This window comes from Williamsia limnetica, from assembly GCF_003217475.1.
GTDB classification, from domain to species: domain Bacteria; phylum Actinomycetota; class Actinomycetes; order Mycobacteriales; family Mycobacteriaceae; genus Williamsia; species Williamsia limnetica.
On sequence record NZ_QJSP01000026.1, the window covers coordinates 1 to 55,526 of the forward strand.

Genomic DNA, 55,526 nt, shown 5'->3' on the forward strand with positions numbered 1-55,526 from the left:
CACGGACTCACCCCCGCCGAGTTCGCCCTACAGTGGACCACGACCCACCAACCCCAAGCCGCATAGCGACTGGACCATAGAATGGGTCCCCCTCAGTGCCATTATGTCAGGAGCGGATCAGATCCGAAGGCGGCACCTGTCTACTCGGCAGCACGAAGCCGAGAATGCCGCGTGCAGGCAATGGCTGGAAATAACTTCGACCGCGTGACGCACTCTTCGTCGCACCCGATGAGTCCGGTCCACGCGTCATCAAGCGCGCCGATCGCGGCCTGTGGTGTGCGAGCGTCGAGAAGTGGTGCGCAGTGCGCCACGGTGAGTAGCACGTGGTGGGTGTCGGTAAGCGCTGTCGTCCAGGTTGCGGGGTGCTCGTCGGGAAACATCCCACGCGCGAGCGGCGTTTCGACGTCGCCGGGATGCACCTGGTACATGATTGACACCGCGCGCCGGTTGCTGAGGTCCAGGGCCAGATGGCTCAACACGGGCACAGGGGCCTTCCGGCCGCGCCGCCGCACACGCGCCAAACCCAGCCCCGCCAGGCTAAACGGCGTGATGGCTGAGAAGTCGACAATGAGTCCGGGCGAAGGCAGCACACCGACGTCGCGAATCCACACCCCGCCCGCGCCAACGACCCCGGGGCGCTGCGTCACCCCATGAAGACCCGGCCATAGGAGGTCAACGCCGGGCCGGCTGTTGCGATCCCAGTCCGTCACCAGCTCCATGATGCCCGACTTTGATGAAACGTGGACCCCCCCCATTAACGACCGACCACCCCTGGGCATGAGTAGCAGCCACCTAACGCTTGACCCCCCCTCGCCCACATCCCCGACGTACGACAAACCACCTAGAGCTACCGCGGCACCAAGCCCTACCGCGACCTAGCGCAGCTCCCGCACAGCTGGCTCCCAGCGTCGACGAGGGGGAGTCACACGCCAACCCGAAGGCCGGCCACTCTCGCCAGGTGGCCGGCCTTTCTCGTGTCCGCTGCCGCGTCCATGACTGCCCGCTACGCGGTCACCTACTCCGATACGCCTACGGCGCAACTGTATTCCTCCTACGGAGGTCTCATTCCCTCATAGGCCGATTCTTTCCACAGCCGGACCTGCGGACCAAGAGACTCCACCAACAAAGTCCCACGCGCTGCGCTTATTTCGCGGGCCTTTCTTGTCTCCGCTTCTTGGTCCTCCGGCCCGTCTGCGAATGCGGCCAGTTATGAGGAAATGAGGAACTTCTGGTCACCAGGGCCAGAGCCTCATCCCTCACGAAGGGAGCTCTACCGCAATGACTATCAACGACCTCTACACCGAACTCGACGCCCTGACGATCGCCACCCCGAACATGGCCGCTGTCCAATTGTCGGCCACCCTGCGCGGCATCACGTTCGAAGCTGCGATGGTCGAGCAGACCTGTTCCTGGTGCACCGCCCTGGATGACGCGATCGAGCGCAGCGCCCGCGAAGCAGCTATCTACATCGGCAACGCCGAAGACATCGCGACCACCGGCACCCAGCGCGCCGCCTGGTACCACGAAGCCCACGACCACCTCACCGAGGTCAACCGGCTGGCCCAGATCCGCACGATCGCCGCCCAGCTCCTGGCCGACACCGGCACCGACAGAATCGGAAAGTCCGCCACGACAGTGGTTGCGGCCCAGCAGATCACAGCCGGAGCGGTATTCACCGACGGATCAGGCGAAGCCTGGACAGTGACCGGCACCGAGTGGGGCGAGAGCGCCACCGAATACCCCGTCATCACCTTGATCGCCCGCAGCACCGCAGGACGCACCCGCACGTTCGTGGTCTACCCCACCGACCAGATCCGCATCAACCGCTAGGCACTACCCCAGAACCCCGGTAGCCACTCGGTCTATCGGTCACACGAGAAAAAGCAGTCGGGCCGATCGGTAGTCGGCCCGCCTGCTTTCTCAACCCACAGTAGGAGAAAGAGAACACTCATGGCAAACACCACCACCGCAACAACCACTGGCGTAGGCGAATTGCGTCACCTGGACCCGGCCACCCTGGTCATCGACACCAATATTCGCACCACCACGGCGTTGACGAAAGAGTTCATCGCTTCAGTTGGTGACGGTATCCGCCTGCCGGTGCTGGCCGTAGAGACCGGCACTGACATTCTCGTGCGAGATGGGCAGCGCCGAACACTTGCCGCGATTGAAGCAGGTTTGGCGACGATCCCGGTGTACATCGTCCCCGCCGACGACACCAACGATGATAAGGCGGCGACAGCGGCGCGGATCATCGATCAGATGGTCGCCAACACCCACCGCACCAACCTGACACGGCGTGATGAGGTCACCGCCATCGAGCAGCTCGCGTTGGCGGGGTTGTCGGCCACGAAGATCTCGAAAAGCGTGCGCACGAGTAAAAAGCAGGTCGACCACGCGCTGGCGACGGCCAGCTCCGCGTCGGCGTTGGAGGCGTTCGAGACCCATGGTGAGTTGACGTTGGAGCAGGCGGCGACCCTGGCTCAGTATGACGACGACCCCGATGCCACCGCCCGGTTGTTGGCCGGGGCAGCGCAGGGACGGTTCGAGCACGTCGCTCAGCATTTGGCCGACACCGCCGCCGAACGTGCCCTGGTCCGTACCGCCATCGCGGAGTACGCCGAGCAGGGTATTGCCGCGACCGGCAACCGGCCCGCTTACAACGGGCAGGCTCAGCCGCTGACGCGCCTCGCTGACGCCGAGGGCAACGCGGTCGAGGACATCGAGCAGGTCAAGGCCCCTTACCGGTTGGCGTACGTCAGTGTCGAGTTCGAGGACTACTACACCGACGCGCAGGGCAACCGGGTCGATGAAGACCTCATCGACTGGTCCCTGGACGAAGACGACCCCGACGCCACCCCGCAGGACGGGTTGCTCGATATGCGGTCGCTCACTCGCACCGAAGACACCGCCGTGGCCACGCAGTGGTACGTCACCGATCCCGACGCGGCCGGACTACAGGCCCGGACCTACGGCCACGGGTCCGCCGGAGCCGATCCGATGCCCACCGACGCCGAGATCGACGCGAAGAAGGAAGCCGACCGCGCCGCGCGGCGGCAGACCATCGCGCTCAACAAAAAAGCCGAGGCAGCCCTACAGGTCCGGCGGGAGAAGATCGCCGAATACCTGTCCCGTAAGACGCTGCCGAAGGGTGCGATCGGGCAGGTGGCCGAGTTCCTCGCGGCCACGATGTGGAACAACCACGATCTGTTCGGCTACAGCCGCCAAGACGGCAACGCCCAAGCGCTCACCCGGCAGTTCCTGGGCGGCGGCGAGCCGGGGGAGGCGATGGCCGGGGCCAGCGCCGAACGCCGCCACATCGTGAACCTGGCCATCGCGATCGGCGCGCACGAGGCCGACATGCCCAAAAGCGCGTGGCGCGAGACCGATCGCAGCTACACCGCCCACCGAGCCACCTACCTCAAGATGTTGGTCGCGGTGTTCGGGTACACCCTCTCCGACGTCGAAGAGGTGATCTGCGGCGACAGCACCGCCGATGAGGTACCGCTGGACTAACCACCCTCAGCGAAGCCGGGGCAGGAACTACACCGGTTCCTGCCCCGGCAGCGTGCGTGCCGCAGAGGCCGCACGCTGCTAACGTCGCGAACGAGCCTGGTCAGCCGGGACAATCCCGTCCCAAGCGTGTTCTCAGAGTGCGGCTGGCCAGGCTCCCTACTTCTCTCACCCGCCCCCAGTGTTTGTGTCGTGCCTTCGGCCCGAGCTTCGCTCCGGTGGTCACCACCGGGGGCGCGCGCCTTCTCAGTGTCGCTGACCGGGGACCCCGACCTGTCAACCCACGCCCCTGCGCTCTCGCCCGTTCTCCGCTGCGCTGCGCCCTTGCGCTCCAACGATTTTCATCCCACACTCGCTGCGCTCGCATGAAATTCATTTCCGGCCGCCGGGACTCTTCGGGGTTGACTGCCCACCCCGCCCAGCGCGAACGCAAGGCGTCAATCGCCACCCACAACGAAAGGGCCAACCATCATGTCCACCTCCAGCATCTCCCAGCTTCTCGAAGACACTCGGCAAGCCATCCACGAGGCCGTCGCCGCCGAGAACGGCACCGACCGGCAACGATCAGCTGCCCACCATGCCCAGAGCCTGGCGAACACGGTTCTGACCGACCCGACCGCCGGGCACCAGGATATGGAGAGGGCCGGCTACTACCTCGATGAAGCCCTCGGCATCCAGGCCATCGAGAGCGCCTAACAGTAAGGGACCCACCTTCACAGATGGAGGTGGGTCCCTTCTGGCGTGTCAGAGACGATCGGTGTGAGGACACTGATCCCCGGTCAGTGGTGCGGTTACCAGGCTTGTGCGACCCAGAGCGGCATGTCCGGGTTGTCGGGGAACACCCCAAGCACCACATACCCGCCCCGGTGGGCGGCGGCTTCGGAAATGACTTGCTGGCCGGTGACGTTGCTCCACATGCGGGCTTTGTCGGGGCGGTAGTAGCTGCCGCCCCTGTACCTGGAATCCTCATCCAGGGTGACGCGCCAGTGATCGTTGCCCAGCACGGCGTTAATCACATGGCCCGCCCCGACCTGCGAGGCGGCAACGGTCTCCTCATGGGTAAGCGTGATCACCCATACGCCCTGTGTCTCGCGGACGTCGGCAGCGGTCGCGGGCGCAGCGCCCACCGCCAGCCCGCCACCCACCGCGACCGCCAACGCGACAGCACCACTAGCAACCAGGCGCTTGAACCGATTCCTCATAACATTCCCTCCCTAAAGTTGACCGTCACGATAACAAACCTCGTAACGCTTGGATGTCCTACCTTTCTGTTAGTGTCAGGAACGAGCCTGACCCGTGCGGGTCGTTGTTCCCTCCCCCGGGGAACCGTCCGACCACTCCAAGGCGCGCGGGTCAGGCTCTTCCACACCGCTCGTGCTATACCCACGGGCATCGCACATGTGCCCGCTGCGCGGTCATCTGATCGGATACGCCTGCGGCGCAACAGAACTGTCCTCCCAACAGCGGGGAGGTTCTCATTCCCTGATAGGCCGATTCTTTCCACAGCCGGACCTGCGGACCAAGAGACTCCCCCAAACAAACCGGCACGCGCTGCGCTTATTTCGCGCCGGTTTCTTTGTGCTCCCTTCTTGGTCCTGCGGCCCGTCTGCGAATGCGGCCAGGTATCAGGAAATGAGGGGCCTCCGGTCACGGAGGTTCCGGCCGAATGGGTAAGGGAGAGAACCAGAGATGACCAGCTACAGCACGAAAGAGACCGCCGCCGAACTGCGTAAGCACCTGCGTGCGGTGTGGCCGGACGTGAAGTTTTCGGTGCGCTGCAACCGGGGCACCGCCAGCGCGTGGATTGGGGTCGCCTGGACTGACGGACCGACCTACACCCAGGCCCAAGCTCAGTGGTCGCAGTTTCAGGGTGCGCAGTTCAACGGCATGACTGACAGCTACGACCTGATCGACGCCAAGCTGGTCTGCACCGACCCGGCCGAGCTGCCCGAGGTCCGCGACTATCACTGCGACGGCATCAACGGCGCACGCGGATTCTCCGACGAAGCCGTGCAAGCCGCCGCCCGCCAGATGCTTAGCGAGAACCGTGAGATGGCCGCAGCGTTCGCCGTCGAGAACATCGACCCGGACACGTTGACCTACAACACGTTGCATCGGTCGGTGGCCATGCTGACCATCGATCCGGACCGGTGGCTGTCCTATCTCGGCGAACCCCTGCCCGGTCAGCCCTACGACATGGGCGCCGCTATTGGGTCGGCGCTGAACATCACCGACCTCGCCGCCCCCACCCCCGCACGCACGCGCTACTGAAATCCCCCAGCGGGGGTCGGCCCCAGCAATGCGGCCAGGCTCACGCCGGGACTGGTGGAGCCGGGCATCGAGCCCGGCCCCACCACGCTTCGCGCAGATGGCCAGGCGCACGCCGAAACTTTCACCTGATTCGGTGGCATTGCCTGACCCGCTGGAGTATCTCGAACAGCCCCACCGCCGGAGTCAAGTGGCTCTGGGCACCAAAGCCCCACGCGCTGCGCTTATTTCGCGGGACTTTCCTCCCCGTCACCACTGGACTCTGACACCGGGGCCACGAGAGCGGCGGATATCAGGAAATGACACCCTTCCCACTGCCGCACGCTGTTCAACAAGTGACCCACTGGTTACCCAAAACGGTTGCAGCACAACGCATAAACCGATACAATGGACCTATTGATACCGACACCAGTCGCACGAAACCAGCGGAGGCTCTCTACCATGACTGACACCACGATCACCGTCTACACCAAGCCAGCGTGCGTGCAGTGCAACGCCACCTACAAAGCCCTGGACAAGGCTGGACTGCCCTATGTCGTCGTCGACATCACCGAAGACGATCAGGCGCGGGATTACGTGATGAGCCTGGGATATTTGCAAGCCCCCGTTGTTGTTGCCGGAGAGGCACATTGGAGCGGTTTCCGGCCCGATGCAATCAAGGCGATTGCCGCGCAGGCCGCGTGAAAAGACAGGAGCACATCATGACTGCGAGCACCACCCGGACACCGAGTAGCTACGCCGACCGTGCCGTCCACTACCGGCGTGAAGCTGCTGCCTCGAGGCGTGCGGGCGACCTGGAGGTGGCAGCGCGCCTGGAGGAACTGGCCCAGCGAGCCGAGCACACCCACACCACCCGGTCATGGCAGGCCGCCGATGACCTTCGCTACGGGCCTGATGACTGCTGCACCGAATGCGAACAGCACCTGTCAGACCCGCACGATCCGGGATGTGTGTACGCGGACCTGGCTTATGCCCACGTCGCCGAGTGACCGAGACGAGGGGGACGAGACGATGACCATCACCACCAGCGACCTACACGAACCCGCCGTCGTTGAGACGGGAGCAGTCGACGAATCCGCGTTGTCTGCCAGCGAGTTCCCCGGTGGGATGGGAGCCGACCTCGATACCGAAACCGCTGTCACCTCTGGTGTCGAGGCTGCTTTTCTCACCGCGCTGATGTGGGCGCCGGCCGACATGGCCCGCCAGGTCCGGCAGATCATGACTACTGGTGGCCGGTGGGATCCGTTCTGGAGCCGCGCGCACCGGGAGATTTTCGAGGCGATCTGTGTGGTCCTTGATAGTGGAGCACCGCCGAATCCGGCGCTGGTGCAGGCGCAGTTGTTCGAGACTGGCCGTCTGCCGGCGGTGGCGGGGCAGTTGTTGGCGATCACCTCCCCCACCCGGGGGCCGGTGGTCGGCGGGGTGGATTTGCCGCACCTGGCCGCCAAGGTCATCGACCAGTGGTACCGGCGCGGGTACGCCGGGCTGCTGGCCCGGATGGCTCAGGTCCGCGAGACGGTGAGTGTTGAGGAGCTGGCCGGGCATTGGGCGAACCTGACTGGTCATCAGCAGCGGGCCGAAGAGTTGTGGCTGACCAAACGCGACCAGTTGGCCAAGCTGTGAGCGTCCCGCAGCGGCCGTTGACGACGACCAGTGGCCCGGTGGGTGGTCCGGTGTTGCGGGCGCAAGACGTGCACGCGATGGCCTGGCACATGCACTACGACGAACACCTGAGTTGGGAACAGATCGCCGTCGAGCTGGAAGAACCCTTGGCGGCAGTGGCACGGATGGCCGCCGCTTATGAGCGGTTCACTGACGAGAAGGCGGCGCAGGTTCAGGGGACCTTGTTTTGACCGCGCGAAGGGACGCAGCGATGGAGCCGGTGCCACCTGCTGATCGGCCGGTGACCGCCAGGGAGCACCGCATCCTGGCGGGAGTGAACGCCGGTGAAGTGATGGAAGGCTCCGGGCTGACTGACGGTGACATTGCTGCGGCGTTGCGGGTTCTGCGTGGGCAGAGCACTGCGGAGGAGGAAGTTGCTCGGATGCTCGCTGAGCTCGTGGCGGCCCGATCTGGCCGCGAACCCGGTGCCCCGAGCTCGCAGCCGTTGGGCTTGGAAACACCCGGACCGATGGAGAGGGATCTACCATGACTGTTATGACGACGTCTCAGGAACCGGGGTGGGCGCTGCGGTACCCGGAGCTGTTCGCTGGCTTGAGCATCGAGCAGCGGTGGTCGGTGCACAACACCATTGCCAACGGTGTGCTGGAGGGCTGGACGCCGGAGCCGGCGGATATTGCGGATCTGACCGCCCTGGTCCGCGGCGACATCGACGGCGACGAAGCTGTCCGCCGCAGTGACGCGCGGATGGCGGCCCGGTTCGGCGCACGCGCGCAGTAACGCCCGCCGGGTGATGCGGGGTTGCGGGTGAGGGGATGGAACGACTACTTCTGGCCCGGTACCACCGTGTTGATCAACAAGCGGGGCTTGGCCGATCAAACTCAGCTCGATCAGTTTGAGTACTTCCGGGCGGCGGTGCGCGAACAAGAAATCCGTAGCGGCACAGTGCCGATCGACCGGACGTTCGACGCACGGCATCTGCAAGCGTTGCACGCGCATCTATTTGTCGATGTGTATGAGTGGGCGGGTCAGTACCGCGAGGTGGAGATGTCCAAGGGGCGGCTGCCGTTCGCCACACCCGATCGGATCGGGTCCTACCTTGCCGACACCGCCCACATCATCGCCACCACGGCGTGGCCGGAGCTGGACCGGGCAGCGTTCGTGGAGCAGTCCGCGAAGGTCTATGCCTACGTCAATACGGCCCATTGTTTTCGCGAAGGCAACGGTCGTGCGGGCAAGCTGTTTATCTCTCAGATGGCCGAGATGACGCGGTACGACATCGATTACGCCAAGATCGATCGGGCGTTGTGGAATCAGCAATCGGAGTTCAGCCGCCCCGATCTGGGGCAGTACACACCGCATCACCACGAGCTGGTCCCGGTGTTCGACCGGATCACGATCGCCCGCCCCGGCCTGCCGCCGGCGGACCCGCGGTTCGAGTCCGCACGCCAAGCCGCGAAGTTCGCGCGGCGTGATCACCCCACCCATCCCCGCGACGCGACGAGATCACGGGGCACCACCTCGCCGGGTGCGAGCGATCCCCCCGCCGCGGGCCGGCCGCCGGGTTCGCGGCCGGGCCGCGACACCGACGACTACGGCCGCTAACACCGGAGTGCGCGACTACAGTCGGTGCTCTATCCCCAGCCCGCGATGAGCTGGGTGAGCAGTCCCGCCAGGCCGACGACGACGGCGACCGCGCCGCACACGACCGTCGGCCACGGGTTCGTACCGCTGTCCCTGGACGCCTGCGTGCGCGACGGATCGGGCTCAGGCGCCATCGCCAACGCAAGGCCACCGATGAACGCACCCACAATCACACCGGCCGCACACAGGACGGTGAACAGCATCGCCCTCAGCCGCCCACCGGCGCAGCATCGGCGGCCGTCGACGTGGTGGGTGTGGTGCCCGCTGAACTGTCTGTGTCGTCGGCTGGTGCCGGGGTGGTGCGTGCACGCGGCGCGGCGGTTCGCTTGCGGGTGGCGGGGCGTTTGGCACCCAGTGGTTCGGCGTGGAACGGTGCCAAAGTTTTGCGGTCGAACCCGGCCGCGCTGGCTTCGGCCAGCAGCGCGGTCAGTCGCCGTACACGGTCGGCGTCGGCGGACAAAAGCTCCTCGCGTTCGCGGGTGAGTTCGGTGTGGGTGTCGACGATCTCGCGCAGGACGGTGACTTTGCGTTCGGCGTCGGCGCGGACCTGAGCTTCGATGGTGTCGAAATCGATCGCAGCAGTAGATGACATGCGGTGTTCTCTTCTCTCGTTGACGGCAAAACGGAGACGAAAGGGAAACCCTCTCGCTTACAGCAGCGCGTGAACACAGACGGCAAATATGCATCCACACACCTGACGAACCAGGTGGTCCCTCATTCTCATCGTAACGCCGGATCGAACCTGTTTGTTGCCTCGCTGCCTGGCGAGGGGGCGGCGTGTCCATTGCGTTGCGACGTACGGCAATACAATGAGACTGGTGCTGCTGACGGCGAAGTCACCATCGCCAACGCGGCGCACACCTGAGGGCCGACCGCGCAAGCCGCGGCAGAGGCATGGCCGCTGGGTTCTCATTTATCGTCTGGTTTCTCGATTCGGCCAGCGGCCAGTATTCGTCGGCCTGTCCAGTTGTTGGCGTCGACGGTGAACGGGTGCTCGGGCTGCGCGTACCACTTGTAGTCTTCGCGGGGAGCGATGATGTCGAAGTCATTTTGGTTTCGAGAAAATTGGTTGGCGAGATCTGTGGTGATGAAACGAGACGCGAGGTGCTCAATGCCGAACTCTCCGGCTGCGATCGCGCTTGCGATGCCGTCGCGTAGCGGGTCGAGGTCAACGCCGACGGCGTAGGCAAGGCGGAAAAACTCGATCAGATCGTCACGAATTTCGGGTGCGTGGTCCTGTTCCCGTAAGTGGTTCAGAAACTCTTCCTGTGCGTCGGGTAGCGCTGCGTCGAGCGTTGATGCCCACCACTGCGGCGTGCCCTGCATTTGCGGGGACGATTTTGCGTGATGCAGGACTGCGATACGTGTTCGAGGTACGTGTATCAGTGTCAAAGCGGCCGCGACCTTCGCCGGGTCGCTGTCGTTGGAGATGGCTGCCAGCACTTCTCGGGCCACCCATCGGCTGACCAAGTCTTGAAGCGTGAACAGAAACGCTCCAGGCTCGCCGAGGTCGTCGAGCGCGGGTGCCAGCAGAGTTAGCAGCGCAAGGCACTTTTGGTCTCTGCCGGCGGTCGTTGTCTCTTTTTGAAGTTCCGCCGAGAACGCTTCTTGCGCTTTGTCGAGGGCGAGGAATGCGAGAGTTTGTTTATCGGTGTGTAGCAGTTTGAGGAGTTCGGTGCCGTCGCCGCCGCCGACGGCTGCCTGTATGGCTTCGCCGACCACACTGTCTGGGAGGTCGAAGTCAGCGAGGATCGCCATCGTGAAGTAGCGGCCGAAGTAACTTTGCGTCGCGACTCCCCGCCGAGGGTTGAAGTTGTGATCGCTTTTTAACTTGGGGAACAGCATGTGCAGCATCGTGCGTGCGTGTTCTTTGACGGCGGGAGTGAGCTCGGTGAGCAGATCGTCGGGGTTGAACGGCTCGTACTCACCGGTCCCTATACTGCCTGTCGCAGCTTCGTAAGTGGGGCTTGTCACGAGCTGGTGTTGGTATTGCGGGAGTTTGGTATGAAGCTCCGGGAAGACTACGCGTAGGAGGGTAAGGCCCATGACGTCCTCGATGTCGGTCTCGCCGGGCGGATGCATGCTGAGGTCGTAGTCCAACTGCGAGATGTAGCGACCGATTGACCGAGGTGTGATCAATGTGGCGCGCATGGTCGGTACGAGATCTCGAAGTCTGTGCATATCCGTCAAGTCACTATCGGGACGTCGACGCTGCATCACATCGGCTATGCCGGCGTTGAGCAAACTGACGATCTGCGCGCCGATGAGAGCTGGGACCGGGACTGGGTACTGCACCATTTTCTCGATGTAGCGCCGGGCCTCGCTGGCCGACCCCGCTGTGCGCGCGGTTTCGAGTGTGCGCATCAGCGAGTTGTGGTCGTATGCGAGGAGGTACTGCACACCGGGGAACCGGCCGAGGAGTCGGACCACCTTGAGCACGGTCAACAACTCGTCGCCCTGAAGCCGGTCTATGTCGTCGACCACAACCAATATTTTTTTGGAACCGGTGGCTATTTGATCCGCAGCGGTCTGAAATGCTTTGTTCCACGCCGGATGCTCTGTAAGAGAGTCCGCAGCGGCTGTCGCTGCGGCGCTCGCTGACGGGCCGGCGATCGGAATGGCGATCGCCATAGGTGCCGCGATACGCAGGAGACTGCCGAACGCCCGTCGGGCTGTGTCGAGCTTGCTTTCCGGCAGTGCGCTCAATAGTGCTGCATAGAACTCGCCGAGAAGACTACTGACGTCCTGCGCGGCCCACGGCGTGAACCGGACCACTGAATACTCGCCACCCTTGAGAGCAAGCGCGTTCTCGATAAGATTGATTAGAGACGTTTTGCCGCTGCCCCACGGCCCAGTGAGTCCGAACACTACGCTCGCCTTGTTTGAGTGCGTGGCGGCGATCTGTTCGGCGACGCGCGTGGCATAGCCGTCTCGGCCGAAGAGATCTTCTTCCTTCGTGGTGATCGGTTCGTCATCATTCCGGATCTGGGAATTCACGGTGCAACCGTAGCGACATCGGACCCGTCGGAGCTGCCTTTTCCCGGTCGCCTTCTTTCGCGCCCCAGCGCATGTCGTCCCTGTTGACGCTTACTCGCGGTCCCGTTCTCTTATAACGGCCAGCCGGGAGGCACGTCGTTCCCGTCCGCGAATCCCCCGCTGTCCTAAGCCGACGTTTCTGAGCGCTTTGCTCGGCGTCGGCCGCGCCGTGATGCGCACCCGGCAGGCCGTGCTGTGCGTGGCCCGAAGGGCGAACGGAATCGCCCGGAGGGCGATGCAGTTTTGTTGTCGCGCCGAAGGCGCGCGGGATTCCGCTCGGAACCCGCTGACGCGGCTACTCGCGGAGCAAGCTGTGTTTTAGGCATGCCTAAAAGCTTGTCACCGTCCCTGGGTCGCGGTACGGTGCATCCATCAACGGTGTTGGTGGATGGTCCTCACGGGTGTGGGTTCGCTGCGCTGAGCCGGAAGAGAGTGACAAGCCAACAAGCCGACAGGGCGGGAGATCGCGATGACCGACGACGACGCGCAGGGGCAGTCGTCGCGTGCCTCGCGGTCAATTTTGCGGCGCCGCAGGGCCAATACGCCCGGGGGCCGGCAGGGCAAGATCGAGGTCAAGGTGACCACGGATGAGGAGGCGTTGCTGCGAGCGCGGGCGCAGGCAGCGGGTATGTCTGTGCAGCGGTTGATGGTGACGCGGGCCTTGAGTGAGGGCCGTGCGCCGAGTGTGGATTACCAGACCCGCCGGCAGGCGTGGGAGCAGGCGGTGGCGTTGCAGAATCTGATTGCGGCGGTGGGCAACAACATGAACCAGATCGCTCGCCAAGCCAATAGCGATGGGCAGATTCCGGCGGACTTCGAGCCGGCATTGGATGCGGTGATGCGCTCGCACCGGCGGGTGTTTGAAGCGTTCGAGGCGACGTTCGGCCTGGAGGGTCAGCGCGGGTGATCCCGAACATCGAGAACGGCGCGAAGATGACTGGTCTTGTCATGTACTTGGCCGGGCCGGGCCGGGCGAACGAGCACGACAATCCCCATGTGGTGGCGGCCAGTAGCGGGTCGGTGAGCATGGCCGGCGGCGCGGGGATGGAGATGACGCGGGAGCAGGCGCTGGCGCTGTCGGAGCAATTGGATATGGCGCGGTTGGTGTTCGGCACTGAGGTGACCCGGCGCGACAAGGGCGCGTTGGCGGCGGCTCAGGAACGCGGCGTCAAGGGTGCGGCGGCGATCGCGCTGGCGACCCGCGATGAGAACGTGTGGCATTGCTCGCTGTCGCTGTCGCCGGAGGAGACGGCGGCGTTGACGCCCGCCGGCGCGACGGTCCAGGGCTTGTCTGATGCGCAGTGGCAGCAGATCGCTGAGGAGTTCATGGCGGGCATGGGTTTTGACTCTGATGGTGATGCGCCGGCGCGGTGGGTCGCGATCCGTCACGGCCTGTCGAAGAGGGAAGGCGACCACATCCATATCGCCGCCTCACGCGTGCGTGATGACGGCAGTGTCGTGAAACTGTGGTTCCCCGAACCGGGCGAGGACCGGCCCAAGGGCGACAAGTGGCGCGCGCAGAATCTGTGCACGCGTTTGGAGGAGTCCCACGGCCTCAAGGTCACCCCGGGGCGGGCTAAAAGCTATCCCGGTAAGGGCTCGTCCCCTGCCCAGGAGAACATCGCCGAACGCACGGGGCGCAGCGAGCCAGCCAAGGCGGCGTTGGCGCGGCGGGTCCGTGCGGTCGCCGGTGCTGCCGAGTCCGAAGCCGAGTTCGTGCGGCTGGCCCGCGCGCACGGACTGCTGGTGCGGCCCCGCTACAAAGCCGGGTCCAAGACGGAGGTGGTCGGGTACTCGGTGGCGCTGCCGACCGGCGACTACGCCACCCGTGACGGGCGCCCGGTGTGGCATGGCGGCGGGAAACTCGGCAACGACTTGACCTTGCCGCGACTGCGCGAGCGGTGGGCAGCACCCGATGCGGGCGGACGCGCGGACGCGGCGAGTGCGTGGGCGCATCATCAGCGCGAGACGATCGACCCGGCTGCGACGGTCGTGCCGGCCGAGGCCGAAAGCGCACGGTCGGGGATGTCGTGGAAGCAGGCCCGCGCCGAACTCCGGGACCGGTTGATGGCAGCGGCACAAGGCAGCTCGACGGAACGCAACTTCATTCAGGCCGCCCGCGACAAAGGGGTGCTGCTGCGTCCCCGGTACGCCCCGGGCACCACCGATCGCATCACCGGGTATTCCGCAGCGCTGCCGTCGTCGATCTACAGCGACCGTGACGGGCACCCGGTGTGGCATGGCGGCGGGAAACTCGACAACACGTTGGCGTTGTCGGAGCTTCGGCGTCAGTGGCCTCCGGCTGGCCCCCAGTCGGCCACCGGAGCGATGACGGTGAATGCGTGGGCGCGAGTGGCACCGGCGGCGGCTCAGGCCGCTCAGGTCTCCGCCGAAGCCAAAGGGTGGGCTGCTGCCGGGCGCAGTGCCCGGGCCTGGCAGGAGCGAATTGAGACACTGGCTGACCCGGCGGCTGCGACACCGCGCCCCGGGACATGGGCGCGCGCTGCCCGCGAGACCGCGGCCGCGATGTCGGCGTGGTCGGTGCACACCGAAGGCGACCAGCCGGCCGAGCTCGCGCGGATGGCTGATGCACTCTCCGCCGCGTCCGGACACCGACGCTCCCCCACCGCTGCGCCGCAGAGTCCCGGCGGCGGGTTACGTCGGGTGGCAGCGATGATGCTCGCCGCCAGTAGCGATGACCCGAAGTACTTGTGGCTGGCGGTGTTCTCGCAACTCGCCGCGACGTCCCGCGCGATCGCTGCGGCCCTGGAGGCCGAGGGGCACGCCCAGCGCGCCCGCGAGCTGACCGCGGCGACCGCAGCGGCGTCGGCGAAGTTCGACACCATCGCCTCCGGTGCCGACAGCGCCCGCGTGCGGGCGAACCTCGCGGCCGCCGGACCCGCTGCCACCCGCACACGCACACAGCCACCGGCGGGCCGGCCCACCGACACGAACCGGCCACCGACCGCCGCGCCGCACCGCCGGGAGGCGGGGCGCGAGGACTACGGCCGGTAACGCTCGCGCCCATCGGACGGGTCCGATGGATGTGGGCGATACCGTTCTAGAAGTGAACGAGCGACACGGTCGCGGCGTGTGATGAAGGAGAGCGACCGTGTACTACGCATGGCTCGATGAATCGGGGTCCAACGGCGCCCTCGATCCCGGTACCTACATTCTCAGCGCGGCCATCTGCACGGCGGAGAGCATCGATGTGACGCGCGCGGCGATGCGCGCCCTGTTGTTGGGCAAGGGGCACCGAAAGCTGCACTGGCGCGAAGAGGACGAGCACCGCCAACAACTGATCGCCGCCACGATCGCTTCCCTTGACGTCGAGCACCTGGTGGTGGTCCGGTCCGACGCGTCGACCACCGACAGACCCGAGCGGCAACGCCGTTTGTGTGTGGAACGGATGCTCCCCGAGCTGGTTGCTCTGGGTGTACGCCACGCCTACTTCGAGTCCCGCGGCCGCAAAGATGACCGCCGCGACCACGACACCCTGGACTACCTACGGCGCAAGCATCACGTCAGGGGCCCGCTGCACATCGATCACATTGGCGGCCCGGCCGATCCCATGCTCTGGATTCCCGACGCCTGCTGCGGAGCCATCACGCAAATGCGATGCGGCGACGACCGCTGCTATCAAACCCTGAGCTCGTCGGTCACGCTCATCGACATCGCCCTGTAGATACACGCGAACCCCAGGCCCTGTCTTCCGGCAGGATCTCCTGGGGTTCACTTCTGATGCTCACCGCAGTGGCACCAGCTATACCACCACTATCGCCCGACCTGTCGATACCTGTCAACATCGCCCACCCTGACCTGGGCACCGTATGAGTACGCGGGCGGGGAAGCGCCATGATCCCTCGGACGACGACGCTCGTATGTCACCATTCGCTGATGATGTCAGGTATGCCAGAACTGCAGACCACCTCTATGACACGAGAACGCACCGAAGGCGGAAAGGTCAGCACCGCTGACATTGACGGCGTGGACCTCGGTGCTCAACACGGAATGACGTTCGCGGTGGACGCCGACGTGATTGAGGGCGACATCATCAGTTACGAGTTGCCCAATGGGCGGATCAAGCGAGTGACACTCTCCGAGGTCGAGGTATTCAAAAGTCCTTTCCCTGACGGTGGCGACCTCGACCACACATCCGGAAAGTACAGACCGGCGCCGGACCTGCCCGCCACCCAACCACCGCAGATCGATATCCCAGGACTGCATCCTGCGATCTCGGCTGCAAGCGGGACCAAGTTCGCACAACATCACTACGGAGCCGCGATCTTCGAGGCGTTCAAAGCCGTCGAGTCCCGCGTTCAGAAATTGTCCGGTAGCAGCCTTATCGGGCGCGCCCTGATGGCCAAGGTCTTCAGCGAGCAGGCCCCGCAGATAGATGTCGCGGCGAACGGCACTGACGAAGCGCAAAAAGCCGACCAGCGAGAGGGCTACAAGTTGCTTGTTCATGGGCGCATCGCAAGGTCTGCGCAATCCGCGAGGGCACGGCCCAGATTTTCCCGTGACCTCAGAGGAGGCACTCGAGCAGCTGGCGCTCGCGAGTCTTCTCATGCGAGCACTCGATCGGTCTGCGCAGCCCTGATTGTCCAGCGTTTCCTCGGCGTGGCGCATAGTATGCAGACGGACTGGAGGTTCCGATCGCAACCGACACAGGTACGTGGTGGCTACCCGAAGCCTCCAGCGTTGCCATTCCCGGTGAACTCGTAACCATGAACCATGAGTTTCCTCGGTTAGAACTAGACGGCCACCTTCTCGACTGGCAGGACACGGCGGCCGTGATTTGGGGTGAAACGGGGCGGGGGCGGCGAGTAACCCTGCTTGGCTGCTTCCAGACCTCGTCTGACTCAATGACATCCCACGTGCACGTGCACGTCGCCTTGATCGGCGTTCATCTCGCATCGGCAGAGGAAAGAGCCTTTCGCCGCATAGACGTGGGACTGTCAGCCCTGACTGACTACGCGACGAGAGGACAAGTCAACGCCGCTTTGCCACAGGGGATCGCAAACCCGCTGTGTCCCGGGGAGCGGCTCAGTCTGGTCAACGATGACAGTGAGGGGGTGTACCTCCGTGTCGAATCCGGTGAGTCTCGGAGTTGGTCCGGGTTTGGTGACACTGTCCAGTTCGTCCAGGACCTTTTGACCTTGGTGGGTAACGCAGACTGTCGGAAGGACTTGCCAGTTCTCACAACTGAGAGCGGTACTCGCGTTGATGTCAAGATGAAAACCGAGCCGGTGATCCGGGATCACTGGTACCCAACTTTTCTGTTGAAGTTGGACGATCTGCCGACAGTGCTCCCAACCTGGTTGTGCCTGCGGGAGAAGTTAGAGCCCTCTGCGGCAGTGCTTTTCAGCGTCGACTATGGCGGTCCCGGGTATTATCAGAATAAGCTGTTCAACGTTGCATCGGCCGCTGAAGGCTTCAGTAATGCCCTATTTCCCGACGCCACCGGCATTGCTCCGGACTCGTACGCACAACTCAGGCAGTATCTGAAGAAGCTGCCTGACAAAGATGCGCGGGACTGGGCATTCAGCATGATCAAACGAAACAAACCTGGGTTCACTGCCCGGATGCGTATGCTCCTCACCCTTCCAGACCCCGCGGCGGTCCGGGAGGTGATGGCGGACAAGGAGGATTTGTGGGCCAAATGGATAACGCAGGCACGCAACGCAATCAGTCACTCAAACTACGACGATATGAAGGAGATTCCCCCGGAAATCGGGCAAGCGCTGCTCTACGTCACGAAAACGTTGCTGCATCTCGTCATGCTTGCTGAACTCGACTATCTCTCCCCAAAACAGCAACAAGGCGTTGCCGCGCTCACTCACACTGTGCGCCGAACTCCGTTCACCGAGTACCTACCCCCCTAGCTACGGCACACGACGGTCACCGACACCCGCCTTTGTGCAGCTATCGGCGACCGACTCACCTCAACGGGCCTGCTTCGGACCGGTCACCTGAACCAAGTCAAGTCCTCACCCGGTCTTGGTTTGAGTTCGCACAGGCACAGTGCCCGGCGCGCGGTCATGTCAGGAATATGCGAACTTTACCGGCGGGTTCGTATCATCGATGTATGAGTTCCGGGTACAGCAGCATCGGTGTCAGCGCAGACATGCGCATGGCCGCTGATCTGGCTGCCCGGGTCACCAATACGCCGGGCTTTCGGGCCGCGCAGCGCATGGTCGCTCAGACTGTGGCACCTCAGATGGCAGGAGTGGCCGCGCAGATCTCGCGGTCGATGTCCCCGAACATCACTGGCGTGATCGACACCACCCAGGGCCTCGGAAACGCGCACCGGATCCTCGCGCGGTCCTTCGAACCGATGAGACAGATGGAAAAGATTGCCGCGCGCTTTTCCCAGTCTGTCTCCCCGGACATACACGCTGGGATCATCCGGGCCCCGCGCCTGCTCGCCGCCCAGCGCACGATCGAGCTTGCGGTTGCGCCGAAAATGGCGCACGTGGCGGCGCGGCTCTCGCAGGCGATGCCCCCGACGGTGAGTCGGCTCTGGAAAACGATCGAACCGCACCGATCCTGGATTCCTGGCACCAGTGTCGGATTCGGCACGGTCCTTGACAAGGCCTCGCGCGCGGGTGCCTCGATATCGCGGTGGCTCCAGCGCCTACGGGGCCGCCCAAAACCATCGATGAACGGTCCGCCACAACTAGCCGATGGTGTCCGCAGGTTCGCGGACCGCGTCCGGCGGCTCAAAGAGGCTGTGGGCATCCGACATCGGGTTTCCCGACGGGAGAGGGCGTGTTCCCCTCCTGGGCACAGTGTTGCCGCCCGTCCTCAGCTGACCCGTGGCCCCAACCGCAGGTTGATCACCTACTTCGATCAACCTGCGGGAACATCTCTGCGCGCCGCCTAGACCGCGCTCGCTCGGTGTCCCGCCCTACGCGAGGACATCCTTGTGGATACCTTGCTTCTACTGGCATTTATCGTGCCAATCACTCTGTCGCTCTTGACCGTGCTCGTCGTGTTCGTCTCCCTGTGGGGAGCTCCTGAGCGCAGTCGCACGGCGCGGTCGATGTTCAGCGAGTTACTCGATGCCCTGTGCCGGATTGTCAACGGTCGGGGTGGACAGTGAGCGGGAGTCGGCCGGTCGGCCGTCCCCCGCTGTGCCCGCCGGACACCGCACGACTCGTCTCGCGGCTCATCGCAGACGGACACTCCAACCGGGAGATCAGCGACTACCTGAACACGCATGGCATTCCAACCCCGGAGCAACGGGGCGCGTGGAAGCCGATCAACGTGTGGCACCTTCGCGCGCGAAAGCACCTGCAGACGGTGTAGTCGTTACGACGTTGCTTCACTGGTGTATTCGGCGTGCGGGGTGGGCACCACGTCTTCAGCCGGCGAGGTGATGTTCAACGGTGGCGCGGATGAGACCGTGATACTCGGGCGCGGCCATCAGGGCTGCTACTGCCGCCTCGACGTCGGGACCGCCGATCACTACGAACACGTGCCGGGATCTGCCGATGGTTCCAATGGCAACCTCGACGGTGACGTCGACGACGCCTTCGATGAGCAGGCCGGTCGTGATGGCCTCAGAAAGATCTTTGGATCTCGGTATGGGGCCCGGGATCGGGATGCCGCGCACGATCGCCACCGCCAGTTCTTGGCGGCGGCGATCGTGGTTGGTCATGGTGATGGTCACCTGCCGTGGCCGCGTTCGCGGGCCGGTGCGGTCCGTGACGGTGCGGCTTTGGCTGATTTGGACGCCGGAGTGGCGGCCGCTTGGCGGGGGTGAGTGGGATGGTCACGCGCGGCCATCGCGGCCGCTTTGCCGGCGCCGGTGTGCCCGCGTGCGTCGGCGGCCTGGGTGGAACGCGAGGCGGTGGTGTCGACGACCGTCCCGTCGACGACGATCGTGCTTGCCCGATGCTGGGCGGCGAGGTGGTCCCCGCGTGCCCCGAGATCTCGTGCCTGCGCGGCGCTGCGGTCGGCGTCGCGGTCGGCCGCCCCCGCTTGTCCGAGGAGCTGCTGCACCTGCCGGCCGTCGCGGTCGGCTGCGGTGCGTTCTGCTGGGGTGCCCGTGGGGTCGTGGCCACGCTGTGCCCAGTGCGCGGCGCGGGCGGTCTCGATCATCTCCGCGCCGGCCTCAGGTGGTGCCGACAGAAGCTCGTTCAGGTCGATGCCGTACTCCTGCAACTGCTCAGCGATATTGGCACGCACTGCCTCCGCCGTCTCCGAGCGGCCCGCCCACTTGTCGGCCGCGGCGTACACGTCGAGGACCTCGGCGCCGGTCGCGCGGGTGACCCATTCCTTATCGGCGGTGGGCTCCCCGATCCGGCGCGGATCAATGCCCTGCTCACGCAGGATCTGATCATTGATCACCTCATAGTCGGCGCTGCGCCACATTTCCCCGTCGTCGCGATAGAGCGCGAGCTCCTTACGCACCTCGCGGTCGACCTCCTGGTGTTCATCGGCGCTGCGCTCATCGCTGCTCTTCTCGGCAGGAGTGCGTCCGGCCTGGCGGGCCCGGCGCCGGAAGTACGCTTCGAGCAGCGAGGCACTGGCACCGATCGCGGCCGCCAACGACCGCTCCATCGCCCCAACCAGTTCCCGTTCTTCCTGTTCGTGCTCTTCCATCAGTTATTCCCTTCTTGGAGTTGACCACTCATGATCTGCCGGAGCAACGCGTCGTCCATCGGCTCGACGGGCAGCATCTGGCACACCGGCTCGTGGCGGCCGAGTTCGGCCGAGCAGCCGTCGAACGGGCCGTCCGGGTCGAACAGCGCGGCCATCGCCGGGCCGGCGTGATCGCGCCACCACACACTCATCCCGGTCCCGGGATCGAGGCGCAGTTGCTCATAGGCCCGCCACAACGCCTCGAAGCGGCTGACCGCTTCGCCGTGCAGCCACCATTTCGCGCACCATCGGAACTGCGGTTTGGAGGTGTCGCGGGCGAAGATGAAGATCAGATGGGTGTCGACGAAGTCGTACACCGAGGAGAACTCGGGAACCGGAGGATCATCAGACCCTTCCGCGCCGCTCTCTGTCTCGGCACCACGTTCTTGCCGACCAGTGGGCGGCGGTGGTGCATCGGCAGCGGGTCGCGGCTCTGCGGGCAGCTCGTCCATCTCATCGAACAGGTCATCGGGAGTGCTCATCGCGGGAGTGTTCCTTTCGTCAGCGTGGGCGCAGCTGCGGACGGCTGGGCGATGTCGCCGCTGCTGTGGGTCAGCAGTCCCCTGAACCGGCCGCCGCCCAGGACATCGGGCTTTGCGGTGCGCGGCGGGGCGTAGCGGGCCAGGGACTCTTTGATGAGCCCGGCGTAGGGGGTGTCCATCCAGGGAATGGTTTTGGCGATGGTGGCCGGGTTGCCGGCGGAGAACACCAGCGCCCGACCGCGTGGCCACGACGCCAAGTCGGAGATGTTGAACAGCCGTTCTCGGCTGATCTGGGTGCTGGTGGAGTTGCTGCCTTTGGACCGCGACACGCTGGTTGATTCGCGGTCGTAGTCCCCCACCAGCTTGGACAGGAACTCCAGGAAGCTGTCGTCGCTGACGTTGCCGCCATAGACGCGGACGTTCGCAGCGCTCCAGAGCATGCTCATCCCGTCTTTGCCCCAGACCTCAACCCCCTGGGCCCAGCTCTGCAGCACCGTCATGATGTTGATGCCGCGAGAGCCGTAGTGCGAGTACAGAGCTGGCAGTCGTTGCCAGCGGACCACGTTGGCGGCCTCGTCGAGGGCGCAGAGCATCGGGGTCGGCAAACGCCCGCCAGGGGATGCGGTGGCGATCTCTTCGGCGGCCTCACACGCAGCAACAGTCAGTGCAGCAATCAAGGGACCGGTCGACCCGACCCCCTCCTTGGACAGGCAGTACAGGGTCTCGCTGCCCCGGACGAACTGGTGCAGATCCAAGTGCGGGCGGGTATCGCCGGGGCTGGTGGTGATCCACTGCTTGACACGGCTCGAGCGCAGACACGCCGCCATCTTCAAGGCGGTGCCGAAAATGCCGTCCTGCTGTTTGGCGGCCAGGCGCAATCGGGCCTGCAACGACCCAGCTACATACGGGTACGTCGGCCGCAGAATCTGTACGGCTTCCTCGCAGCGATCGCGGCGAGTCAACCGCTCATAAACTACGGTGATCTGCTCCCCCGCCAGTGCCGAGGCCAACAGCAGGTTGGCCAGTAGATCCTGGCCTTCGGGATCGAAGTACGGATCCTTCTTCACAGCCTGCCCGTCGCCGCCGCTGGCGAACTGTTCGGCCAGGGAGGCTGCGCGCTCTTCAGCGTCGGGACCATCGGTGGCCGCCGGGTCATGCCGCGATCGGGGGTCAAGGATGTACGACAAAGGATTCCAGTAGAAGGTTGCTGGTTGCTGCGCGACCTGTTGGGGGTCGAACACCCACACCGCTCGGCCCATGTGCTCGCGGACATAGCGGGTGTGATCGAGGTTGCCGCGCTTGTTCTCTGTTGCCAGCACCGCCCCGGGGGCTTCGCAGATCGCGCGAATGATCCGCGACGTCGATTTGCCCATGCGGGGGCCCCAGATGTCGACGTGCATGTCCTCGAACGAGCCGAACAGCCGTACCGACCCCCGCAGGGTCCCCCCGATCGGCACACCCGGTGAGCAGTGGGAGTTCTCCGGTCCGGTCGGCATGATCACGCCCAGCTCGTCGGCCTTGATCTGCACGGCCCGCCCGGTGAGGGTCTCGATGTCTTTACCCCGCCCCAAATATTGTGCGGCGGCGTCGACCCGTTTGAATTGACCGCGCCGCACATACCACCAGCGGGTCATCGCGACCGCTACGGCCGCGATGACGAGGGCGATCGCCACGGCCCACACGGTCGCTGTGGTCGACCAGAGGACCTGACCGCGGGCGAGCTCCCCTGCGGCGGTGATCGGGTTGGCCGGTACCGTCTGTCCGCCGGCCAGGTGCAGCGCCGCCCAGCCGGTTCCCACGATCGTGGCCCCGATCCCCAGGCAACCGAAGATCCATGGTGCCTCAGAGGATTTCGGAGTCCGGATCTGTCCGGGAGTTGTAGGCATCTGCTACCCCTTCCAGCCAGCGGGCCGGGGCTTGCACCGGCGAGGCCCCCAGATATCGACGGTCGTGTCCTGCGACGAACCGAACACGGCGCGGCCATCGGGCGTAGACCCGAACCGCGCGGAATCGGGCGCAGGGCCGTCGTCGTCTGGGGCTGTGGGGTGATCATTCATCGGGTGCGTCCTTCGTTAGGGTCGTGCGAAATAGCTGATGAGCAAACTTGATTGCGGGCTGTGCTTGCGGGGGTCAGTTGTTGAGATGCCATATGCGGCCCACATCCTCGACACAGTGGTGCAGGTAGGCCGGTTCCACCAGCACAGTGCTGTCGGTATCGACCCACAAGCACACGTCCAGGGCGGCCTGGGGGTCGGTGCTGCGGGCGAGGGCGAACGCTTCGACAATCGATGTCCACGAGGCGCCGTGGAGGTCATCGGTGACGCCGGGGTCGACGTCGAGGCCGTCAGGGTGCGCCGCGATCAGCGCGGGCCAGTCAATGGGGGCGTCGGTGCGCCCCCAGTTGGGCCACGGACCTTCGGGGGCCGAGAAAACGACACCGGCGAGCGCGGTGTGCATCCACTGCGGCACAGGGGCGTCGGCGGCCAGGGTGTAGGTGTCGCCGTGGCCACATCCGCGCCCTGCCGAGGACAGCACGGCCAGGCCGTTCTCACGCAGAGCGTCCGCGCGGGCCAGCCCGTTGTCGTTGAATAGCGACCGTTGTTCCTGGTACTCGTAGGTGTCAGCGCGTTGGCGCGCCGCGGCGCACTGGTCGCAGGCATCGCACCCGGTGGCATGAAGGACGTTCCCGATCGATGTCTGGTAGACATCGCCGCCGGCAACGTGTGCACCGCGCAACGCAATACACCCGGTGTCGGTCGCCACGCCGGACACCACGATCGACGTCTGGGTGTCGGCGGTATGGGACACCGAGTCGTGGCCGAACACCACACGGTCGCCGGCAGCGAAATGGCCGGGGTCGACGATTCCGGGGTGAGGTGGGTTGAGCGTAGGCGCGCTGTCGTTAGTCATGTGATGGGCTCCTGTCGTTGTGGTCGAGAAGTGTTGTCGGAGAACCGCTGAACGCATCTGGTCCGGGGTGGGGTGTGTCGCCGGGGGCGGCGGGGGTGTCTCCCATGCCGCAGGTGAGGGGTGGTGTGTACCAGCGCTTGCGCACGAACACGACCGCGTCGGCGGCGAGACCGACCAGCGCTATCGCGGCCAGGACGTAGAGCGCGTGCACCGCCTGCGGTGTCGCCGGGCCGCTGCGATCCACGGTCGGCCGGCACCCGAACTCATCGAAGTCGCAGATCGTGGGCCGGTCGGGGCCGCCGATCAGCTCGGTACCCAGCCCCACGCATACCAGGCTTGTGATCACCACACTGGCCGCGAGTACCGCGAACCCGACCAGCGGCCACAGAGCCCGGCGACGCTGGCCCACCCGTTCGGCCGCCAGGTTCAGCACCCGCAGTACCGGGGCCCAGGTCGCCATGATGGCGAGTCCTGCGGTGCAGGTAAGAAGGAGGGTCGTGCTGGCGCTCACCTGGGGTCACCACCGGCCGCTTCGTCCTGCTCTGGACCGGTCGCTAGCGCTTGGTGCAGGTAGCGCGCAGCCTGATCGCGTTGGTCGGCAGTGGATTCGGGCCGGGCGAGCACGTCGCTGGCCTGGGTGGCGGCGTGGTGGTGAGCGCAGCGGCGGCGGATACTGCCGTAGGGGTGCTCTGCGGCCTCGAGTAGGGATAGGCGGGCGTCGTCGAGCAGTGCGGCGGGGTCATCGGGAATGCCCATAGTGGGTTCCTTGGTGGGTGGTGGGTGTGTTGGACTCGCAGGTGGGCAGAGCCGCTGACACCGAGAGGTGTCAGCGGCTCTGGCGCTCAGATGGTTTCGCCCCAGAAGTACCAGGCGTTGACCGGGGTGGGGACCCAGAAGCACGGTGAGACCTGGATGTACGGGCTCGGCGCGTTCTCGCATTCGTACTGGGAGCTGTACGGGCCGACCTTGTAGTTGGGCCATGCCGGATCATCGGCGTTGGCTGCTCCCGCCCCGGTAAGTACGGCTGCGGTGGCTGCACCGGCGACGGCGATAGACGCGATTTTCGTGCGCAGTGTGTTTTTCATGATGGATCTCCTTTGTGTGTAGTGCTTGAGCTGATGCGGGCGTTGACGGAACGTGGGTGCGTTTGGGAGGCAGCTCCTTTCAGTCACGGACAGGTCACCGCGTGGTTGCGGTGAGGGTCACGTCATGACAAGGCCGTTGACGATGACGCCGGTGGTGGTCATTGAGGACACCGCCCACAGAGCCCCGGTGATTAGTGCCCACCCGGCGGCAGCGGGAACGCGCCGCCACTGAGCAGCTGGTGTCCGGAGCTGACTGAACACACGGGTCGCGACGAGCCCAATGGCGACTGCGGCGGCAACGGCCGCCCCGATGGTGGCGGTCCATAGCGCCCACGACAGAACCTGGTCGATGTTCGGGGGCAGCTCGCGGACCTGCTCACCGGCACCTGTTCGCCACTGATACCCGGCGAGGTGCAGGTACAGCGGCACCGCGGCCGCAAGCCCGGCGAGCACCAGACCTTCGGCGGCGATCAGCGCCCGCCGATGGTGGCGACTGAACCGTTGCCAGCCGTCGTTCCAGGACACCGGGCCGGTGGAGTCGGCGGCCGTCATGATGCTGCCGGTGTAAACAGGGCATCGAGCCGGATCTCGCGCCAGGTGCGATAGCCCGGGGCCCGGCATAGGGCGATGGCCGGGTTCTGGTCGGTCAGTTCGAGGCTGACTGCTACCCGGTGCCGTGAGGCGGTGGCGGAGAGATCTTCCACGGTCAGGTCGTGGTGGCTGGTGTGCACGATCAGCCGCACGGTATCGAGGCCGGCCTTTTCGCGGGCTTTGCCGGCGAGGTAGATGGCTTTGTCGGCGGCTGAGCGCTCAGCGGACAGTTCGTCGCCTGCTCGGTAGATGACGTCTTTGCTGTGGAACTCGCCGTACCACGATTCATGATCGTCAGCGACCGCGCAGACCGCATACGAGGCGACTTCATCGTCACCGGCACAGAACAATTCGATGACCGGCGCGTCCTTGGCCGCTGCTTCCACGGCGGCCGCTTCGGCGGCGATCGCGTCGGCGCGGATCTGGTCGTAGTCGATGTCGAGTTGTTTGCGGAGCTCGGTCTTCACTTTGGGCCACAGCGCTTTGGTGGCCACCCCCGCCTCGGCCGCCCATGCCCGGATCTGTCGATGATCTGCGGCGGCTTTGAGCTGCTCGGCACCATCGGTGACGGCTCGTTCTGCGGTGTCCCAATCCTGGGTTTGTGTCATGTCGGTCTCTCCTTCATCGGTGCTGCGTTCTTTTTGTTGTGTCCGTGCGTTGCGGATTCAGTCGGCGTGCGGTTCTCGTTGCCGCCGCGATGCCCAGGCGCACATCGCGGCGATCGCCGCGCACACCTCTGCACCGGCTGCGGCCGGGATGGATGGTGCTGTCATGGTGGAGATGACTGCGGTGTAGAGGAATACGGCGGCGAAGACACCGGCCGCACCGGCAGCGCCGGCGGCGATCGCTGCCAGGCCGGGCCGGTCGCCCGCACCGGGCCACGCCCCAAGAACCAACCGGCAGGACAGGATCGGACCCACCACGGCGACCGCCGCGCCCACCACTGCCAGCAGTGTCATGACCACTGGCCCGGTGGACGCGTGAGCGGCCGTGGTGAGCGAGTCCTGGAGCCTGCTCAACGCGAGAGCCGCCGCACCGTCACTGGTGCGGGCGGCGAGGTCGATGCAGCGCACCAGCACCGCGACGACAAAGCCCATCGCGGCGACGGTCATCGCTGCTTCCCACGGCAGCGGTAGCGGGGCGTGGCTCTGCTCAGATCCGGTGGTGCTCTCTGCGGTGCTCATGTCTGGTGGTCCTTCTCTGGTGGTCGCTGGTGGGGTTATCCGGCGGTGACGGTGAATGCGGTCAGCCGCCACCCGCTGTCGGTGCGAGAGAGGGTGGCGTCGATCCGCATGGGCGACAGCGGTGTGGTGTCGCCGTCGGCGTGCAGGGTGCGTTGGCGAACGGTGACCAGCCGCACGGCGGTGGTCGGGGTGTCGGGGATGTGCCCGGCGTCGACGTCGGCGGTCGCGGTCACCACATCGCCGCTGCGTCGCCACGCTGCCCACCGCGGATCGGGCCGCTCAAGTGCGGCGGGCTGGGTGGAGGATGCGGCGGCCGCGAGATCCCCGCCGAGCCACGGCGCTGCCCGTCGCAGGGCTTCGCCTGAACTGGGGTCGGTGACCGGTTGCCAGGTGAACATCATCGACAACGCCTGGGCCGCGACCACATCAGGTCCGGCCGTGGCCGGGTCCGGCGCACCGGGCAGCTCGTGGCCGTGATCGTGTCCGGCCGAGGGCGGCGGCGTGTGTTCGTCCGGGCCTGAGCTGGCGCTACAGCCGGCCAGGACCACCACCAGCGCGGCCAGGGCCGCGAGGACCGCCGCCACATGCCTGCGGCGCTCAGACATCGCCGCCGCCGGCAGGGTGGACGGTGATATGCAGGTGATCGAGGTGGTTCTGGGTGGGCGATCCCCGGTCCTCCATCATCGCGCCCTGGTACTTCGTCGCCGGGAACGGCTGGTAGTGCTGGCGCCACAGGGTGTAGCTGACCCGGTAGTCCCCTGCGTGCTCGGCGATCCACGCGGCGATCCGGTCCCCCCGCTGTTGTCCGGCGGGGGTGTCCCAGCCCGGGATCATCACGTCCAGGGCCAGGCCCTGGCGGTGCTCGGGGATCGTGTCTTTGGGGCGCAGGCTGCTGAACTCGAGCGGACCGAATGCGGCGGTCAGGTTCTGGGCCAGCTCGACCACGGCGCGGTCGCCGGTGATGATCTGCTCGGCGCTCGTGGAGACTGGCGGTTCGCTGACCGAGTCGGTACTAGTGCAGCCACCGAGGAGCACCGCGGCCGCGAGCACCGCCGAGACGGCCGCGCCAGCAATGGGGCGGCGGGTGATGGTGTGGGACATGGGGTGTTCTCCTTTATCGGGCCGGAGCCGGGGGCGGGGTGGCCGGAGCCGAACTCGACGCGGGTGCGGCGGCGAGCTGCGCTTCGTATTTCGGTTTGTTGGCCAGGATGATGTCGGCGTAGGGGCGGGTCTGGGTGATGTAATCGGCTCCGTCAGTGGGGAATCCGTGGTTGCGCTGGACTGCGCCTTCGCCGGCGTTGTAGGCCGCGAGGTAGAGCGCTTCGCGCCCGCCTGGGGTGTCGTCGCTGACCGATCCGTCCGCGATCCAGCCATCGATGGTGGCCGCGATCGCGCACATGTACCGGCCTTGGGCCATCACTCCGTCGCCGATGTCGTACGGGTCGACCTTGCCGTTGCCGTCGTCGTCTTTGCCGTAGGCAGGCCAGGTCCCGGGCATGAACTGTCCCGGGCCCATCGCGCCGTCCGGCGACGTCGCTTGGGGGTTGAACCCCGACTCCTGATGGCCTTGGGAGGCCAGGAACGCCGACGAGATCGGCCGGCACAAGGCGCCGGCCTTGCGGTACCACGGCTCGAACTCCGGTGGCACGGTCCCGGCCGCGAGGTTGTCTTCTCCGCCGTGGGTGTCTTCGGGCTGCTTGCAGTCGTCGCTGCTGCCGCCAGCGGCGCCACCACCTGCGGGCGCTTTGCCGAAATCTGTTCCCGGCGCGGGGAACCCGTGGCCGATGGTGGTGACGTGGACGTGGTCGAAGTGGTTTTGGGTGGGGTCGCCGCGGTCCTCCATCTGGTTGCCCTCGCCCTGTGCGGGGGTGTAGTGCTGGCGCCAGATGGTGTACTCGACCGCGAAGAAATCCTTGTTGTCGAGGATGTACTTGTTGATCGCGTCCCCGAGCGCTTTGCCTTCGGCGCTCTCGAAATTGGGGATCATGATGTCGGCGGCACGGCCCGACGGGTGATCGGGATAGGAGTCGACCGGTCGCCACCCACCGATGGTCTGTACCTGCGGGAACTTCAGTGCGACAGCCCGCGCCAGACGGATCGTGTCGGTCTGCCAGTGCTCCTCGGAGCCCTTGGCCGCATCCATCGGCTTGTTGAGGTCGCCGCCGGCAGTGTCGGGGGCACCGGCGACTGGCGGTGCACGCGGCTGTGCCGGTGCGGGGGCCGCCAGCTGCTTCGGCGCTGCCGGATCGGCGGCGGCGGCGAATGTGCCAGCGGGAGCGGGCTTTTTATCGCGCACACCGGCCTGCACGGAGGTGGTGGGCCAGGCGTCCCACCCTTGACCGGCGAGAACAGAGTTCGCGACCTCCATCTGCTGGCCCTTGGTAGCCTTGTCGGCGGTCGGTGCGTACTTGCCGCCGCCGAACCCATTCCAGGTCTGCTCGGTGAACTGCAACCCGCCGTAGAACCCGTTGCCGGTGTTGATCGCCCAGTTCCCGCCCGCTTCGTGTTCGGCGATCTTGTCCCAGTCCGCGACCGACACCACACCCGGTGCTGCCGGGGCGCCGCCGCCGGCGGGGGGTGCGGGCTGGCCCGGCTCGACCGCGCCGACCAGCCACGGCATCGGGTCGATCGCGGTCTTTCCCCAGCCGCCGTCCCACACCTCGAAGTGCAGATGCGCCCCACCCGGCCCGGCCGGGTCGACCTCCCCGTTGTAGCCGACATTGGCGATGTGCTGACCGGCGGTGACCTTGTCGCCTACTTTGACCAGCACACCGTTGGGGAACATATGCCCGTAGACCGTGGAGTACACATGCCCGTCGACGTTGTGGTCGAGGACGATCCACTGCCCGAATCCCGTGGCTTCACCGGCTTGGGCGACGGTCCCGTCAGCGGCGGCGTAGATCGGCTGATCAGGGGTCGATCCGTAGTCCTGCCCCTGGTGCATGGTGCCCGCGCGTGGCCCGAACGGGGAGGTGAGCTGGTAGGTACCCGTTTTCATCGGTGACACCTTGGAGCCGGGTGCCAGCGTGCTCCCGCCGGGTGCGGCGGTGGGGACAGCGCAGTCCGACCCGCTGCCGCTGAAAGCCAGGGCGATGACCATGGGAATGGCCACTACCAACGCGATCGCGGCTGCGATCAGCTTCCCGGCGCCTCCGGACTGCTCATCCATCGGTTACTCAGACCCTGCGGTGGGTGGGCGACCTGCGGCGAGGGCTTCATTGAGTTCGGTGAGCCGCGCGATCTGCGCCTGCGCCTGGGCTAGGCGCTGCTCGGCCAGGGTCTGGGTGGGGTCGATGCCGGCGTTGGCCATCCAGTTGCGGATCGAGTTGGGTGATACCGAAAAGCGCTCCGCCACAACCCGTACCGCCTGAGCGACGGAGGTGGTGTGCGGCAGTAACTCGGTGACCTGTTTGACGGCCCGTTGGCGGGTCTCGTCGGTGATGGAACGGTAGCGCTGCGAGCTCATCACGGCCGGTGCCCCTGTCCTGCTGACGCGTTGGTTTTCTGGCCGCCTTGGGCTCCGCTGCTCCAGCGGGTGTTGGTGTTGTGCACACCACGGCGCTCTTCGGTGGGGGTGAAGGTGGTCCGGAACGGCATCCCGATCTGTTCATCGGAGGTGCCGTACTTGAGCAGGAAACAGCCCAGCCCGGTGGGCTTTTGCCGCTGCCCTTGTTTGATTTTTCGGATCGTGGCCGGCGAAGGCGGCGGTGTGGACGCCAGCGACGTCAGCCACCGCTCTTCGGTGGCGGTGAACTTGGTGACCGCTTTGAGACGGCGGATCTCATCGGGCCCGACCGGGCCGATGATCTTCGCCGGGGCGCGTTCGATGAACCCCTGGGCGTTGTTGACGTCGGCGGCCGAGTCGAACGCCCCGAGGTCTTTCATGGTGTGGGTGATCATGATCAGTGCGGTGCCGATGGTCCGGTTTAGTCGGGTCAGTGCGTTGACCCGGTCGACCATCCCGGCCCCGGCGCCGAGCACGCGCCACAGCTCGTCCATCACAATCAAAAAGTTGCGTTTGGGGGCCAGGTCGGCGTCGGCGAGGGTGTGCGCGGCCTCGACCGCCCCGAACCCATCGGACCAGCACACCATCAACACCGCGGCCAGGAGTTTGCCGTCGGACTCGTCGATACCCGAGACATCGACACAGATCGCCGGGGCGTCGATATCGATGGGGTGAGAGGTGTGGGCGTTGAAGACCCGCCCAAAGTTGCCGTCGATCAACGAGTTCAACGACTGACGCAGTTTGCGGGTGATGAGCCGGTATTGCTCGCGGTCATCGGCTCCGACTTTGGGCCACAGCCGCTCATCGCTACCATCGATCGCCGCGTACAGGTCCGACAGGATCGGCGGGTGGTCGTAGGTGAAACCGCCGACTGCGGGATCGTAGAGCTGGTCGAGGGCGACCCGGATCAGCGTTTCCTCGAAGTCCTCGATGGGGCTCGAGCGCACCAGCTGCAGCAGTCCGTTGATCATCTGCACCTGGCGGGCGCGGACCTGTTCCCCGACGCCCACGATCAAGGCCTGCAGTTCAGCGCGGCGGTTCGGATCCCAGGCCAACGGTGGGTCGACGTCGTCGGCGGTGCGGGCCGCCGCCTGGAGCCTCCCGATCACCGATCCCAGCCCGCCAGCTGCGAGTGGGTTGACCGTCCCACGGCTGTAGGACAGGCCAATGTGCTGGCCGTCGACGAACCCGGTCAGGTCGGCGTATTCGCTTTTGGTGTCGCCCATGAACAGGCACGTGTGGTTCTGGGCCATGATCCCGGTCGCCATCCGGCGTACCAGCGAGGACTTGCCGAATCCGTTGAGCGCCAACACAAAGGTGATGGGTGCGTTGATCAGGCCGCCGGCATCGAACCAGACAATCGGGTCGAACCCGCAGTCGGCGCCGGTGATGGCGTGCGAGCCGAGCGGGGTGCCGAGCATCGGTGCCGACGCGCCGATGGAGAACGGCCAGAATCCGCCGCCGGCCTGAGTGGTGGTGGCCCGCCATTCGGGTATCCGTGCCACCGACCGCATCCGGCCCCCGCCTCGGCCGGAGAACCCTCTGCTCCCCGACATCGGGATCGGGCGGTCGAATCCGCCGTAGTCGACGACCCGCTCGATCGAGGCCTTGCGCAGTCGCTGTTCGCGGCGCAACAACCTGCGGGCGCGTCGACCTTGCCACCCCGTTGCCTGCGCTGCGGCGTTGAGCTCACGCCAGGCGCGGGCGGTGCGGATCTTGATGCCCCCGATCCGCACGAACTCCACCCCGTCATCGACGCCGTCGTCGAGGAGGGCGGCAACATCGGTGTCGGTGAGGACCTGCGGGTCGGGATCGTGTTCAGTGGCCGAGGCAATCCCCGGCCCGGCTTGAGCCGGTGGGGTGTCGGTGGCGGCGTGGCGGCCCAGAATGGTCACAGCACAGTTCCTTTCATCGTCATGAGCGTTTAGAGGCCGTGGGCCGAGACCGGATGCGCCAGGCCTAGGGCGGCGGTGAACGCGTGCTCTTGCTGGCCGTACCAGCACCGCAGCGCTCGCCCACCTGTCTCGGGCAGCGGCTGGTCGGCCGGTGCGGTCACGGTCAGAAGGGTTCGGATCTGGGCCACCGCTGCTCCCCGGGCCACCGCAGTCCGTGCGGCGACGGCGGCGGCGATTAGGGCCTCGTCAGAGGTGCCGGGGACACCGCGCGATAAGGCAAAGCGGTAGTTCTCATCGACGATCCGCTGTGCGGGCCCGTCGAAGCGGTAGAGCAGCGCAACTCGGGCCTGCTCCCACCCGGCGCGCAGGTGCGGCAGCACGTCGGGAAAATGGCCCACCCCGCGGCCTAACGATTCGCAGGTGATCGAACGGTGCCCGTTGTGCGCCACATGATCCCAATGGGGCTCGGCCAGTTCAGCGGCGAGGTGTTCCCCGCTACCGCTGTGCGGCGGTGTGCGGAGGGCAGCGCCGATGGTCGCGCTGTTCTGCTCTGCGGTCAGCACGGTCAGGTCCAGCCCGGCGCTAGCGGCGCCGGCGATGATCGCCGGCAGGCGGCGCTCAACCTCCCCGGCCTGTCTGTCCAGGCCCCCGAGCACCGCAGCGCCGCGCCGCGCGAAGGCGTAGGTCACCCGGACCTGCTGCTCCGAGTGGGAGGAGCTGCCGGGGTCGATGACGACGGTCGCAGTCGCCGCTCCGCACGTCGCGCCTGCGTGTGCGAGCACATCGCAGTGCCGCCGGGTCAGCCACCGCGAACCCGGCTGCGCCCCGAGCGGCGACTGCACGCTCAGGCATACCGTGAGTCGGCCACCGGCGGCGATCAGCCCGAAGGGTTCGCCGGTGCGCCGCTCCCACTCCGACACCGCGACATCCCACGCGGCACCCTCGCCGCGGCGGCGCCACCACGAGTACCGCAGCTCGGCCCACGCCCACAGGGTCCGGCCCTGGATCGGAATCAGGGTGACCCCTACCAGCACCAGGGCGGCCAGTGCGAGTGCCGCTGCCGCAGGGGACGGCGCCACCGCGAATGATGCGACCACAGCCAGCACAGCGGCCAGCAGTGCGACGGTCTGCCCGATGGTCAGGCCACGGTCGAGGCCGGATCTGTGGGGTCGGTACACGATCGGGGCCGCTGGTCCGTCGGTGTGGGGGATCATCATCAAGGACTCCTGAGGGCTGTGAATGCGATGTGCGGGGGGTCAGGCGGAGAGTTTGGAGCTGGTGGAGGCGTATTCGGGCAGGATGATCCCGATGCCCAGGGCGCCGGCGAAGGCGGCGTCTTGGTAGCCGTAGCAGCGGCGCAGTCCGATGTGGGCGCCGTCGGCCATGCCTTCGATTTCGGCGCGGATCGAGGGCAGGTCTTCGCCTGGTGCGACGGTCGCGGTCACGAGCATCCCGAACCGGGTCAGCCCGGCGCCGGTGGCCTGTTCGCGGCGGGCGGCGTTGGTGTTTTCCACCCGCACGGTCGCCGCGGCCGAGACAACACCCTTTTTCGACTGTTCGGCGGCGAGGGCCTCGCGGTAGTCGGAGTCGACGAGTTTGACCGCTTCGGCGGTGTTGTGGACGCGGTAGATGATGGCGACCCGTTTGCGGCGCACGTCGGCCCGGGGAATCAGCAGCGGCCGCAGCACGTGCGCGGGCACCTGCCCCGCCGGTGCGGTGGCCATTTCCCAGGTGATCGACCGGTACCCGTTGTGCTCCCAGTGATCCCACTTGTTGACCGCCGTCACCGGGCCAGCGGCGTCCCAATGTAGCTGGTCTTCGTTGCCGTTGCCGGCGATCGCTTCGAGGTCTTCGGTCAGTTGCGGGTTGTAGGCGCGGGTCGGGGCCACGCACCACTCCCCCGCGCTCATAGGAGTTGCTTCCACACCGGCCTGGGCGGCCGCGCCCATCAGCGTGGACATCCGCCGGCCGATCTCGGCAGCCTGATCGGCGACCTCTTTGCCCGCGGCTTCGCGCAACCTGCCGAAGGTCAGGGTCAGTCGGACCTCCGAGCGGACGATCGCCGCCGCCGACGAGAGTGCCGTTTCAGCCATGACCTGTTTGGCGTAGGCGGGGGCGTCGGGGTGGGTGATCCGTTTGACCTCCGCCGAAATGCGGGTCCGGTTGTCGGGGACCGATTCGATGACCACGGCGGCTCCGACCGCGCCGCGGGCGGATCCGAGTTGGGCGAGGAAGTCGCCCCAGCCGCGGACCCAGTCGTTGATCTGCCACTGATCAACGCGCTCCTGTCCTCGGGGCTGGACCGAGAATGACACCGCGAAATGGTTTTTGGACCGCAGGTGCACCAGCCCGAACCGTTCGCCGCCGCGTAGTTCGTATTCGTAGAGACGAGTGTCTCCGGCAATACCGGGCATGCGCCCGATACCGGGGACGGTCCCGAACGCGCCACCACGAAAGAGGGTCTCTCCCCGCCATTTCGACCACTGGAACTGGGTACGCAAAATCATCAACTCCCACCCTGTGCGGCCACCAAAGGTGATGACCATCGGACCGACCAGCAGTGCTGAGACGGCGAGAAGAATGCCGGTCGCGGGCAGCGACCGGGTAAACCAGAACACCCCGATGTTGAGGATGACGAGGATCCCGGCGAAAACGGTGACACCCCAGGTCATTCCGTACAGACCCGTGGTGCGGGGCTTTTCCCACCGCCCGTAGAGGATCAGCGAATTATCGTGCCCACCGTCAGTCATCGGGGTTCTCCACTCATTGCGGGGGCGTCGTCGTTGAAAAAGTTTTCGGCTGCTTGCGACATCTGCATGGAGGAGGAGACGGTGTTCATCGCTTCGGACACCGTCGACCCGCCACCACCTGAACCGCCGCCCGAGGACGATCCGCCGCCACTGGTCGGGGCACTGCCCGATGCGCCGGCCGGTGCAGCTTCTGCGCCACTGCCCGAGGGCGGCGGGGGTGGGGTGCTGCGTCCACCCGAGCCCGGCCCGGATCCGCCACCGGAATCTCCGCTGCCGCGCCCACCTCCACCGCCGCCGGTGGGGGCACCGCCGCCACCGCCACCGCCGCCGCCGCCACCACCGCCACCTCCGCCGCCGGTCATACCGCCCCCGGCGCCGGCCTGCCCGGCGGTCGCGCCTCCCGCACCGGACCCGGCTGCTCCGGCCCCGGCACTGGCGCCGCCGGTGGCAGCCATACCGCCCACCGCAGCGACTACGCCCATGGTCATCGCGGCCGCTTGCAGCCCTGATCCGCCGGACATCGCCATGCCGCCCGAGACCAGTTTGGTCATCATCGGCAAGACGGCTGCCGCCAGCGAGAGCAGCAGCACGCCGTACAAGATCTGGGTGCCGTCGTCAGAATCGGTGCCGGCGAGCATGAACGCCACCGCGTACGTCAACGCCGCCACGGGTTTCCACAACAGCAACGAGATGGTCCAGGCAATGGTCTTGGAGAAGGCGTTCTTGCCCATCTTGGTACCCGAGGCCGCGCCGATGATAGGCAAGATCGAGACCACCACGATCAGCATCGATTGGCGGGCAACAAGAATGATCGCCTGCAACACCGCGCCGAGAATGCCGATGATCGCGATCACGAACATCAAACCGACGCCGAGCTGCCCGAGCATCGGTCCGACTTGGAACATGTTTTTGGCCATGTTGACGGGCGTGTCTCCGGCGGCCCCCAACTCCAGGAGTTTGGTCGAGATCCGATCGGAACCAGCGGTGAGGCCGATCATCATGGCCCCGAACATCCACGCCCCGAACACCGCCCGCATCAGCGAATGAAACAGTTCTTCGCCTTCGGAGTAGAGGGCCTGTTTGCGGGCCAGTTGCAACCGGATACCGCCGGCGATGATCGAGACCATCAACCCCAAAATCTGGATTTGCAACGTCCATTCCTGGATCTTTTGCACTGGCCCCCACTGCTGCGCCTTCGGCGTGGGTAACTCGATAAACCACGTCAGCGACTTCTGGACCATCGTGGAAAACCCGGTGAGCAACGATTCGGTCATCGACTTGAACCCGTCGTTCGCGGCGTCTTTGATCGTCCCGCCCGGATCAGTCACCGCCCCGGCAACATCTCCCGCCGAATCGCAGGTCTTGTCATCGACTCCAGGAATAACCGAACCGACCACAGCTCCGACCACATCGCACGTGTCGACGGCCCGGGCAATGCCCGGGGAGGTGAGCGGCGTCGGCAGTGAGGGGGCGAGCACGGCGAGGGTGAGAGCTGCGATCGCAGCCAGCGCGATCCGCCGTAGCCAAGACATGGTTGTGCGGAGTTGAGGTGTGGCGGCGGCGATTCCTGCGTCGGGTGCGAGCTGCGGGGTGGCTACCATTGGGTCCACCCCGCTACTGACTCGATAGGGGTGTTGCGGGTGGTTTCAGAAAAGCCGTCGTCAGGGATGCGCCACTTCCATTGACCCTGATCCCACACCATCGTCATGGTGGTGATGACGTAGTACTGCCCTGAGGGATACTGCGAGCTGGCCTTGGGGCCACTGGCCAGCATCACCCGGGAAAAGGTGTCGCTGTACTGCGGATCGACCCTGATGAACCGGTCCGCCGGGTACTGATTGGCCGGCAGCTGGAGCTCAGCGAGCGCCGTCATGGCCGAGGGTGGGCCGATTACCTGCTCGTCCATCACGGCGCGACGGACTTGTGGTGGCCCGTAGAAAATTCGGGACAGGATCTGGCTCGCTGCGATCACTGACCCCTGCGGGGTGTGCGCAATTCCCTGAGCCAGGCCAGTTGCGGTGATAGTGCTGGGACCGTCCGACGTCGAATAGACGGCTACGCCGTAGTCGTAGACCTGTTGCCACTGGACGCCCGACGCAGCGTCATCGCGGCTTCTCGGAGAGCTGGGCGGGCGTTGCGGCAATGCCAGGCCAGCCGGGTCGCGAGGTACCCGAATCTGTTGACCGAAGCGGTCCACGGTGTCGGGCAGGTAGCCGTCTTGCCCATTGCTGACCGGTGGGGTCGAGGTTGGGGTGGACACCGGTGGCTGCGCGTCGTCGTCGCTGCCGCCCGTGGTCTGTGCGACGGCAACAATGAGCGCCGCGATCACCACGACCGCAAGAACGATCAGCCACAGCGGCCGGCGGTACCAGCGCCGCGTGCCGGCGAATTCGTCGTCAGGTGGCATGGCGGCCAACGGTGTTCCCATCATCACGGGTGTCTCCTTGTATCGGCGTTTGGTGTAGTGATCAGGGGTGCGGTAGCGGAATCATCTGTGCTGGAACCGCATCGAGAACCTGGACCGGGTTGACCGGGTTAGCCTCGGCCGGGTCGGGTAGCACTCGTCGCCAGTCCCCGGGCGGTGACCACGCCATGGTTGTGGTCGTCGCTGTCAGCGACCCGTCCGGTTGGGAGGTGATGATTGAGATGACGGCCCGCTCTGGGGTGTAGTCGTCGACGAGGTAGCCGAGCACCTGGGGTGCTTGCCCATCGGGGACGGCGCTGGTGATGGAGATTTGCGTTCGCTCCAGAGACCAGCTGTCGCGGCCGGGTCCGGGGGCAGCGAGTGCACCAGCGATTTGGGCCCACTCTTGATCGGGCGCCACTGACATGCGGATGGTCGCCGAGATCGCGGCCAGACCCGCCCCGGGGCCGTTGTGCTGGTAGCCGGTCGGTGACACGGTCTGCTGGCTCGCCTGGGGTCCTTGATCTGCCTGCGGAATGGACATGCCCGCGTAGGTGGTCCACTGCACGTTTGTCGGCGGCGTACTCGGATCGACGTGCTTTGCCGACGTGCTGGGCGCCGCGTCGTCGGTGGCCTCGCCGCAGCCGGTAGCGAGCACCAGTGCTGCGACGGCAAGACCGACTACGACAGCAACGCGGTGGCGATACCGGCCGCGCTGGACATGATGCAGAGCGCGATCAGTTGGGCGACGATCCCTTCGATGCCATCGGAGTTGCCGCTCTTGCGGGCTTCGTACAGCAGTCCGCCGAGCCAGACGATCCGCAGGATCGCGATCAGGCACCCGAACCAGATCAGCCAGGACGCGGCGGTCCAGAACTCGGCGAGATCGGCCACGGTGATGCCCTCGGCCACAACGCTTGTCGTCATCCATTGCCCCTTCCCTTCTGTTGATGGTGGTGGGGTTATCCGACGAGGGCGCCGACGAGGGACCCGGCGATGGCGATGAGCACACAGCCGACCAGGGTCCAGCCGACCTTGCCGGCTTCTTCATTCGTGGCTCCGCCGTGGTTCTTTTGGAATCCGAACTTTGCCCCGGCGATGACCAGGGCGACGATCGCGGCGAGCATCGCGCCCCACCCGGCCCACGACACGATTGTGAGGAACTTGTCCGACCCGGGCGGCGGCGCTGGCTTGGGCTGGTCGGGGCCATCGGCGAGGATGATCATCAGGTGGGTATTGGCCTGGGCGACAATGGTGTTCATTCATTTCTCCTCTTTGTGGGGTGGAACAATCGGGGGTTCAGTGGGCAGTTAGTGGGGACCAAAGGCTCCGACCAGGGACCCGGCGATGGCGACGAGCACGCAGATCAGCAGAGTCCCCGTGATCCGGCCACTGGTGGGGTCGTCGCCGCAGTCGGTACCCCCGGACATATGACGGAGAAGACGAACGTGGGCCACGATCATGACGAGAATCGCGGCGAGTGCGAGGGCCCACCCCGTCCACGACACGATCGACAGAAAATTGTCCGACGCCAGCGGTGGGCAGACGCAGGGCATCCGGTCCGCGCGGTGCTCGATGCCGCTCATGACCGATCGCCTCCGCTGGGGTGGTGGTCGGCGCGCAGATCGGCACAGATCTGCTGCCCTACGGTCGCGATCTGTTCGGGAACGATCTGGGGCCAGGAGGTCTTCTTCCCTGGCGGCGGGTCGCCGGGAGTCCACAGCGGCAGCCGAGCAGGGTCGGCGTGGGTCATGAGCGGTTCGATCCAGTCCAGGTCGTAGCGATGCGGAACGAGCTCGGCGACCGTCCCGGCGTAGCGGGCGATGTCTTTGGGTATCCTGCCGGGCCGGGCGGCGATCAGGATCAGCCCGCACACAGTCACACCGGGCGGTACCTGATCGGCAGCTCGCAGCACCGTGGCGGCGCGACGCAGACCGGTGATCGTTGCTCGCGCGCACACCAGCACCAGTTGAGTAGTCCCGTGGTGGGCGGGCCAGCACAGTCCGGTATCGGCGGCCGGTGCCCACATCTGGGCCACGGTGGTGGTGCCAGCGAAACCGTGCGCACCCATCACCGCAAACAACGGCGGGTACGGCCCGGTCACCGGCAATGGCTCACGCCGCCAGCGAGTTTCGCCGCTGGCAGGCTGCTCAGGGTAGTGGTCGTAGGCGGCACTCATGACTGCTCCCCCGCGACGGACCCAGCATCGCCGTCGAGATGGGGTTGCTCCAGCCGTGAGAGCAACAGAGTTGTCGAAGACGCCAGCTGGGCCGGATCGATCGGGCCTCCCGATCCCAGGTGTGGGTCGTAGTCCCACAGCAGGACCCGTCCAGCTCGCCGGGACAGCGCTTCAGTGAGCCGGTGGCCCACCAGATGCGCTGCCCACGGGTCCAGGCACGACACCACTACGGTGGCGTGCTCGAGGAGACCGGCGACATCGAGCGCGGCCAGAGCAGCCTTGGACCGGTTGGCGGTGTCTGGGCGGGCAGCGATGACCAGCAGCACCGATACCTCGCCCGGCCACCGCGCCGGGTCGTCGAGAACGCCGGCGTCGAGGACGACCGAGGCGCCTGCTGGTGCGGTCTCGACGACCTCTGAGAGCGAGCCGCGCTCACCAGTGAGCAACTGTGCGCCAGAGACGCTACGCACCAGAGCGTCTGCAGCATCGGAGCCGCTGGGTGTAGTGATCCGGTTGGCCGCGTCACCGGTAGCTGAGCGATCAATCCAGACCGCGTGCTGGCCTGCGGCTGCTCGGGCATCGGCGGCCAGGACCGAGAGGACACTGGTACCCGCGCCGCCCGCTGCGCCGACCACCACCACTGTGCGAGCCGGCCGGCGCCGAGGCGGCAGCGCCACCACCGGTGCCGGAGGCCGATCATCGGTGGATGCGTCGAGCCAGCCCCATCCGTTCGATGCTGCTGGTGTACTCATCAGGTCCTCCCCTGGTTGTCTGGAATTGCCGCAGTCGCCAGCGGGTTACGGCGCAGGCACCGTCTGCGGATAGGCGATGTGCAGCCCGTCGACCACGGAGGTGAGGCCGTCGCTGACCTGCTTGGTCACCGAGGCCACTGCCTGTTTCGTGGGCTCGGCCCACTGGCCCAACACCTCGTAGGGCTGCGCGGCCTGCTCAGCGGTCCACCCGGCCTCGACAGGCGGAATACCGGCGATATTGGCCGAGAAGTTCACGTCCCCATCGGTGTTGACCGTGTACTCCACGGCCGGGAGCCCGGCGTCCGAGGCGGTCGGGGCGTCGAGCACCAGCTCGTATTGATTGGCGCCGGGGTTCGGCAGCGGAGCCGGGGCAGGTGCGGGTGCTGGTGCGGGCGGCGGGGTTTCCCACGGTGCGGCTGGGTTGGCGTTGGGATCACCAGCGCCCAGGGCGTATCCGAGCGCGGCGCCGATGATCGCGCCCGTGGTGCCTCCGATGACTGCGGCGACTGCGCCGGCTCCCCCGGCCACGGCTGCTCCGGCGCCGAGACCGATCAGTGCGCCCGTGCCGATGTTGAACGGTTGCGGCGGAACGGCGGAGCCGATAGCCGCGCCGATCGCGGCACCCGCAGGCAGAGTGAACAATCCGACGGCGATGGTGACCGGGACCCCGGCAGCGGTCGCGCCGGCGACACCACCGATCACGCCGCCGAGAACGGCGGCCGCCGCACGGCGGTCGGCTTCCTCGTCGGAGAACCCGACCGATCGGAACGCTTGGGCGATCTTCGCCTCGGCGTACGCCGAGTACTCGTTGATCGACACGGCGTAGTCGCGCGGGATCTCGGCAGGCCGATCGGTCACGAAGTTGCCGATACGGATCTTCGCGGCCGGGTCCTCGACGATCTTCGGTGCGACCGGTGCGGTCGGCACGGGTGCGTGGATCGGGCCCGACGGCGCCGGGTCGTAGCTGGTGGCCGGTGGACCGGATGGTGCCTCCCAGATCACTGGGGCCACTTCCTGCGGCGGCGAGGGCAGCACACCCTGCGGGTAGTCCGGAACCGGCGCGGGTTCGGGTGCAGGCTCGGGGGCGGGCTGGGGGTTGGTGACGCCCGGCTGCTCGGGTGCGGCGGGGGCGGTGTCGGTGACGCCGGGCTGCTCGGGATCAGCCAGGGCGGGGCCGGCCAGGACCGCGCCCATGCCCACCGACGCCACCACAGCGGCAGCGACCACCCGCACACGGATAGGCAGGTGATGATGGTGAGCTGAGACCGGGGCGCACGGCGAACGATGGGAGGTAGGGGACGTTCGTGGTGATTGCATGTGAGGCAGTGCCTTTCAGATAGGAGAGTGCAAAGATCGAGCTAGGAAACAGTGGACGGGCAGACCGCGATCGGCCCCGCCGCGAAGTGCTGGTCGGCCCAGGTCGCGTAGGCGTTGCGCGAACGGGCCTCATCGATGTCTCGGGCGTCGGTCGTGACGCGCACGCTCGTGGGCACCGGTGTTCGGATGGCAGGTGGAGTGGGCATGGTGGCGTGCCCTTCTGGATGAATGCTTCTGTGGTGGTGGGCTATTGGGCGGTGTCTTTGGTGATGGCAGTGATGAGAGTTCGGCCGTCGACGACGGCGGTGGAGATGAGTTGCCGCAGAACTTGCGGTTCGGCCCCGGCTGGGGGCAGGACCGTCAACTCGACTCCCCATAGCCCGCCCGTGCGGTCGGTGATGGTGAGGCAGTACCCGGTCCCGGGGGCGACTCCGGTGTCGAGGCCGCCTTGGATCTCTTGGGCCGACGGGACTCGTGCCAGCGGCGCTACGACCTGGCGGGCTTTCTCCCCGGACCGGTCCACGAAGTACGCGTATTCGAAGGCCTTGATCGCCGCAGGTCCGGAAGTGGTGCCACCGGGATCGCGGCCGGTGGTGACCGGACCATCGGTGCGATTGGGACAGTCCGGATCAGCAGGTGCGGTCGTTGCGGGCGGCGACGGGGTGTCGGGTGTGCTCTGAGCTGCGACTGGGGTATCGGAACTACTGCCGCCGGAAAACACAACGATTGCACCAACTCCCGCCACTACCGCTACCACCGCCAACAGTGCGGTGGCGATGACGTAGCCGCGCAGGGAGCGGCGGCGGCGTCTGGGCCGGGGCGGCGGTCCGCCCACCGACAGTGGAAAGACATCGGTGACGGAGGTTTCTTCCGGCCCTGCTGCACTGCTCTGATCAGTGTGGTCGGTGTGCCAGTCGGTTTCGGGGTTAGCTGGCTGCTCGGCCCCGATCCACTCCCAGCCCGTCGCGTCGGGTGCAAGCGCGGCGAAGGTGTCGGTATCGGCTTCCCCCGGGCCCGCCGCAGGTGCAGTGGGTGCACTGGAGGAGACCGCGGAGAGGGTGTCGGTCTCCTCCAGTGCGTCGCCCGATGCCGGGTCGGGGGTGCCGGCATCGTCTGTGGTGTCCCCGGCGGCGCTACCGCTGGCCTGCTCGGAGTCGGGGTGGTTCGTCAGCGGGGCGAAGTCGTCGAACCACCCTCCCCCATCGCTAGCGGTGGGGCCTGTGGGGTTGTTGGTGTTCACCAAGAGCTGGTTCCTCCTTCCGGGAGAAGAACATTGAGTACGAGGTGGGTAAGAAAGACGGCGCAGGTTCAGGAGTCGCCGTTGGTGTTTAGCGGCGGCCGGCTCCAGGTCGTGGTCGGCACGTCGTCGGCGGAGGGAACGGTTGACGCCGGGGTGGACTCAGCACCCGGCTCCGTCGACGTCGAAGACGGAGTGGTCGGTGCGCTGGAGCTGGTGGCGTCCGCGACGGTCGGGGTGGGAACGCCGGAGATGGCGGTGCCGGAGTCGTAGCGCAGCAGGCCGTCATCGGTGTAGGGAGCCACGGTGTCGCCGGCCAGGTCGTGTGCGAGTGCGGCGAACCACTGAGCGACAAAGAGAGTGGAGCTCGCGCCGGAGGAAGTGCTGGCGTCGTTGGTGTACGAGCCATGCGCAGCGGCGGTCTTCCAGTAGTTGACCATCGTGGAGACCTCGAACAGTTCCTTGTTGTCGGTGAGGTTCTGCTCCACAGCGGTAAATGCCTCATTGGCCCACCGATTGACGGTCACCGGAGGCACCAGATCGACGATCGCCGCGCCGAGTTTCGCGCCGAGAATGCCCAGTGCTGCTGGCGGGTTCGCCAGGCCGACGGTCGCCAGAGCTCCGATCGTGTCCGGAGTGAATGTCTTGCGCAGGACTGTAGTCACAGCGTTGAAGCCGATGGTCCCCACCTTCACGACCGCATTGATCGCCTCGGGAACGGTCGGCATCGGAGTCCGCGGATCCGATGCGGTCGCCAGACGCTGCGAGATCGACTCGGTCGGTGTGTACGACAGCTCCTCGAGCGTGGTGCCTTGCACATCTTCGTTGACCACCTCGACACCTGCTTTGATCGAGGTCACCGCCAACGCCTGCCCGATGGAGGTCAGCGCGGCGACAGGGTCGGAACTGTCGAGGCTGGACTGGCCGGCGATGTTGGCCACCAGGTGGGCCACGGGAGCATCAGCCGGGGCGGCGCACGCCAAATCGCCTGGAGCGCATCGGTCCATCACCCGACCCGATAGGGCGCCGTATCCGGACTGCTGATCGCCGGTAGGACCGATACCGCCACCGGCAACTGCAACCGCCTCCGGTGCGGGGACCTGCGCCAACGACTTACCCGACGTTCCGGGGGCTGGGTCGGGGGTGGATTTGCCCGGGGCACCGGGAAACATCGGTGAATCCGTCGGGCGCGCCGGATTGCCGAACAAGGCGACCCCGGCAACACGATCCGCCGCGATTGGTCCTTTGCCCGCACCGATCTGCTTGGCAACGTTCGCTGCCGCGTGCGCGCCCTGCGAGAAACCAGTGAGCGCGAACTCGGTATCAGCACACTTGTCAGCGATCTGGGTGATCATCGACGACAACCGGTCCATTGCCGTGGTCACCGACACCGCATACGACTCCTTGCCACCGGCGACCACGCCACCGAAACCAGCAGGATAAGGGACATACGCCCGGGCAACTTTCGACCCGGCCAGCGACAACATCGGCCGCATGACCGATCCGAGCATCCCCGAATCGGTATCTACTGCGGCGTCCTCCGACGACTCGCCCGTCCCCTGAACTCCCAGCACGTACAGCGTCGGGCACCCGCCGGTGGGTGTTTGATCGGCGAGCGCAGGTCCGACGCCGGCTACCTGTGCAGTCGTGGCAATGACAGACACGGCGACAAACCCTGCGAGCGTGGTGGTCAGGCGTGAAGTTGTTGAACGCCAGCAGAATACAGACATAGAGGTGCCTTCCAGGGCAGGTGTTAAGAGGCGGTGCGTCAGAGCGTCGAAGACGGGGTGCGTACTGCGCTGACGTGAGCGCGGTACATCGTGTGACCCAACGGACACGTCGGGCCAAGCCCGAGCTGATGGGTGACGCAGATGAACCCGACCGGTTGGGCCGGGCAACTAACACGCGGTCTTGAGGCACGAGGGAACTGCACAACACCTAAACTGGAAGAGTTCGGCGCTGCACCTACACGGTCAGAGGTTGAACAACTGGTGCCAAGTGAGTGGTTAGACGGCAAATCTCGATCACTTGCTCGGTGCTTTCCGCCCTGGGAGAGACCAGACGGCAAATCTCCTCTCCCAGGGCACCCCGGTCTATCCGGCGGCCGCCCGTACTGAGTCATGGTGGTTACCTGGCTCTCCGACAGTGCTTCACGCAGTTCGCGCCCACGGGCGGATTGAGAGCGTGGCGCGACAGGTCCTGACAGTGTCACGCGAGTAAGAGTCCAACTGCCTGAGCTTGAGGGCGGGCCGGTGCACAGAGTGGGTGCGACAGGATCAGCCATTTTGACCTTCAATACGTTGTGTACGGGTCAAACCACCTACCCTTGAAGGGTCGGCGGTCCGATTGGTGGACTACTGGCATTTCTCCGGTCCGAGCGTGTCCAGGACGCCAATCTCAAACGCGCTCGGACCGGTTATTACTGTTCCTATTTTGGTGCGCATCTCTTAGCTTGAAACGCACGAAGAGTCACACAGTGTGCGCACAGTATGCCCGCACACTGTGACTGTTCGCAAGTACCTTAGAAAGATGCGTAATCGTGTACGGGGCGAAAGTGTGACGAAGCGCAGCATGCGCGGTTTCGACCGCGAAGCCCTTACGGCTGCCCGCGAGCGCAAGCAATGGAGCCCTGCTCGACTCGCTCGCGAAGCTCAGATTGGTCTGAGCACCATCCGGTCCTGGGAGGCCGGTACTAGGGCGCCCGAGCCTGACAATCTGGCCAAGGTTGCGGGTGTGCTCGGTGTGTCGATGGACGCTTTGATAAGTCCTCGCCCTGGTGGTCCCACTCTGGCCGATCGGCGGATCCTGGTGGGTTTGACCCAGCCGCAGTTGGGTCTGCGCACCGGTCTGAGTACGACAAGTATTGGCGCCCTGGAGCGGGCTGAGATCAGACTGACCGAAGAAAGGGCGCGGCGCATTGCGGAAGCCCTTCAGCTCACGGTGGCAGAAGTTAACGACGCCTACCGGGCTGCACGCCAACGGGCCGACGACGTTCCGTAGCTGAGGGCGACGATCCAGCCTGCTTGTACTGCGAGATACCAACGGGTTGTTCTCTCTCTCTCCTGCGCGTATGGCTTGCGATTACTAGGAGGTTCTCAGCTATGTGGGGAACGCCTCAACCGATAGGGCCGTTCCATATGGGATACGCGCTGCTCAGAGTGAGTAACGTAGATCTACGTTCCGTAGCCCCACGGGGTGTTTGAAGGGGGCAAGCAATGCCGATTCCGCAATTTTCCGCCGACCTCGAGCGGCTATACGAAGCTGCCGGCAGCCCGCCGGTCGCGAGCCTTGTGAAGCGCCTCCGAGAACGACTCAAACTCACCGGAAGTACCGAGAAAGTCCCATCAGGGCTGGCGGCGCGAATCGCCGAATGGAAGACGGCGACCACTCCGCGCAAGTACACGGCCATCCATCAGCATCTGATTCAGATTTTGCTCAGCGATGCTCGTGAACTCGGCAACGAGGGCACCGTAGCGGTGCGGGAGAGTGACTACCGTAGGAGTTGGGAGCGGACGTTCCATGAGGGGGCCACGGTGGAGGGCACCGTCGATCGTTGCCCCTATCGGGGACTGCAGTCCTACACCCCGGAAGACGTCTCTCTGTTCTTTGGGCGCAAAGGTCCGGTAGAGGAACTAGTCACCAAAGCACGGCACGCTGCCGTCCACGGTGGCGTAGTGATGGTGGTTGGGGCATCCGGTGCTGGCAAATCATCACTATTGGGCGCCGGCCTGGTGCCAGCGCTAGGCCATCCGTGGCTTCATTTGACGCCGGGAACCGACCCGGTCAAATCGCTGCAGATCCAGTTGGGATCTCCCCTGACTGCATTGACGGCGAAACAAGTGCTCCAGACCTGGGCCGCCGACCATCGGACTGATGCCGTCACGATCGTCATTGACCAGGCCGAAGAACTCTTCACAATATGCACCGACAAAGACGGCCGCGACGAGTTCATGGAGATCTTGTCCACCCTCAAAACTGCCGATCGCGACGGCCCACAGCTAGTGGTGGCGATGGGCATTCGTGCTGACTTCGTTGGGGCATTTTTAGACTACCCAACAGGCGAAGCAGCCCTGCGGGATCATGCTCTGATGCTCGGACCGATGCGCCGTGCCGATCTGAGTGAGGCCATCACCGCACCTGCCCGACAAGTGGGGCTACGGCTCGAATCCGGGCTCGAAGAGTTGATGGTCAATGAGCTCTGCGGGCCTGGTAACGACAGCTATGACGCTGGTGCGCTACCCATGCTCTCGTATGCGCTGGCAGAAACCTGGGGCGAGCGCGAAGGAACAAAGCTGACCCTGGCTGGCTATCACCGGATCGGTGGAGTGCCAGGCGCCCTGGCGGCTACCGCCGAGCGCACCTGGGCTGACCTTAACGAACCTCAGCAAGAGGCTGCCCGGCGGCTGTTGTTACGCCTGGTCAACGTCGGAAATGGCCGCGTACGCGACACCCGTCGCATCCGGGAGCGAGCCGAGCTGGTCGACCAGGACGTCAAACGCGACGACGAACAGTCGGCGCTCGACGCCCTCGCAGACGCTCGACTAATCAGCATCGACGCCTCCACAGTCGCCCTTACTCACGAGATTTTACTAACCGGCTGGCCCCGACTGCGACAGTGGATCGAAGACGACCGCACTGGTCTTCTAGCTCGACAACGTCTTGAACGCGATGCAGCGGAGTGGGCAGGCCACGCCGACGAACTGTATAGCGGCGAACGTCTCGAAGCGGCCGAGCACAGCACCGCAGCTCACACCGATGAGTTGTCAGGACAGGCAAAAGAATTTCTCGAGCTATCCCGACGACATCAACGTCGCAAACGTTGGCGGCAGCTGGCTCTGCGCGCGGCTGCGGTCGCAGCGGTGGTCGCCATCGTTGTCGCTGCGTTCAGCTACCGGGTCCAAGCCAACAACGCCGACACAGCGCGAGCGAATGCCGAGCTGGGGCAAATACTGGCCGCCGCCGATCGCTACCAGCTCAGCGACCCCACCCTGTCTGCCCACCTCCTACTCGCTGCACACAAACGAGATCCCGACAGCGAGTCCATTTACACCCGACTATTGGCAACACAGAACGCGCCGCTGGCATCGGAACTGCACGGGGCCAAGGGCGAGCTCTACTCCATCGCCATCAGCCCGGATGGACGAACGCTGAGCGCAGCGAGCAAGAGCAGTAGCGTTCACATGTGGGATATCAGCGACCCTCTGCAACCGCGAGAACTGCCACCCCTGCTGGGACACCAATCTTTCGTCACCTCGGTTGCGTACTCCCCCGATGGTCGGCTTCTCGCAACCACCAGTGATGACAAAACCACGCGGCTCTGGCATTTGAGAAGTGGGGACCCTAAGCTCCTCACAATCTTGCGCGGGCATGAAAAAACTGTTTTCTACAGCGGATTCGCGCCCGACGGAAAGACTCTCGCGACAGTCTCCTACGACAGCACTGTCCGCATCTGGGATATCAGCACACCCTCCCGCGTTCAAGAGCGGGGGGTACTCACGGGATCCGAAGGCCCTGTCCGCACCCTCGCGTGGTCACCCGACGGCCGCACACTCGCAACCGGGGGTGACGACATGAAAATCCGACTATGGGATGTGCCGAACCTCCAAGAGCTGGGTCCGCCGCTAACCAGACAAACAAACACCATCCACGCTCTCGCGTGGTCGAAGGACGGCAAGAACCTTCTCTCCGGTAGCGACGACACCACTGCTCAAATGTGGGATGTCACGGACCGAGGCGCCCCCAAACCCGTGGGACTCCCTTTTGGTGGGCACACTGGCGCACTGTGGTCGGTGACCTTCTCCCCTGACGGGACGAAAGCCAGCACCGCGAGCGTCGACGGCACGGCCAAGACCTGGTCTCTCGCCGATCCGTCCCGCCCAACACAAGTGGGGGAAACCCTCGACGGAGCGTCCGGCCAGCTCTTCGCAGCCGCTTGGACGCCAGACGGCCAGTATCTCGCGACGGGAGCCGTTGACGGTGTTGTCCGGCTATGGAGTCTGCCGGCCACGACTCTCACGGGCCATGGGGGTCTTACGATTCCCGCTGTCAGTGGAGACAACCGGATGATGATCTCTGGGTCCTACGACGGGGTCGTACAGATGTGGGACATCAGCGACCCAACGAAACCCAAAGAGCTTGACCGCGTGGTGGAATCGGCAAAGGTTCTGAGTACCACGATGAGCGCCGATGGTACGAGGACTGTTACCGCTCTCGACAATGGTGACGTCGTAGTTCGCGAACTCGAAGACTCCAGACTGGTCACTCGTGCAAAGCTCAATGCGCCAACACAATTCGTCGCCGGAGTGGTGATTTCACCGGACGGCCGATGGCTGGCTGCAACCAGCACGGACCACTCAGTGGCCCTCTGGGATCTCAGCGACCCCGCTCGGCCCGCGCAGAAGGTCTCTTTTGAGCCCAGCGGAAACTACTGGGTGACGCAGCTGGTCATCTCCCCCGATGGCCACCAGCTCGCAGTGGCTCAAGCCAACGGCGAGGTGACACTGTGGAAGATCGATGATTTGGTGTCGCCGACACTAGTGGCGGGAGGCACCCTGAGTCAGACATCGGTTAACTCCCTAGCTATCTCCAACACAGGCGAATTGGCCACAGCCGACGATAACAACGTTCGCCTGTGGAAAGTTGACGGTGACGATCTCAAACAAACCGCCATTGCTACCGGACATGCACGTACTGTTCGCAGTGTCTACTTCGACGGCGACGGCAAGAGAATGATCTCCGGAGGCGACGGCCAAGAGGTCCTTCTTTGGGACACCTCGAATCCTACCGAGCTAAAACAGATCGGGACGAATCTGACCGTCCCCGGCCCTGGCCATCGAATCGCTGGCTTAACTAACAACGGCAACACCATCATTGTCGGAGGCGACAACGGGTTTCTGCAGGCGACCACCACAGACGCGGATTCGGCTGCTCGCCGTATCTGCACGTACAGCAGGGATTATCTGACGCCAGAGCGATGGTCAGGGCTCGGTCTAGACTCACTCCCCTACTCGCGCCTATGCACTCCGGAGGGGGAACCATCTTAGCCGCCGACAATATCCGAGGGACTGAAGTCCTGGCCCGGCAGCGGCGGATTCCATATCAGGGTTCGTCGCGCGATCTCTGCGCGAGCTGCAGTCCTATGCATCATGCAGTTCTTGCAGTCGCACGTGGATTGCTCACGCTCAGCGAGCTCATCGTCGGACAACTTGAGGTATTCCAAGCTTCGCTCGTGCATGCCGGCAAGTATGCATTGTTAGCTGGCGACTACCCCCGACGCGGTATGGACCGTCGCTGTACCGTTCGCTCGTGAAGACCTCTATGCAGCGGGACTTGCTAGTCAAGTTCGCACATGCATTGTCTGACCCAACGCGTACAGAGATTCTGATGCACTTGCGATCTCGGCCTGGGTACCCGTCTGAGCTTGCCGAGTCGTTCGGCGTACCGCGGCAGTCCATTTCAAACCACCTCGCGGAACTGCGTACCAGCGGGCTAGTTGACGTCATCCGGGAAGGGCGACGCAGTAGATACGAGCTGGCAGACAAGCGGCTCGGTCCGCTTCTCGACAACATCACCGGCCTGATGTTGACCGTGGGACCGCTGGCTGCCGGCAAGAACCGCTAGTCCACCGGGTCGCGAATCTGATCCTGATCCAGTTTGCACGGTGTGTCGCGCTCTCATTGGGAGAGGTTTCGGGCAACATGAGCCTCGGCGTCCTGGGAGTTTCAGCTCCTGCGGCAATGAAAGGGGTCAGCTCATGCCACAGCGCAGCAAGGGCGATCGCGATCACGTTACTGTCCGGCCACCCAAAGTTCTTGGTGTGAAAGAGATTGCGGAGAAAGCGGGGTACACCACGAGCCAGTTGGTTTCCGACTTCCTCGCGCTGGCTCTCGGTCATCCAGAGCTGGTGGAGGGTCCTAACCGAGTAAAGGGCCAGGCCACGTCACTCCCTGGCATGCCGACTGAGCAAGAACTACGAGCGGCACTGGCCGATATTCTGGCGCGCCAGCAGCAGGTCGACGAGAGGCAGGTAGCACCAGCAGCCTAGCTAGGGCAACGAGCCCTCCATAACTGCACAGAAAAAGCTCCTCGGCGGCAACCGAAGAGCTTTTTCGAAGTATTGAGCGACGAGTTAGAGCTCGCCACTCGAGATCCCCGAAGGGACTGTCTTGCGTGACAGGTCTCAGGGTAGCGCGCACCCTAAAGGGTGTGCAATCCCTGCACATCACGTGTCGGATACAGATTCCGTCCGAGCGTTCATACCCCGTCGATACTGCGGGTCCACTCCCCTGCGCCCGCGCCGTGGCCATGCCACGACAGCCCGCGGGCGTCTGTTCGCGATCGTCGCTCACGCCAACCCCGGCAAAGACGCCGACGCGATCCTGGCCAAGATGGGCGTGCGCGACAACATCGCTCTCGACCTGGGCCGCGACGCCTACGCCGGTATCCCCTGCTGGAATACCGATGAGCATTGGATCACCTGGGCAGTGCCGGTCGCCTACGCGCAGTACTACACGCGGATTCTGCCGCAGCTAGGCGGCTCAAAGTCTGGTATCTCACTGGCCGTGCTCACCAAGATCGCAGCAGCGCACGCCGTGCACGCCGACTACCGCACCGGCCGCAACTGCCGGCCGAGCCTGGACCGGCTCATCGAAATCACCGGCTACGGCGAACGCACCATCCAACGAGCCCGTCAGGTCCTCCGGCTCATCGGCGTGGCCACCGAAGTCTTCCGCGGCCGCCCACGCAGCCTCGTCGAGCGACTCGCCTCCTGGCGAGTCCAATGCCGTGCCATGGGATGGACGTCGGTCTACGTCCTCCACAGCCCACAGCTTGTGGATAAAACCGCAGGTAACACAGTTGCGGCACCCCACCCTGGAACGCACCCTTTAGGGTGCAACCCTCGTCTTGGTAACTCCTCACTAACCCCCACCAGCGAAGCTGGAGAGCTCAAAGGCCGCGCTGCGCGCGACCGAGCTACCTACAAGAGGGGATGGACCGGCCCCGAACCCGACCAGAAAGGCACGCTGCTGGCCTCCAGATGGCGCCAGGACCCACGAACACCGACGTGGGCCCGCCGATACACCCCAGCCGCATGGTCACACGTTCTGGCCAAACCAGCCGCCCACGGCTGGACCTGCCGCGACCTCAACGCACTCCTCCGCGACTACACACTCGCCGGCAACGGCAACTGGATTGCCCACGACCCCCGCAAACCCATCGCACTCCTCGCCGGCATCCTCAAACACCACGGCGACCTGGCCAACCGCCCCGCCGCCATCGACGACGCCCGCGAAGCCGAAGCTCACGAACAGCGCGTCGCCGTCGCCGCCTGCGATCGCTGCGATGAGAAAGGATGGGCACTCCCTTACTCCGACACCGGGGTGCGTTGCAATCATGCGCCACCAGTACAGGGAGGGCGGTCTTGAGCGGACCAGGCGAAGATCCTCTAAACCGGTTTAGACAAACGTATTTCGCGAAGATGACGGATCACTCACGTTCGCCTCCGCGCTTTCACCGTGCACAAAAGGTAGGTACTCTTCGCGCAATCTAAGCTAGCGCCGCTACCCAAGGGAGAGCACTCGATGCCCCGCACCACTTTGATTTTCCGCGTTCTCGGTGCGTTGAGTACTTGCGTCGCCATGGTGGCCTCAACCGCAACGGTGGCCTCTGCCGACCCCACCGTGTCAGCGGCGACCATCGAAAAGGTCGTCAAGGTTGGGCAACAACGTCAAGACCTGACAATCGCGTCGCCAGCCATGGGCGGCTTGGTCAACGTGACTGTGCTACTGCCCCGGGATCAGTCCTCAACACGCGGAAATCTGTATCTACTAGACGGTGCGGGCGATAAGTCGTCCACTGTCAGTGATTGGATCAAAAAGGGCGGTGCGGCTGAATATTTCGCAGACAAAGACGCCAACGTGGTACTCCCCGCCGGCAGAGGCGCGTTCTACACCGACTGGGAACAACGAGATCCTGAGATTGGCAAGCCTCAGTGGGAAACCTTCCTCACAAAGGAACTTCCGCCACTCATCGACGAAACCTACGATGGCAGCGGAAACAACGCTGTTGCTGGACTGTCCATGGGAGGGCAATCCGCTTTCGCGCTCGCGACCCGGCATCCGTCGCTCTACACCGGTGTGGGCTCGATGAGCGGTTGCCCGCCGGTGAGCGGCCCTGTCAACGAAAGCTATGTGCGCGCTACCGTGGCGAAGGACGGCGGCGACGCTACAAACATGTGGGGGCCATGGGGCTCGCCGGGGTGGGCAGACCATGACCCCACCACCCGCCTAGATGCGTTACGAGGCAAGCAGATCTACCTTTCTGCGGGCTCTGGTGTACCCGGCCCACTCGACCAACGCACCGTGCCCGACTCAGGATTCACCAAGGACCAAGCCATCGCCGCAGGTGGTTACCTCGAGATCGGTGCATATCGTTGCTCCCTCGAGTTTGCTCTTTTGATGCGTGCCGCCGGCATTCCTGCCACCGAGCACTTCCGAACGGTCGGTACCCACGCCTGGGTCTATTGGGCCGAAGACCTCAAGGCAATGTGGCCGGTACTGGCCCCTGCGCTTTGAGTTGGCGCGTTGGTAGTTATGACCTAATCTGCCGCTAGCACGGTCCGTGTGCTGAGCTGGGGACCATTGAACACCTGGGACTAGGCGCTGTGTTTACCGCGGTAAACACAGCGCCCAGTCCCCCGGCTAACTCCCCGCAGACTTCAAGCGATCTTCGAGGGCATCGATTAGCTCGCGCGTCTCATCAGGGGTGAACGATTCCACTACTGCTGCGGCGACGGAGCCGGGTTTGGCTTGGAAGCGTCGAAGGGCGCGCGACAGTGCAACAGCTGTCTTTGCCGCATCGAGACGCGGTGGCGGCGCGTCATTAGGCTCGCGTCCCCGCGTGGGTTCGCTCTCCTTCTCACGGGCCGCTTGCCACGCCTTGAGCTGCTCAGCAAACGGAACTTGAGCCAGTGCTCTGGCTTCACGCACCGCCAGATCGCCAGCACGAAGCTTCTCCTGAAGCTCAGGCGCGAGGTTGAGCAAAGCGCGCCGTTGGGATACCCAGCCCTTCGACTTGCCCAGGCGCGTGGCGGCTTCGGTGGCATTGCCGATTTCTTCGACCATCAGTTCCACAGCCCGAGCTTCCTCGATGATGTCGAAGTCGCGTCGATCTATGTTCTCGACAATGGCGGCCCAGAGCACCGATTGACGGTCGTTCGCGATACTGTCTCGAATCACGGCGTCTAGGCCCGGTCGTCCAAATTCCCGGGCAGCCGCCAGGCGGCGGCAGCCGTTGACGACTACCCATTTAGCGTCGCCTAGCTCGCTAGTGTCTCCTGGCCAGAGGTTGAGCCATGCAGCTCGGCTGACAACGGTGGCCGGCTGAAGTTGGCGGTCCGCAATCGACGCCAAGTCACTGAGATCGCCGACAGTGTCTCGGGGATTTCGCGGGTTGGCCACAAGCTGGTCGATCGGGATGTTGCCTCGGAAGACGCCGTCGGCAGTTCCGCTGCCCTGATCGACAATTGACCGGTCACCCACTGACCCAACGAGTTCTGCAAGATTGACCTTGCCGCCCTTGGGCGCCATTACTTGCCACCCACTTCAAGCTCTAGGCACAGCCGTTGAATGTCCTCGCGGGCTTGAAGGCCTACACGGTTGGCCGCGTACTCGGTGACGAGTAGCCCTTCGGCCGCCGCCCGCGCGTGAACCTTGTAGTGACGTATGACAGTGTTCGCCAGCGGCCAGCCCTGGGCCTTTACGAACTCCTGGGTTTGTTGCAGGTCGACCTTGCCGTCTCGAGCATCCCAGTTGTTGATGACCACCTTGAAGCGGATGCCGCGTGGTTCTAGGACTTTGCGGATCGTACGGGCCGTGGGATCGAACGATAGTGGTTCGGGAACGATGGGCACGATGACCAGGTCTGCGGCCGCCATGACTTCCTCTAGTGCCGATCCGGCAGGCCCGTTGTCGCTGCTCCCAGGGGTGTCGCCGATCCATCCAGGTGTATCGACGATGACGTGTTTGATTCCCGGGAGGCTTCCTAGGCTTCTGAGAAGCTCAGGATTGTCGTGCGACTGCGCTATGCGGAAGGGAAGCTCCCTGACGCGCTCAGCCCACCACAGCGCCGATCCTTGCGGATCAATCGAAACAGCCAGGACAGGGGAGTCGCTCTCGCTATCCCCGGGAGCGGTGAGGACATCCGCCTTCACTGCCGCAAGATTCATGGCGAGCGTCGATTTGCCGACACCGCCCTTTTGATTCATTAGAACGTGTACAGCCATCTTCAAAAACCTCCGTGTGCTTCACCCAGCGGGCTACTTCGGACTTGTTTCGAACGATGCCTCCGGGCACCAACCCGGCGGCTCGCGGTGTTTACCGCGGTAAGCACAATGTACCGAATAGACCGAGTTGGGCCTACCTCAACACGCGCGTGTCGCAGTGTTTACCGCGGTAAACACCCGTGAGTGCTTTACGGCCAGGGTCGACGGGCCGAGACCCACTGG

The 55,526-nt window shown here is 65.2% G+C and carries 62 protein-coding genes and 1 pseudogene; 26 read left to right on the forward strand and 37 right to left on the reverse strand.

Going from position 1 to position 55,526, the window contains the following annotated elements; all coding sequences use genetic code 11:
- Positions 1 to 140 precede the first annotated feature (140 nt).
- Positions 141 to 719: a hypothetical protein gene (locus tag DFR67_RS27905; protein WP_110472724.1), complete on the reverse strand. Its 579-nt coding sequence runs from the start codon at positions 717 to 719 to the stop codon at positions 141 to 143.
- A gap of 559 nt (positions 720 to 1,278) precedes the next feature.
- On the opposite strand from DFR67_RS27905, the gene DFR67_RS27910 reads away from it, so the two are divergent.
- From DFR67_RS27910 to DFR67_RS27920, 3 genes are all read left to right on the forward strand, one after another.
- Positions 1,279 to 1,830, forward strand: a complete 552-nt coding sequence (locus tag DFR67_RS27910; protein WP_110472725.1) for a hypothetical protein — start codon at positions 1,279 to 1,281, stop codon at positions 1,828 to 1,830.
- Positions 1,831 to 1,950: 120 nt separating this feature from the next.
- Positions 1,951 to 3,516: a ParB N-terminal domain-containing protein gene (locus DFR67_RS27915; RefSeq protein ID WP_110472726.1), complete on the forward strand. Its 1,566-nt coding sequence runs from the start codon at positions 1,951 to 1,953 to the stop codon at positions 3,514 to 3,516.
- Between the two features lie 468 nt (positions 3,517 to 3,984).
- Positions 3,985 to 4,209 (forward strand): hypothetical protein, encoded by a 225-nt coding sequence (locus DFR67_RS27920; RefSeq protein ID WP_110472727.1) that lies wholly within the window; start codon positions 3,985 to 3,987, stop codon positions 4,207 to 4,209.
- Between the two features lie 95 nt (positions 4,210 to 4,304).
- Here DFR67_RS27920 and DFR67_RS27925 read toward each other — a convergent pair whose 3' ends face one another.
- Positions 4,305 to 4,670 carry a hypothetical protein gene (locus DFR67_RS27925; RefSeq protein WP_146240557.1) on the reverse strand — a complete coding sequence of 122 codons (366 nt, stop codon included), beginning with the start codon at positions 4,668 to 4,670 and terminating at the stop codon, positions 4,305 to 4,307.
- 532 nt (positions 4,671 to 5,202) lie between these two features.
- On the opposite strand from DFR67_RS27925, the gene DFR67_RS27930 reads away from it, so the two are divergent.
- The 8 genes from DFR67_RS27930 (at position 5,203) to DFR67_RS27965 (ending at position 9,006) form a co-directional block, all read left to right on the forward strand.
- Positions 5,203 to 5,784 (forward strand): LPD29 domain-containing protein, encoded by a 582-nt coding sequence (locus DFR67_RS27930; RefSeq protein ID WP_110472729.1) that lies wholly within the window; start codon positions 5,203 to 5,205, stop codon positions 5,782 to 5,784.
- Between the two features lie 438 nt (positions 5,785 to 6,222).
- A complete protein-coding gene (gene nrdH, locus DFR67_RS27935) occupies positions 6,223 to 6,465 on the forward strand; it encodes a glutaredoxin-like protein NrdH (protein WP_110472730.1) in 243 nt (80 codons plus the stop codon).
- Positions 6,466 to 6,482: 17 nt separating this feature from the next.
- Positions 6,483 to 6,770, forward strand: coding sequence for a hypothetical protein (locus tag DFR67_RS27940; RefSeq protein WP_110472788.1), 288 nt, complete (start codon positions 6,483 to 6,485; stop codon positions 6,768 to 6,770).
- Positions 6,771 to 6,792: 22 nt separating this feature from the next.
- On the forward strand, positions 6,793 to 7,404 hold the full coding sequence (locus tag DFR67_RS27945) for a DnaB-like helicase N-terminal domain-containing protein (protein WP_110472731.1): 612 nt from the start codon (positions 6,793 to 6,795) through the stop codon (positions 7,402 to 7,404).
- Positions 7,401 to 7,634 (forward strand): hypothetical protein, encoded by a 234-nt coding sequence (locus tag DFR67_RS27950; RefSeq protein WP_110472732.1) that lies wholly within the window; start codon positions 7,401 to 7,403, stop codon positions 7,632 to 7,634. The genes DFR67_RS27945 and DFR67_RS27950 overlap by 4 nt, the downstream gene beginning before the upstream one ends.
- Positions 7,635 to 7,654: 20 nt before the next feature.
- Positions 7,655 to 7,933: a hypothetical protein gene (locus DFR67_RS27955; RefSeq protein ID WP_211325182.1), complete on the forward strand. Its 279-nt coding sequence runs from the start codon at positions 7,655 to 7,657 to the stop codon at positions 7,931 to 7,933.
- 5 nt (positions 7,934 to 7,938) lie between these two features.
- Positions 7,939 to 8,181: an antitoxin VbhA family protein gene (locus tag DFR67_RS27960; RefSeq protein ID WP_110472733.1), complete on the forward strand. Its 243-nt coding sequence runs from the start codon at positions 7,939 to 7,941 to the stop codon at positions 8,179 to 8,181.
- 27 nt (positions 8,182 to 8,208) lie between these two features.
- Positions 8,209 to 9,006: a Fic/DOC family protein gene (locus tag DFR67_RS27965; protein ID WP_158540057.1), complete on the forward strand. Its 798-nt coding sequence runs from the start codon at positions 8,209 to 8,211 to the stop codon at positions 9,004 to 9,006.
- 29 nt (positions 9,007 to 9,035) lie between these two features.
- Here DFR67_RS27965 and DFR67_RS27970 read toward each other — a convergent pair whose 3' ends face one another.
- From DFR67_RS27970 to DFR67_RS27980, 3 genes are all read right to left on the reverse strand, one after another.
- Positions 9,036 to 9,248 (reverse strand): hypothetical protein, encoded by a 213-nt coding sequence (locus tag DFR67_RS27970; protein ID WP_110472735.1) that lies wholly within the window; start codon positions 9,246 to 9,248, stop codon positions 9,036 to 9,038.
- A 5-nt stretch (positions 9,249 to 9,253) separates the two neighbouring features.
- On the reverse strand, positions 9,254 to 9,637 hold the full coding sequence (locus tag DFR67_RS27975; RefSeq protein WP_110472736.1) for a hypothetical protein: 384 nt from the start codon (positions 9,635 to 9,637) through the stop codon (positions 9,254 to 9,256).
- A gap of 317 nt (positions 9,638 to 9,954) precedes the next feature.
- Positions 9,955 to 12,042 carry a KAP family NTPase gene (locus DFR67_RS27980; protein ID WP_110472737.1) on the reverse strand — a complete coding sequence of 696 codons (2,088 nt, stop codon included), beginning with the start codon at positions 12,040 to 12,042 and terminating at the stop codon, positions 9,955 to 9,957.
- 508 nt (positions 12,043 to 12,550) lie between these two features.
- Here DFR67_RS27980 and DFR67_RS27985 point away from each other — a divergent pair.
- The 9 genes and pseudogenes from DFR67_RS27985 (at position 12,551) to DFR67_RS28015 (ending at position 19,392) form a co-directional block, all read left to right on the forward strand.
- Positions 12,551 to 12,988 carry a plasmid mobilization protein gene (locus tag DFR67_RS27985; protein ID WP_110472738.1) on the forward strand — a complete coding sequence of 146 codons (438 nt, stop codon included), beginning with the start codon at positions 12,551 to 12,553 and terminating at the stop codon, positions 12,986 to 12,988.
- A gap of 26 nt (positions 12,989 to 13,014) precedes the next feature.
- On the forward strand, positions 13,015 to 15,096 hold the full coding sequence (locus DFR67_RS27990; RefSeq protein WP_146240558.1) for a relaxase/mobilization nuclease domain-containing protein: 2,082 nt from the start codon (positions 13,015 to 13,017) through the stop codon (positions 15,094 to 15,096).
- Positions 15,097 to 15,193: 97 nt separating this feature from the next.
- On the forward strand, positions 15,194 to 15,766 hold the full coding sequence (locus DFR67_RS27995; RefSeq protein WP_110472740.1) for a hypothetical protein: 573 nt from the start codon (positions 15,194 to 15,196) through the stop codon (positions 15,764 to 15,766).
- A 326-nt stretch (positions 15,767 to 16,092) separates the two neighbouring features.
- Positions 16,093 to 16,497 (forward strand): annotated as a pseudogene (locus tag DFR67_RS31640) (TIGR02391 family protein); the annotation flags it as partial.
- A 49-nt stretch (positions 16,498 to 16,546) separates the two neighbouring features.
- Positions 16,547 to 16,681 carry a TIGR02391 family protein gene (locus tag DFR67_RS31645; RefSeq protein ID WP_425451355.1) on the forward strand — a complete coding sequence of 45 codons (135 nt, stop codon included), beginning with the start codon at positions 16,547 to 16,549 and terminating at the stop codon, positions 16,679 to 16,681.
- 55 nt (positions 16,682 to 16,736) lie between these two features.
- Complete coding sequence (locus DFR67_RS28005) at positions 16,737 to 17,966, forward strand: ApeA N-terminal domain 1-containing protein (RefSeq protein ID WP_281268389.1); 1,230 nt, start codon at positions 16,737 to 16,739, stop codon at positions 17,964 to 17,966.
- A 203-nt stretch (positions 17,967 to 18,169) separates the two neighbouring features.
- Positions 18,170 to 18,967, forward strand: a complete 798-nt coding sequence (locus tag DFR67_RS28010) for a hypothetical protein (RefSeq protein ID WP_110472743.1) — start codon at positions 18,170 to 18,172, stop codon at positions 18,965 to 18,967.
- A 93-nt stretch (positions 18,968 to 19,060) separates the two neighbouring features.
- On the forward strand, positions 19,061 to 19,186 hold the full coding sequence (locus DFR67_RS31430) for a hypothetical protein (protein ID WP_281268388.1): 126 nt from the start codon (positions 19,061 to 19,063) through the stop codon (positions 19,184 to 19,186).
- Positions 19,183 to 19,392 carry a recombinase family protein gene (locus DFR67_RS28015; RefSeq protein ID WP_158540059.1) on the forward strand — a complete coding sequence of 70 codons (210 nt, stop codon included), beginning with the start codon at positions 19,183 to 19,185 and terminating at the stop codon, positions 19,390 to 19,392. Before DFR67_RS31430 ends, DFR67_RS28015 begins: the two co-directional genes overlap by 4 nt.
- A 55-nt stretch (positions 19,393 to 19,447) precedes the next feature.
- Here DFR67_RS28015 and DFR67_RS28020 read toward each other — a convergent pair whose 3' ends face one another.
- The 30 genes from DFR67_RS28020 to DFR67_RS28165 all read right to left on the reverse strand — a co-directional run bounded on the left by DFR67_RS28020 (position 19,448) and on the right by DFR67_RS28165 (position 44,685).
- Positions 19,448 to 19,744, reverse strand: a complete 297-nt coding sequence (locus DFR67_RS28020; RefSeq protein ID WP_146240559.1) for a hypothetical protein — start codon at positions 19,742 to 19,744, stop codon at positions 19,448 to 19,450.
- Positions 19,745 to 19,752: 8 nt separating this feature from the next.
- On the reverse strand, positions 19,753 to 20,691 hold the full coding sequence (locus DFR67_RS28025) for a hypothetical protein (protein WP_110472746.1): 939 nt from the start codon (positions 20,689 to 20,691) through the stop codon (positions 19,753 to 19,755).
- The gene (locus DFR67_RS28030) at positions 20,691 to 21,212 is read right to left on the reverse strand and encodes a DUF4913 domain-containing protein (RefSeq protein ID WP_170135294.1); all 522 of its coding nucleotides are present in this window, start codon (positions 21,210 to 21,212) and stop codon (positions 20,691 to 20,693) included. The genes DFR67_RS28025 and DFR67_RS28030 overlap by 1 nt, the downstream gene beginning before the upstream one ends.
- Positions 21,209 to 23,098, reverse strand: coding sequence for a type IV secretory system conjugative DNA transfer family protein (locus tag DFR67_RS28035; protein ID WP_110472747.1), 1,890 nt, complete (start codon positions 23,096 to 23,098; stop codon positions 21,209 to 21,211). The genes DFR67_RS28030 and DFR67_RS28035 overlap by 4 nt, the downstream gene beginning before the upstream one ends.
- A 244-nt stretch (positions 23,099 to 23,342) precedes the next feature.
- Positions 23,343 to 24,122 carry a hypothetical protein gene (locus tag DFR67_RS28040; protein ID WP_110472748.1) on the reverse strand — a complete coding sequence of 260 codons (780 nt, stop codon included), beginning with the start codon at positions 24,120 to 24,122 and terminating at the stop codon, positions 23,343 to 23,345.
- On the reverse strand, positions 24,115 to 24,633 hold the full coding sequence (locus DFR67_RS28045) for a hypothetical protein (RefSeq protein ID WP_146240560.1): 519 nt from the start codon (positions 24,631 to 24,633) through the stop codon (positions 24,115 to 24,117). The genes DFR67_RS28040 and DFR67_RS28045 overlap by 8 nt, the downstream gene beginning before the upstream one ends.
- On the reverse strand, positions 24,630 to 24,878 hold the full coding sequence (locus DFR67_RS28050; RefSeq protein ID WP_110472750.1) for a hypothetical protein: 249 nt from the start codon (positions 24,876 to 24,878) through the stop codon (positions 24,630 to 24,632). The genes DFR67_RS28045 and DFR67_RS28050 overlap by 4 nt, the downstream gene beginning before the upstream one ends.
- Before the next feature lie 86 nt (positions 24,879 to 24,964).
- Positions 24,965 to 25,207, reverse strand: a complete 243-nt coding sequence (locus tag DFR67_RS28055; RefSeq protein WP_110472751.1) for a hypothetical protein — start codon at positions 25,205 to 25,207, stop codon at positions 24,965 to 24,967.
- Between the two features lie 117 nt (positions 25,208 to 25,324).
- Positions 25,325 to 25,759, reverse strand: coding sequence for a hypothetical protein (locus DFR67_RS28060; RefSeq protein WP_110472752.1), 435 nt, complete (start codon positions 25,757 to 25,759; stop codon positions 25,325 to 25,327).
- The gene (locus DFR67_RS28065; RefSeq protein WP_110472753.1) at positions 25,756 to 26,406 is read right to left on the reverse strand and encodes a hypothetical protein; all 651 of its coding nucleotides are present in this window, start codon (positions 26,404 to 26,406) and stop codon (positions 25,756 to 25,758) included. The genes DFR67_RS28060 and DFR67_RS28065 overlap by 4 nt, the downstream gene beginning before the upstream one ends.
- Before the next feature lie 57 nt (positions 26,407 to 26,463).
- A complete protein-coding gene (locus DFR67_RS28070) occupies positions 26,464 to 26,982 on the reverse strand; it encodes a hypothetical protein (RefSeq protein ID WP_110472754.1) in 519 nt (172 codons plus the stop codon).
- Between the two features lie 35 nt (positions 26,983 to 27,017).
- Positions 27,018 to 27,587, reverse strand: coding sequence for a hypothetical protein (locus DFR67_RS28075; RefSeq protein WP_110472755.1), 570 nt, complete (start codon positions 27,585 to 27,587; stop codon positions 27,018 to 27,020).
- Positions 27,580 to 28,083, reverse strand: coding sequence for a VldE C-terminal domain-containing protein (locus DFR67_RS28080; RefSeq protein ID WP_110472756.1), 504 nt, complete (start codon positions 28,081 to 28,083; stop codon positions 27,580 to 27,582). Before DFR67_RS28080 ends, DFR67_RS28075 begins: the two co-directional genes overlap by 8 nt.
- 13 nt (positions 28,084 to 28,096) lie before the next feature.
- Positions 28,097 to 30,151, reverse strand: coding sequence for a transglycosylase family protein (locus DFR67_RS28085; protein WP_110472757.1), 2,055 nt, complete (start codon positions 30,149 to 30,151; stop codon positions 28,097 to 28,099).
- A 3-nt stretch (positions 30,152 to 30,154) separates the two neighbouring features.
- Positions 30,155 to 30,448, reverse strand: coding sequence for a transposase (locus DFR67_RS28090; protein WP_110472758.1), 294 nt, complete (start codon positions 30,446 to 30,448; stop codon positions 30,155 to 30,157).
- Positions 30,448 to 32,382, reverse strand: coding sequence for a hypothetical protein (locus DFR67_RS28095; protein WP_110472759.1), 1,935 nt, complete (start codon positions 32,380 to 32,382; stop codon positions 30,448 to 30,450). Before DFR67_RS28095 ends, DFR67_RS28090 begins: the two co-directional genes overlap by 1 nt.
- A 29-nt stretch (positions 32,383 to 32,411) precedes the next feature.
- Positions 32,412 to 33,599, reverse strand: coding sequence for a hypothetical protein (locus tag DFR67_RS28100; protein WP_110472760.1), 1,188 nt, complete (start codon positions 33,597 to 33,599; stop codon positions 32,412 to 32,414).
- Positions 33,600 to 33,638: 39 nt separating this feature from the next.
- Positions 33,639 to 35,132 (reverse strand): SCO6880 family protein, encoded by a 1,494-nt coding sequence (locus DFR67_RS28105; protein ID WP_110472761.1) that lies wholly within the window; start codon positions 35,130 to 35,132, stop codon positions 33,639 to 33,641.
- Positions 35,129 to 36,733, reverse strand: a complete 1,605-nt coding sequence (locus DFR67_RS30995) for a hypothetical protein (RefSeq protein WP_211325187.1) — start codon at positions 36,731 to 36,733, stop codon at positions 35,129 to 35,131. Before DFR67_RS30995 ends, DFR67_RS28105 begins: the two co-directional genes overlap by 4 nt.
- Positions 36,727 to 37,563, reverse strand: coding sequence for a DUF8175 domain-containg protein (locus DFR67_RS28120; RefSeq protein WP_110472763.1), 837 nt, complete (start codon positions 37,561 to 37,563; stop codon positions 36,727 to 36,729). Before DFR67_RS28120 ends, DFR67_RS30995 begins: the two co-directional genes overlap by 7 nt.
- A gap of 37 nt (positions 37,564 to 37,600) precedes the next feature.
- A complete protein-coding gene (locus DFR67_RS28125; RefSeq protein ID WP_110472764.1) occupies positions 37,601 to 38,194 on the reverse strand; it encodes a DUF8175 domain-containg protein in 594 nt (197 codons plus the stop codon).
- A gap of 23 nt (positions 38,195 to 38,217) precedes the next feature.
- The gene (locus DFR67_RS28130; RefSeq protein WP_146240562.1) at positions 38,218 to 38,463 is read right to left on the reverse strand and encodes a hypothetical protein; all 246 of its coding nucleotides are present in this window, start codon (positions 38,461 to 38,463) and stop codon (positions 38,218 to 38,220) included.
- 35 nt (positions 38,464 to 38,498) lie between these two features.
- Positions 38,499 to 38,798 (reverse strand): hypothetical protein, encoded by a 300-nt coding sequence (locus DFR67_RS28135; protein ID WP_110472766.1) that lies wholly within the window; start codon positions 38,796 to 38,798, stop codon positions 38,499 to 38,501.
- A 48-nt stretch (positions 38,799 to 38,846) separates the two neighbouring features.
- The gene (locus DFR67_RS28140; RefSeq protein WP_110472767.1) at positions 38,847 to 39,122 is read right to left on the reverse strand and encodes a hypothetical protein; all 276 of its coding nucleotides are present in this window, start codon (positions 39,120 to 39,122) and stop codon (positions 38,847 to 38,849) included.
- Positions 39,119 to 39,715 carry a hypothetical protein gene (locus DFR67_RS28145; protein WP_110472768.1) on the reverse strand — a complete coding sequence of 199 codons (597 nt, stop codon included), beginning with the start codon at positions 39,713 to 39,715 and terminating at the stop codon, positions 39,119 to 39,121. The genes DFR67_RS28140 and DFR67_RS28145 overlap by 4 nt, the downstream gene beginning before the upstream one ends.
- The gene (locus DFR67_RS28150; RefSeq protein WP_110472769.1) at positions 39,712 to 40,467 is read right to left on the reverse strand and encodes a hypothetical protein; all 756 of its coding nucleotides are present in this window, start codon (positions 40,465 to 40,467) and stop codon (positions 39,712 to 39,714) included. Before DFR67_RS28150 ends, DFR67_RS28145 begins: the two co-directional genes overlap by 4 nt.
- A 45-nt stretch (positions 40,468 to 40,512) precedes the next feature.
- Positions 40,513 to 41,694: a hypothetical protein gene (locus tag DFR67_RS28155; RefSeq protein WP_245938215.1), complete on the reverse strand. Its 1,182-nt coding sequence runs from the start codon at positions 41,692 to 41,694 to the stop codon at positions 40,513 to 40,515.
- Positions 41,695 to 41,825: 131 nt separating this feature from the next.
- Entirely contained in the window at positions 41,826 to 41,990 is a 165-nt protein-coding gene (locus tag DFR67_RS30675) for a hypothetical protein (RefSeq protein ID WP_158540060.1), read from the reverse strand.
- Between the two features lie 41 nt (positions 41,991 to 42,031).
- Entirely contained in the window at positions 42,032 to 43,024 is a 993-nt protein-coding gene (locus DFR67_RS28160; RefSeq protein ID WP_110472770.1) for a DUF8176 domain-containing protein, read from the reverse strand.
- Positions 43,025 to 43,092: 68 nt separating this feature from the next.
- Positions 43,093 to 44,685, reverse strand: coding sequence for a cutinase family protein (locus DFR67_RS28165; RefSeq protein WP_245938216.1), 1,593 nt, complete (start codon positions 44,683 to 44,685; stop codon positions 43,093 to 43,095).
- An 865-nt stretch (positions 44,686 to 45,550) separates the two neighbouring features.
- Here DFR67_RS28165 and DFR67_RS28170 point away from each other — a divergent pair.
- The 6 genes from DFR67_RS28170 (at position 45,551) to DFR67_RS28200 (ending at position 53,595) form a co-directional block, all read left to right on the forward strand.
- A complete protein-coding gene (locus DFR67_RS28170; protein WP_110472771.1) occupies positions 45,551 to 46,021 on the forward strand; it encodes a helix-turn-helix transcriptional regulator in 471 nt (156 codons plus the stop codon).
- A gap of 215 nt (positions 46,022 to 46,236) precedes the next feature.
- Positions 46,237 to 50,064, forward strand: a complete 3,828-nt coding sequence (locus DFR67_RS28175) for a WD40 repeat domain-containing protein (protein ID WP_110472772.1) — start codon at positions 46,237 to 46,239, stop codon at positions 50,062 to 50,064.
- Positions 50,065 to 50,338: 274 nt separating this feature from the next.
- Positions 50,339 to 50,641, forward strand: a complete 303-nt coding sequence (locus tag DFR67_RS28185) for an ArsR/SmtB family transcription factor (RefSeq protein WP_425451356.1) — start codon at positions 50,339 to 50,341, stop codon at positions 50,639 to 50,641.
- 133 nt (positions 50,642 to 50,774) lie between these two features.
- Positions 50,775 to 51,065 carry a hypothetical protein gene (locus DFR67_RS28190; protein ID WP_146240563.1) on the forward strand — a complete coding sequence of 97 codons (291 nt, stop codon included), beginning with the start codon at positions 50,775 to 50,777 and terminating at the stop codon, positions 51,063 to 51,065.
- A 181-nt stretch (positions 51,066 to 51,246) separates the two neighbouring features.
- Entirely contained in the window at positions 51,247 to 52,446 is a 1,200-nt protein-coding gene (locus DFR67_RS28195) for a helix-turn-helix domain-containing protein (protein WP_110472776.1), read from the forward strand.
- 156 nt (positions 52,447 to 52,602) lie between these two features.
- The gene (locus tag DFR67_RS28200) at positions 52,603 to 53,595 is read left to right on the forward strand and encodes an alpha/beta hydrolase (RefSeq protein WP_245938217.1); all 993 of its coding nucleotides are present in this window, start codon (positions 52,603 to 52,605) and stop codon (positions 53,593 to 53,595) included.
- A gap of 126 nt (positions 53,596 to 53,721) precedes the next feature.
- On the opposite strand, the gene DFR67_RS28205 is transcribed toward DFR67_RS28200, so the two are convergent.
- Positions 53,722 to 54,609 carry a ParB/RepB/Spo0J family partition protein gene (locus tag DFR67_RS28205; protein WP_110472778.1) on the reverse strand — a complete coding sequence of 296 codons (888 nt, stop codon included), beginning with the start codon at positions 54,607 to 54,609 and terminating at the stop codon, positions 53,722 to 53,724.
- On the reverse strand, positions 54,609 to 55,304 hold the full coding sequence (locus DFR67_RS28210; protein WP_110472779.1) for a ParA family protein: 696 nt from the start codon (positions 55,302 to 55,304) through the stop codon (positions 54,609 to 54,611). The genes DFR67_RS28205 and DFR67_RS28210 overlap by 1 nt, the downstream gene beginning before the upstream one ends.
- Between the last annotated feature and the right edge of the window lie 222 nt (positions 55,305 to 55,526).

Coding starts and splice junctions, on each gene's coding strand:
- DFR67_RS28210 (WP_110472779.1), bottom strand. CDS start 55,304: ATGGCTGTACACGTTCTAATGAATCAAAAGGGCGGTGTCGGCAAATCG.
- nrdH (WP_110472730.1), top strand. CDS start 6,223: ATGACTGACACCACGATCACCGTCTACACCAAGCCAGCGTGCGTGCAG.
- DFR67_RS28205 (WP_110472778.1), bottom strand. CDS start 54,609: ATGGCGCCCAAGGGCGGCAAGGTCAATCTTGCAGAACTCGTTGGGTCA.
- DFR67_RS28100 (WP_110472760.1), bottom strand. CDS start 33,599: ATGATGATCCCCCACACCGACGGACCAGCGGCCCCGATCGTGTACCGA.
- DFR67_RS28025 (WP_110472746.1), bottom strand. CDS start 20,691: ATGGAAGAGCACGAACAGGAAGAACGGGAACTGGTTGGGGCGATGGAG.
- DFR67_RS27930 (WP_110472729.1), top strand. CDS start 5,203: ATGACCAGCTACAGCACGAAAGAGACCGCCGCCGAACTGCGTAAGCAC.
- DFR67_RS27945 (WP_110472731.1), top strand. CDS start 6,793: ATGACCATCACCACCAGCGACCTACACGAACCCGCCGTCGTTGAGACG.
- DFR67_RS27955 (WP_211325182.1), top strand. CDS start 7,655: ATGGAGCCGGTGCCACCTGCTGATCGGCCGGTGACCGCCAGGGAGCAC.
- DFR67_RS28035 (WP_110472747.1), bottom strand. CDS start 23,098: ATGCCTACAACTCCCGGACAGATCCGGACTCCGAAATCCTCTGAGGCA.
- DFR67_RS31645 (WP_425451355.1), top strand. CDS start 16,547: ATGGGCGCATCGCAAGGTCTGCGCAATCCGCGAGGGCACGGCCCAGAT.
- DFR67_RS28140 (WP_110472767.1), bottom strand. CDS start 39,122: ATGAGCGGCATCGAGCACCGCGCGGACCGGATGCCCTGCGTCTGCCCA.
- DFR67_RS28050 (WP_110472750.1), bottom strand. CDS start 24,878: ATGGGCATTCCCGATGACCCCGCCGCACTGCTCGACGACGCCCGCCTA.
- DFR67_RS28185 (WP_425451356.1), top strand. CDS start 50,339: ATGCAGCGGGACTTGCTAGTCAAGTTCGCACATGCATTGTCTGACCCA.
- DFR67_RS28085 (WP_110472757.1), bottom strand. CDS start 30,151: ATGGATGAGCAGTCCGGAGGCGCCGGGAAGCTGATCGCAGCCGCGATC.
- DFR67_RS27960 (WP_110472733.1), top strand. CDS start 7,939: ATGACGACGTCTCAGGAACCGGGGTGGGCGCTGCGGTACCCGGAGCTG.
- DFR67_RS28200 (WP_245938217.1), top strand. CDS start 52,603: ATGCCCCGCACCACTTTGATTTTCCGCGTTCTCGGTGCGTTGAGTACT.
- DFR67_RS28065 (WP_110472753.1), bottom strand. CDS start 26,406: ATGACACAAACCCAGGATTGGGACACCGCAGAACGAGCCGTCACCGAT.
- DFR67_RS28090 (WP_110472758.1), bottom strand. CDS start 30,448: ATGAGCTCGCAGCGCTACCGTTCCATCACCGACGAGACCCGCCAACGG.
- DFR67_RS28130 (WP_146240562.1), bottom strand. CDS start 38,463: ATGACGACAAGCGTTGTGGCCGAGGGCATCACCGTGGCCGATCTCGCC.
- DFR67_RS27985 (WP_110472738.1), top strand. CDS start 12,551: ATGACCGACGACGACGCGCAGGGGCAGTCGTCGCGTGCCTCGCGGTCA.
- DFR67_RS28150 (WP_110472769.1), bottom strand. CDS start 40,467: ATGAGTACACCAGCAGCATCGAACGGATGGGGCTGGCTCGACGCATCC.
- DFR67_RS28010 (WP_110472743.1), top strand. CDS start 18,170: ATGAGTTCCGGGTACAGCAGCATCGGTGTCAGCGCAGACATGCGCATG.
- DFR67_RS28170 (WP_110472771.1), top strand. CDS start 45,551: ATGCGTAATCGTGTACGGGGCGAAAGTGTGACGAAGCGCAGCATGCGC.
- DFR67_RS28105 (WP_110472761.1), bottom strand. CDS start 35,132: ATGACTGACGGTGGGCACGATAATTCGCTGATCCTCTACGGGCGGTGG.
- DFR67_RS28020 (WP_146240559.1), bottom strand. CDS start 19,744: ATGACCAACCACGATCGCCGCCGCCAAGAACTGGCGGTGGCGATCGTG.
- DFR67_RS28075 (WP_110472755.1), bottom strand. CDS start 27,587: ATGTCTGAGCGCCGCAGGCATGTGGCGGCGGTCCTCGCGGCCCTGGCC.
- DFR67_RS27970 (WP_110472735.1), bottom strand. CDS start 9,248: ATGCTGTTCACCGTCCTGTGTGCGGCCGGTGTGATTGTGGGTGCGTTC.
- DFR67_RS28055 (WP_110472751.1), bottom strand. CDS start 25,207: ATGAAAAACACACTGCGCACGAAAATCGCGTCTATCGCCGTCGCCGGT.
- DFR67_RS27990 (WP_146240558.1), top strand. CDS start 13,015: ATGACTGGTCTTGTCATGTACTTGGCCGGGCCGGGCCGGGCGAACGAG.
- DFR67_RS28190 (WP_146240563.1), top strand. CDS start 50,775: ATGCCACAGCGCAGCAAGGGCGATCGCGATCACGTTACTGTCCGGCCA.
- DFR67_RS28060 (WP_110472752.1), bottom strand. CDS start 25,759: ATGACGGCCGCCGACTCCACCGGCCCGGTGTCCTGGAACGACGGCTGG.
- DFR67_RS30675 (WP_158540060.1), bottom strand. CDS start 41,990: ATGCCCACTCCACCTGCCATCCGAACACCGGTGCCCACGAGCGTGCGC.
- DFR67_RS27910 (WP_110472725.1), top strand. CDS start 1,279: ATGACTATCAACGACCTCTACACCGAACTCGACGCCCTGACGATCGCC.
- DFR67_RS27920 (WP_110472727.1), top strand. CDS start 3,985: ATGTCCACCTCCAGCATCTCCCAGCTTCTCGAAGACACTCGGCAAGCC.
- DFR67_RS28120 (WP_110472763.1), bottom strand. CDS start 37,563: ATGATGGGAACACCGTTGGCCGCCATGCCACCTGACGACGAATTCGCC.
- DFR67_RS30995 (WP_211325187.1), bottom strand. CDS start 36,733: ATGGTAGCCACCCCGCAGCTCGCACCCGACGCAGGAATCGCCGCCGCC.
- DFR67_RS28145 (WP_110472768.1), bottom strand. CDS start 39,715: ATGAGTGCCGCCTACGACCACTACCCTGAGCAGCCTGCCAGCGGCGAA.
- DFR67_RS28080 (WP_110472756.1), bottom strand. CDS start 28,083: ATGTCCCACACCATCACCCGCCGCCCCATTGCTGGCGCGGCCGTCTCG.
- DFR67_RS27940 (WP_110472788.1), top strand. CDS start 6,483: ATGACTGCGAGCACCACCCGGACACCGAGTAGCTACGCCGACCGTGCC.
- DFR67_RS28135 (WP_110472766.1), bottom strand. CDS start 38,798: ATGAACACCATTGTCGCCCAGGCCAATACCCACCTGATGATCATCCTC.
- DFR67_RS27905 (WP_110472724.1), bottom strand. CDS start 719: ATGGAGCTGGTGACGGACTGGGATCGCAACAGCCGGCCCGGCGTTGAC.
- DFR67_RS28070 (WP_110472754.1), bottom strand. CDS start 26,982: ATGAGCACCGCAGAGAGCACCACCGGATCTGAGCAGAGCCACGCCCCG.
- DFR67_RS27975 (WP_110472736.1), bottom strand. CDS start 9,637: ATGTCATCTACTGCTGCGATCGATTTCGACACCATCGAAGCTCAGGTC.
- DFR67_RS27915 (WP_110472726.1), top strand. CDS start 1,951: ATGGCAAACACCACCACCGCAACAACCACTGGCGTAGGCGAATTGCGT.
- DFR67_RS28175 (WP_110472772.1), top strand. CDS start 46,237: ATGCCGATTCCGCAATTTTCCGCCGACCTCGAGCGGCTATACGAAGCT.
- DFR67_RS28030 (WP_170135294.1), bottom strand. CDS start 21,212: ATGAGCACTCCCGATGACCTGTTCGATGAGATGGACGAGCTGCCCGCA.
- DFR67_RS28040 (WP_110472748.1), bottom strand. CDS start 24,122: ATGACTAACGACAGCGCGCCTACGCTCAACCCACCTCACCCCGGAATC.